The sequence below is a fragment of the Pseudomonas sp. LBUM1643 genome, assembly GCF_059716215.1.
On sequence record NZ_CP166813.1, the window covers coordinates 5,475,335 to 5,533,005 of the forward strand.

At 57.3% G+C, this 57,671-nt stretch carries 47 protein-coding genes, 2 tRNA genes and 3 rRNA genes (2 of these 52 running past the window's edge); 25 read left to right on the plus strand and 27 right to left on the minus strand.

Annotated elements, in window-relative coordinates:
* Nucleotides 1-476, minus strand: partial view of an aminotransferase-like domain-containing protein gene (locus tag ACA063_RS24705; RefSeq protein WP_497663720.1) — the 5' portion only. Its footprint begins 922 nt before the window's first position; 476 of the gene's 1,398 nt are visible here — the first part of the coding sequence; its start codon is at nucleotides 474-476; its stop codon lies beyond the left edge, outside the window.
* Nucleotides 477-657: 181 nt separating this feature from the next.
* Between ACA063_RS24705 and ACA063_RS24710 the strand changes: the two genes are divergently transcribed.
* Both ACA063_RS24710 and ACA063_RS24715 read left to right on the plus strand, forming a co-directional pair.
* Complete coding sequence (locus tag ACA063_RS24710; protein ID WP_497663721.1) at nucleotides 658-2,076, plus strand: short-chain fatty acid transporter; 1,419 nt, start codon at nucleotides 658-660, stop codon at nucleotides 2,074-2,076.
* Nucleotides 2,077-2,301: 225 nt separating this feature from the next.
* Nucleotides 2,302-2,826, plus strand: coding sequence for an SET domain-containing protein (locus ACA063_RS24715; RefSeq protein WP_497663722.1), 525 nt, complete (start codon nucleotides 2,302-2,304; stop codon nucleotides 2,824-2,826).
* Nucleotides 2,827-2,831: 5 nt separating this feature from the next.
* Here ACA063_RS24715 and can read toward each other — a convergent pair whose 3' ends face one another.
* Nucleotides 2,832-3,476: a carbonate dehydratase gene (can, locus tag ACA063_RS24720; protein ID WP_162439705.1), complete on the minus strand. Its 645-nt coding sequence runs from the start codon at nucleotides 3,474-3,476 to the stop codon at nucleotides 2,832-2,834.
* A gap of 151 nt (nucleotides 3,477-3,627) precedes the next feature.
* On the opposite strand from can, the gene ACA063_RS24725 reads away from it, so the two are divergent.
* The gene (locus tag ACA063_RS24725; protein WP_497663723.1) at nucleotides 3,628-4,032 is read left to right on the plus strand and encodes a serine kinase/phosphatase; all 405 of its coding nucleotides are present in this window, start codon (nucleotides 3,628-3,630) and stop codon (nucleotides 4,030-4,032) included.
* Between the two features lie 119 nt (nucleotides 4,033-4,151).
* On the opposite strand, the gene rimI is transcribed toward ACA063_RS24725, so the two are convergent.
* Both rimI and ACA063_RS24735 read right to left on the minus strand, forming a co-directional pair.
* Nucleotides 4,152-4,604, minus strand: coding sequence for a ribosomal protein S18-alanine N-acetyltransferase (gene rimI, locus ACA063_RS24730; RefSeq protein WP_497663724.1), 453 nt, complete (start codon nucleotides 4,602-4,604; stop codon nucleotides 4,152-4,154).
* Nucleotides 4,597-5,337 (minus strand): energy transducer TonB, encoded by a 741-nt coding sequence (locus ACA063_RS24735; RefSeq protein WP_497666586.1) that lies wholly within the window; start codon nucleotides 5,335-5,337, stop codon nucleotides 4,597-4,599. Before ACA063_RS24735 ends, rimI begins: the two co-directional genes overlap by 8 nt.
* Nucleotides 5,338-5,544: 207 nt before the next feature.
* Between ACA063_RS24735 and mksB the strand changes: the two genes are divergently transcribed.
* From mksB to mksF, 3 genes are read left to right on the plus strand one after another with little or no spacing between them, the layout of a single operon-like run.
* Nucleotides 5,545-6,822 carry an Mks condensin complex protein MksB gene (mksB, locus tag ACA063_RS24740; protein ID WP_162439708.1) on the plus strand — a complete coding sequence of 426 codons (1,278 nt, stop codon included), beginning with the start codon at nucleotides 5,545-5,547 and terminating at the stop codon, nucleotides 6,820-6,822.
* On the plus strand, nucleotides 6,812-7,513 hold the full coding sequence (gene mksE / locus ACA063_RS24745) for an Mks condensin complex protein MksE (protein ID WP_497663725.1): 702 nt from the start codon (nucleotides 6,812-6,814) through the stop codon (nucleotides 7,511-7,513). The genes mksB and mksE overlap by 11 nt, the downstream gene beginning before the upstream one ends.
* Nucleotides 7,510-10,350: an Mks condensin complex protein MksF gene (gene mksF / locus ACA063_RS24750; RefSeq protein ID WP_497663726.1), complete on the plus strand. Its 2,841-nt coding sequence runs from the start codon at nucleotides 7,510-7,512 to the stop codon at nucleotides 10,348-10,350. Before mksE ends, mksF begins: the two co-directional genes overlap by 4 nt.
* Nucleotides 10,351-10,415: 65 nt before the next feature.
* Here mksF and ACA063_RS24755 read toward each other — a convergent pair whose 3' ends face one another.
* The 14 genes from ACA063_RS24755 to ACA063_RS24820 form a co-directional block, all read right to left on the minus strand.
* Nucleotides 10,416-12,719 carry a PqiB family protein gene (locus tag ACA063_RS24755; protein WP_497663727.1) on the minus strand — a complete coding sequence of 768 codons (2,304 nt, stop codon included), beginning with the start codon at nucleotides 12,717-12,719 and terminating at the stop codon, nucleotides 10,416-10,418.
* Nucleotides 12,712-13,329 carry a paraquat-inducible protein A gene (locus tag ACA063_RS24760; RefSeq protein WP_497663728.1) on the minus strand — a complete coding sequence of 206 codons (618 nt, stop codon included), beginning with the start codon at nucleotides 13,327-13,329 and terminating at the stop codon, nucleotides 12,712-12,714. The genes ACA063_RS24755 and ACA063_RS24760 overlap by 8 nt, the downstream gene beginning before the upstream one ends.
* The gene (locus ACA063_RS24765) at nucleotides 13,316-13,975 is read right to left on the minus strand and encodes a paraquat-inducible protein A (RefSeq protein ID WP_497663729.1); all 660 of its coding nucleotides are present in this window, start codon (nucleotides 13,973-13,975) and stop codon (nucleotides 13,316-13,318) included. The genes ACA063_RS24760 and ACA063_RS24765 overlap by 14 nt, the downstream gene beginning before the upstream one ends.
* Nucleotides 13,976-14,125: 150 nt before the next feature.
* Nucleotides 14,126-14,241: ribosomal RNA gene (gene rrf, locus ACA063_RS24770) — 5S ribosomal RNA — on the minus strand.
* A 172-nt stretch (nucleotides 14,242-14,413) separates the two neighbouring features.
* Nucleotides 14,414-17,305 (minus strand): 23S ribosomal RNA (locus ACA063_RS24775).
* A gap of 249 nt (nucleotides 17,306-17,554) precedes the next feature.
* Nucleotides 17,555-17,630, minus strand: a tRNA-Ala gene (locus tag ACA063_RS24780).
* 30 nt (nucleotides 17,631-17,660) lie between these two features.
* A tRNA-Ile gene (locus ACA063_RS24785) sits at nucleotides 17,661-17,737 on the minus strand.
* An 82-nt stretch (nucleotides 17,738-17,819) separates the two neighbouring features.
* Nucleotides 17,820-19,356 (minus strand): 16S ribosomal RNA (locus ACA063_RS24790).
* The 16S, 23S and 5S rRNA genes sit together here with 2 tRNA genes alongside, the layout of an rRNA operon.
* Before the next feature lie 487 nt (nucleotides 19,357-19,843).
* The gene (gene msrQ, locus ACA063_RS24795) at nucleotides 19,844-20,464 is read right to left on the minus strand and encodes a protein-methionine-sulfoxide reductase heme-binding subunit MsrQ (RefSeq protein ID WP_497663730.1); all 621 of its coding nucleotides are present in this window, start codon (nucleotides 20,462-20,464) and stop codon (nucleotides 19,844-19,846) included.
* Nucleotides 20,464-21,477: a protein-methionine-sulfoxide reductase catalytic subunit MsrP gene (gene msrP, locus ACA063_RS24800; protein WP_497663731.1), complete on the minus strand. Its 1,014-nt coding sequence runs from the start codon at nucleotides 21,475-21,477 to the stop codon at nucleotides 20,464-20,466. Before msrP ends, msrQ begins: the two co-directional genes overlap by 1 nt.
* A gap of 58 nt (nucleotides 21,478-21,535) precedes the next feature.
* Nucleotides 21,536-22,390 (minus strand): CDP-diacylglycerol--serine O-phosphatidyltransferase, encoded by an 855-nt coding sequence (pssA, locus tag ACA063_RS24805; protein ID WP_162437840.1) that lies wholly within the window; start codon nucleotides 22,388-22,390, stop codon nucleotides 21,536-21,538.
* 144 nt (nucleotides 22,391-22,534) lie between these two features.
* On the minus strand, nucleotides 22,535-23,551 hold the full coding sequence (gene ilvC, locus ACA063_RS24810) for a ketol-acid reductoisomerase (RefSeq protein ID WP_007948647.1): 1,017 nt from the start codon (nucleotides 23,549-23,551) through the stop codon (nucleotides 22,535-22,537).
* Nucleotides 23,552-23,599: 48 nt separating this feature from the next.
* Nucleotides 23,600-24,091 (minus strand): acetolactate synthase small subunit, encoded by a 492-nt coding sequence (ilvN, locus tag ACA063_RS24815; RefSeq protein ID WP_003176102.1) that lies wholly within the window; start codon nucleotides 24,089-24,091, stop codon nucleotides 23,600-23,602.
* Between the two features lie 2 nt (nucleotides 24,092-24,093).
* Nucleotides 24,094-25,818, minus strand: coding sequence for an acetolactate synthase 3 large subunit (locus tag ACA063_RS24820; RefSeq protein WP_497663732.1), 1,725 nt, complete (start codon nucleotides 25,816-25,818; stop codon nucleotides 24,094-24,096).
* Nucleotides 25,819-26,218: 400 nt separating this feature from the next.
* Between ACA063_RS24820 and ACA063_RS24825 the strand changes: the two genes are divergently transcribed.
* The gene (locus tag ACA063_RS24825; RefSeq protein WP_497663733.1) at nucleotides 26,219-26,632 is read left to right on the plus strand and encodes a DUF4124 domain-containing protein; all 414 of its coding nucleotides are present in this window, start codon (nucleotides 26,219-26,221) and stop codon (nucleotides 26,630-26,632) included.
* 145 nt (nucleotides 26,633-26,777) lie between these two features.
* On the opposite strand, the gene ACA063_RS24830 is transcribed toward ACA063_RS24825, so the two are convergent.
* Genes ACA063_RS24830 through mrcB form a run of 3 tightly spaced genes read right to left on the minus strand, consistent with a single transcriptional unit; the run spans nucleotide 26,778 to nucleotide 30,191 of the window.
* On the minus strand, nucleotides 26,778-27,113 hold the full coding sequence (locus ACA063_RS24830) for a YqcC family protein (RefSeq protein ID WP_162437837.1): 336 nt from the start codon (nucleotides 27,111-27,113) through the stop codon (nucleotides 26,778-26,780).
* A complete protein-coding gene (locus tag ACA063_RS24835) occupies nucleotides 27,113-27,850 on the minus strand; it encodes a tetratricopeptide repeat protein (RefSeq protein WP_497663734.1) in 738 nt (245 codons plus the stop codon). Before ACA063_RS24835 ends, ACA063_RS24830 begins: the two co-directional genes overlap by 1 nt.
* A 16-nt stretch (nucleotides 27,851-27,866) precedes the next feature.
* Nucleotides 27,867-30,191 (minus strand): penicillin-binding protein 1B, encoded by a 2,325-nt coding sequence (gene mrcB / locus ACA063_RS24840; RefSeq protein WP_497663735.1) that lies wholly within the window; start codon nucleotides 30,189-30,191, stop codon nucleotides 27,867-27,869.
* Between the two features lie 117 nt (nucleotides 30,192-30,308).
* On the opposite strand from mrcB, the gene ACA063_RS24845 reads away from it, so the two are divergent.
* The 3 genes from ACA063_RS24845 to ACA063_RS24855 all read left to right on the plus strand — a co-directional run bounded on the left by ACA063_RS24845 (nucleotide 30,309) and on the right by ACA063_RS24855 (nucleotide 32,816).
* A complete protein-coding gene (locus tag ACA063_RS24845) occupies nucleotides 30,309-31,865 on the plus strand; it encodes a bifunctional aminoglycoside phosphotransferase/ATP-binding protein (RefSeq protein WP_497663736.1) in 1,557 nt (518 codons plus the stop codon).
* 90 nt (nucleotides 31,866-31,955) lie between these two features.
* On the plus strand, nucleotides 31,956-32,300 hold the full coding sequence (locus tag ACA063_RS24850; protein WP_497663737.1) for a pentapeptide repeat-containing protein: 345 nt from the start codon (nucleotides 31,956-31,958) through the stop codon (nucleotides 32,298-32,300).
* A gap of 243 nt (nucleotides 32,301-32,543) precedes the next feature.
* The gene (locus ACA063_RS24855; RefSeq protein WP_007971093.1) at nucleotides 32,544-32,816 is read left to right on the plus strand and encodes a TfoX/Sxy family protein; all 273 of its coding nucleotides are present in this window, start codon (nucleotides 32,544-32,546) and stop codon (nucleotides 32,814-32,816) included.
* Between the two features lie 247 nt (nucleotides 32,817-33,063).
* Here the strand turns inward: ACA063_RS24855 and ACA063_RS24860 are convergent, their stop codons facing one another.
* From ACA063_RS24860 to ACA063_RS24875, 4 genes are read right to left on the minus strand one after another with little or no spacing between them, the layout of a single operon-like run.
* Nucleotides 33,064-33,927 carry a ChaN family lipoprotein gene (locus ACA063_RS24860; protein WP_497663738.1) on the minus strand — a complete coding sequence of 288 codons (864 nt, stop codon included), beginning with the start codon at nucleotides 33,925-33,927 and terminating at the stop codon, nucleotides 33,064-33,066.
* Nucleotides 33,928-33,948: 21 nt separating this feature from the next.
* Complete coding sequence (locus tag ACA063_RS24865) at nucleotides 33,949-34,716, minus strand: heme ABC transporter ATP-binding protein (RefSeq protein WP_497663739.1); 768 nt, start codon at nucleotides 34,714-34,716, stop codon at nucleotides 33,949-33,951.
* Complete coding sequence (locus tag ACA063_RS24870) at nucleotides 34,716-35,753, minus strand: FecCD family ABC transporter permease (RefSeq protein WP_497663740.1); 1,038 nt, start codon at nucleotides 35,751-35,753, stop codon at nucleotides 34,716-34,718. The genes ACA063_RS24865 and ACA063_RS24870 overlap by 1 nt, the downstream gene beginning before the upstream one ends.
* Complete coding sequence (locus tag ACA063_RS24875; RefSeq protein ID WP_497663741.1) at nucleotides 35,750-36,622, minus strand: heme/hemin ABC transporter substrate-binding protein; 873 nt, start codon at nucleotides 36,620-36,622, stop codon at nucleotides 35,750-35,752. Before ACA063_RS24875 ends, ACA063_RS24870 begins: the two co-directional genes overlap by 4 nt.
* A 165-nt stretch (nucleotides 36,623-36,787) precedes the next feature.
* On the opposite strand from ACA063_RS24875, the gene ACA063_RS24880 reads away from it, so the two are divergent.
* Nucleotides 36,788-37,105, plus strand: a complete 318-nt coding sequence (locus ACA063_RS24880) for a Rieske (2Fe-2S) protein (RefSeq protein ID WP_497663742.1) — start codon at nucleotides 36,788-36,790, stop codon at nucleotides 37,103-37,105.
* On the opposite strand, the gene sfsA is transcribed toward ACA063_RS24880, so the two are convergent.
* Together sfsA and ACA063_RS24890 are read right to left on the minus strand one after the other, a co-directional pair.
* A complete protein-coding gene (gene sfsA, locus ACA063_RS24885) occupies nucleotides 37,102-37,815 on the minus strand; it encodes a DNA/RNA nuclease SfsA (RefSeq protein ID WP_497663743.1) in 714 nt (237 codons plus the stop codon). The genes ACA063_RS24880 and sfsA overlap by 4 nt on opposite strands.
* A complete protein-coding gene (locus ACA063_RS24890; RefSeq protein ID WP_497663744.1) occupies nucleotides 37,815-38,987 on the minus strand; it encodes a pyridoxal phosphate-dependent aminotransferase in 1,173 nt (390 codons plus the stop codon). Before ACA063_RS24890 ends, sfsA begins: the two co-directional genes overlap by 1 nt.
* Before the next feature lie 332 nt (nucleotides 38,988-39,319).
* On the opposite strand from ACA063_RS24890, the gene dksA reads away from it, so the two are divergent.
* From dksA to ACA063_RS24960, 14 genes are all read left to right on the plus strand, one after another.
* On the plus strand, nucleotides 39,320-39,760 hold the full coding sequence (dksA, locus tag ACA063_RS24895) for an RNA polymerase-binding protein DksA (protein ID WP_007902025.1): 441 nt from the start codon (nucleotides 39,320-39,322) through the stop codon (nucleotides 39,758-39,760).
* A 277-nt stretch (nucleotides 39,761-40,037) separates the two neighbouring features.
* Nucleotides 40,038-40,925, plus strand: coding sequence for a tRNA glutamyl-Q(34) synthetase GluQRS (gene gluQRS / locus ACA063_RS24900; RefSeq protein ID WP_497663745.1), 888 nt, complete (start codon nucleotides 40,038-40,040; stop codon nucleotides 40,923-40,925).
* Between the two features lie 77 nt (nucleotides 40,926-41,002).
* Nucleotides 41,003-41,179: a hypothetical protein gene (locus ACA063_RS24905; RefSeq protein ID WP_003176118.1), complete on the plus strand. Its 177-nt coding sequence runs from the start codon at nucleotides 41,003-41,005 to the stop codon at nucleotides 41,177-41,179.
* A complete protein-coding gene (locus ACA063_RS24910) occupies nucleotides 41,163-44,117 on the plus strand; it encodes a sensor histidine kinase (protein WP_162437824.1) in 2,955 nt (984 codons plus the stop codon). Before ACA063_RS24905 ends, ACA063_RS24910 begins: the two co-directional genes overlap by 17 nt.
* A 22-nt stretch (nucleotides 44,118-44,139) precedes the next feature.
* Nucleotides 44,140-45,579 (plus strand): sigma-54-dependent transcriptional regulator, encoded by a 1,440-nt coding sequence (locus ACA063_RS24915; protein ID WP_497663746.1) that lies wholly within the window; start codon nucleotides 44,140-44,142, stop codon nucleotides 45,577-45,579.
* 731 nt (nucleotides 45,580-46,310) lie between these two features.
* Entirely contained in the window at nucleotides 46,311-47,711 is a 1,401-nt protein-coding gene (locus ACA063_RS24920) for a polynucleotide adenylyltransferase PcnB (RefSeq protein ID WP_490147735.1), read from the plus strand.
* Nucleotides 47,712-47,714: 3 nt separating this feature from the next.
* Nucleotides 47,715-48,200 carry a 2-amino-4-hydroxy-6-hydroxymethyldihydropteridine diphosphokinase gene (gene folK / locus ACA063_RS24925; protein WP_497663747.1) on the plus strand — a complete coding sequence of 162 codons (486 nt, stop codon included), beginning with the start codon at nucleotides 47,715-47,717 and terminating at the stop codon, nucleotides 48,198-48,200.
* 364 nt (nucleotides 48,201-48,564) lie between these two features.
* Nucleotides 48,565-49,365: a 3-methyl-2-oxobutanoate hydroxymethyltransferase gene (gene panB / locus ACA063_RS24930; RefSeq protein WP_497663748.1), complete on the plus strand. Its 801-nt coding sequence runs from the start codon at nucleotides 48,565-48,567 to the stop codon at nucleotides 49,363-49,365.
* Entirely contained in the window at nucleotides 49,362-50,222 is an 861-nt protein-coding gene (panC, locus tag ACA063_RS24935; RefSeq protein ID WP_497663749.1) for a pantoate--beta-alanine ligase, read from the plus strand. Before panB ends, panC begins: the two co-directional genes overlap by 4 nt.
* A gap of 337 nt (nucleotides 50,223-50,559) precedes the next feature.
* Entirely contained in the window at nucleotides 50,560-52,224 is a 1,665-nt protein-coding gene (gene pgi / locus ACA063_RS24940; protein WP_162437818.1) for a glucose-6-phosphate isomerase, read from the plus strand.
* Nucleotides 52,225-52,377: 153 nt separating this feature from the next.
* Nucleotides 52,378-54,315, plus strand: coding sequence for an acetate--CoA ligase (gene acs, locus ACA063_RS24945; protein WP_497663750.1), 1,938 nt, complete (start codon nucleotides 52,378-52,380; stop codon nucleotides 54,313-54,315).
* A gap of 150 nt (nucleotides 54,316-54,465) precedes the next feature.
* Nucleotides 54,466-55,338: an oxygenase MpaB family protein gene (locus ACA063_RS24950; RefSeq protein ID WP_497663751.1), complete on the plus strand. Its 873-nt coding sequence runs from the start codon at nucleotides 54,466-54,468 to the stop codon at nucleotides 55,336-55,338.
* 87 nt (nucleotides 55,339-55,425) lie between these two features.
* Nucleotides 55,426-56,442, plus strand: coding sequence for a class I SAM-dependent rRNA methyltransferase (locus tag ACA063_RS24955; protein WP_497663752.1), 1,017 nt, complete (start codon nucleotides 55,426-55,428; stop codon nucleotides 56,440-56,442).
* 93 nt (nucleotides 56,443-56,535) lie between these two features.
* On the plus strand, nucleotides 56,536-57,671 hold the start of the coding sequence (locus ACA063_RS24960) for a DUF748 domain-containing protein (RefSeq protein WP_497663753.1). It continues 1,822 nt past the right edge of the window; 1,136 of the gene's 2,958 nt are visible here — the first part of the coding sequence; the start codon lies at nucleotides 56,536-56,538; its stop codon lies beyond the right edge, outside the window.

Below are 57,671 nucleotides of genomic sequence, written 5' to 3' on the forward strand. Positions count from 1 at the left end.
CAATAATGCTCGGTCGATCGGGTGTATCGCTCAGCCAGCGCGGTGCGCAACTCGATCTCGCCGAAAGGCTGATACAACGGCACCGCCGAGCGCGGGTATTGCCGCAAGAGCTCGCGTTCCATCATCAGCAGCGGATTTTCCAGCGACAGCAACATCGACGGTGCATCGCTGCACAGCGCAAGCATGCCGGGCTGACGCGCGCTGGCGTAGACATTGTCGAGCAGGTTGGTTGACGGTAGCGGCTGTACGAAGGATGTCGGCGCGTAGAAGTAACCGAGCTTGGGTCGCGAATAAACTCGCCCCTCGTCTTCGAGCAAGGCATACGCATATTTGGTGGTGGACACGGAGACGTTCAGGCGCAAGGCCAACTGTCGCAGTGACGGCAGTTTCATCTCGCCATCCGCTGCGCTTGAGTCGATCAGCTCGACCAGGTAGCGATACACGGCCTGATAGGCAAAAGTGCTGTCCTTGTTCAATCGCAGTCATTCCTTGAGGGAGGCACGGCGCAGCATCCTCCCATGACGGACCCGACGCAATCGCTCCAAAGAGCAAAACAGCGCCGCATAAAAATCTCGATTGATTTACTGTTGGCACCTATCCAGACGGGCCTGCCAGGCCCTGAAGACCACAATAAACATAAAAATTCGAGGTTCTCTCGTGGCCGCTGAAATCGACGATAGCCGCTATGCCCGCTTTGCCCTTCGTTGCTCGAGCTTTGCCGAGCGCTGGTTTCCCGACTCCTGGGTGTTCGCCGCCCTTGCGGTGATCATCGTGGCCGTGGCCACGATGGTCATGGGCGCCAAACCTACCGACGCTGCCATGGCCTTCGGTGACGGGTTCTGGAGTCTTATCCCGTTCACCATGCAGATGGCGTTTGTGGTGATTGGCGGGTACGTGGTCGCCAGTTCGCCACCCGCAGTGAAACTGATCGACCGACTGGCGCGCATCCCGAAAAACGGCCGCTCCGCCGTGGCCTGGGTGGCGCTGATTTCCATGGTGGCCTCGTTGCTCAACTGGGGCTTGTCGCTGGTGTTTGGCGGTCTGCTCGTGCGCGCCCTCGCCCGCCGCACCGATCTGAAAATGGACTACCGCGCCGCCGGTGCTGCTGCCTATCTGGGCCTTGGCGCGGTGTGGGCTCTGGGTCTGTCGTCATCCGCTGCGCAATTGCAGGCCAACCCGGCCAGCCTGCCGCCCTCGATCCTGTCGATCACCGGCGTTATTCCCTTTACCCAGACAATTTTTCTCTGGCAGTCCGGCGTGCTGTTGCTGGCGTTGATCATTGTTTCGCTGATCATTGCCTACGCCACTGCCCCCGGCCCGAACACCGCCCGTGACGCGAAAGCGTGCGGCATCGACCCGAGTTTCAATCTGCCCCCTCTGCAACCACGCACACGCCCCGGTGAATGGCTGGAGCACAGCCCGTTACTGACGATTCTACTGGCGCTGCTGGCTGCGGGGTGGCTGTTCCATGAGTTTTCGACCAAACCGGCGATCAGCGCGATTTCCGGCTTGAACACCTATAACTTCCTGTTCCTGATGCTCGGAGCCTTGCTGCATTGGCGGCCCCGCAGTTTCCTCGACGCGGTCGCGCGGGCGGTGCCGACCACTACTGGCGTGCTGATCCAGTTTCCGTTATACGGCTCGATCGCCGCGCTGATGACCACTGTCAAAGGCGCAGACGCCCAGACCCTGGCCCATCACATTTCAACCTTCTTCGTCAGTATCGCGTCCCACGACACCTACGCGCTGTTGATGGGCGTGTACTCGGCGATCCTGGGGTTCTTCATTCCTTCCGGCGGCGGTAAGTGGATCATCGAAGCGCCGTACGTCATGCAGGTGGCCACCGACCTTAACTACCATTTGGGCTGGGCCGTGCAGATCTACAACGCCGCCGAGGCGCTGCCGAACCTCATCAATCCGTTCTACATGCTGCCGCTATTGGGTGTGTTGGGGCTGAAGGCTCGGGATTTGATCGGGTTCTCGTTCGTGCAACTGCTCGTGCACACGCCGATCGTGCTGTTTCTGCTGTGGGCGCTGGGGACGACGCTGGTGTATACGGCCCCGGTCATGCCGTAACGCCTCTGATTGCACCTGCTGTAAGGCGGGTGCAGTCACAATGAAAGTGCAATTAGCATTACCGCGTAAGCCAAGGCTGACGCGGGAAATGGCCTATTTCCTCTGTCATTTGTGTCAGTAGACCGTTTGATTGTTTTGCTAAAGACTTGAGACGTACCCACGTGCAGCAGGGCTGACAAGGAGTCAGCAGGTGGCAGTCGCGGCACTCAACAGACAAGGAATGTTATGAGAACGCTCGCCGAGCATGGATTGGCCCCGCCATCACACGCAGGTATCTACCCCTTCGTGGAATTGCCACTTCGACTTGGATTCCCGTCCAGAAACGACTTTGAAATCATCCACTGCGCAGAGGGATCAGCCGTGGCTGTCGCAGCCTTACGGGAGTTTCCACGCATCACTCGCATCTGTCGGGTCTCGGGGCAGCTTCTACCCTACCGCTCGCGGCACACTCGACAGCTGGCTGCGGGCATTCATATCTATGACCCGCGCTTCTGTGGTTTGCTGAGCCATTCCTGCGACCCTAACGTCTTTCTCGACATGAGCGAGCTGTGGTTATGGGCACTCAAGGACCTCAAGAAAGGTGATCGACTGACGATGGACTTCGCCGCGACGGAAGACCGGTTGCAGCGGCAGTTTGCCTGCCGCTGCGCGAGTCCCGAATGCCGTGGCTGGATCACCGGTTACGATGAATCACCGAACGACAATGGCCGAGAGTTCCTTCAACACTGGCGTCGAAGAACGCTCGAGTGAGGCCGTTACTGCGCCTCGATCGGACGTAGGCGGTATTGCGGCGGCAACTGCTCGAACCCGCTGATGGTCGCGTTCAGGCTTTTCCAGCGGCCGTCCTTAATGCCGTAAATGCAACCGTGGATCGACAGTTTCTGTCCGCGGTGCCAGGCGTTTTGCACAATGCTGGTGTGACCTACGTTCGCCACTTGCTGAATGACGTTGAGTTCACAGAGACGGTCGACCCGTTCTTCCTCGGTCGGCAACTTGGCCAGTTCTTCGCGCTTTTCGTAGTAAAGGTCGCGAATCGAGCGCAACCAGCCATCGATCAGTCCCAACTGGCGGTCCTGCATCGAGGCACGCACGCCGCCGCAGCCATAGTGGCCAGTGACGAGGATGTGCTTGACCTTGAGCACGTCCACTGCGTATTGAATCACCGACAGGCAGTTGAGGTCGGTGTGCAGCACGACGTTGGCGACGTTGCGGTGGACGAACAGGTCGCCTGGCAGCATGCCAACGATCTCGTTCGCCGGTACGCGGGCGTCGGAACAACCGATCCACAGGTACTCCGGAGTTTGCTGACGGGCCAGCTTGGCGAAGAAGTCAGGATCTTCTTTGGTGATCGCGTCAGCCCAGCGCTCGTTGTTATTAATCAGATCTTGTAATTCGTTCATGCAATGAAGCCTCGAGAATGATGCGCTTCTATGACAGACAACCCTCCGTCGGGGTCACGCGCGAGATGCAGATTGCCGGTGTTGCACGCCGGCGGAATTCTCATGAGCCCTGTGGGTCCACCTAGTAAGGCCCACAGTATGAGGAATTACCATGACTGATTCACGACGTCCGTTCGATGCGGTACAGCCAGAACCCATCGATGATAACGAAGACCGCATGGGTTCGATGCATGAGCTGGATTTTGACGACGAAGAACCCAGTGCAAAGATTGGCGAAGAAATTCCGGAAAACGAGCGTGAGCAACTGATGCCCCGCGAGCGCGTGCGCGAAGCCGGCATGACCGGGGCTTCCACCGATGATCACGAATCCACTGACGATGACATGAGCCCTGAGACGTTGATTCGTGAGGACGGTGCCCGTGATGCTCGGGAAGCGGGCGAAGGAGGTCAGGCAGATTGGGATTTGAGCATTGTCGATGAAGACGACATTGGCGGTGGTAACGGTCTGGATGAAGCCGAGCTGGCGAAGCGCGATCCGCTGGATGGGAATCGCTGATCGACTAGTCCAGATTCCCCTGTAGGAGCTGCCGAAGGCTGCGATCTTTTGATCTTAAGAGGTCGCGACTCAGGAAGATCAAAAGATCGCAGCCTTCGGCAGCTCCTACGGGGCTTTGTTCAATCGACCAACGTGCAGGCCATGACTACCGCATCCTCGCGCCCGCCCACCGCCGGGTAATAATCCCGACGACGACCAATCTCGTTAAATCCATAGCGCTCATACAGCCGAAATGCCGAACGATTGCTATCGCGCACTTCCAGGAAACACTCCCGCGCCTCAGCCTTGTAGGCAATCGACATGAGATGCTCCAGCAGCGTCAACCCCAGGCCTCTTCCCTGATTTTCCGGTTTGACGGTGATGTTCAGCAGATGCGATTCATCGAGGATGATCTGCACCACGCCGTGCCCCACTTGCTGCTGGCCTTCGAACATCAGCCAGATCTGGTACTTGCCCAGCCCGTCCAGAAAAATCCCGCGGGTCCAGGGATGGCTATACGCCGCGTATTCGATTTTCAGGACAGCGTCCATGTCCGCTTCAACCATCGGGCGGAACGTTACAGCGTCACTCATTTGATTCTTTCCAACGCGCCATCAGCCGACGCATGGCTTGCCAGACATCAGCCTTACGCTGTGGCTCTTCCATTAAAAGTTCCAGGCCCGGCAGGGCCCAGACCGAGCCCAGGCCCTCGACCTGGAGTTCACGGTTGAAGGATTCGGCATTCGCCTCGCCGGCGAAACGCACTGCCGGCAAGCCAATCAACCACACACACACGCAAGGTGCGTCTTCCAGTCGGGCCGAGAGAAATCCTTGTACAAAATCGCGAGCCGCTTCGGGCCCCTGGTCCATGGTGCCACGCACCAACAACGGCCAACGCACCGGCTCGCCGACGATTTGCGGGCTGTCCGGCAGGCCGGCGGCACGCAACATGTCCTTGAGCAACAGGTACGCGGGGTCACGGGTTTGAAACGTTTCGCCTGTGGGTAACTCGACCAGCAACAGGCAACGACCGGCGCGCAGCAACTGCAGGGCGAACCGCGGTGGCGGCACGACGGGCGCCCTGGTGGCGGCAGGCACCTCCTCTTCTTCGACCTTCGCATTTGTGCGAGTGCTAGCCAACGAAGGCCGCGGCACCTCGATTTTTACCCGTTCGGCGGGCTTTATCGTGGGTTCTGCCGGCGCTTCCACCACGGGCGCCTGAACAATCGGGGCCGCGACCAAAGGTTCAGGCAGCTCCAACAGCTCGGGCCGCGAAGGCGCAGCAAAGGGCAATTCGGTGCGCGGCAGCCAGTTGACCACCTGCATGGCGGTCAAGTAAGCGCGGCGACGAGACTCGATTAGCAAAGGTCGGCCACTTGTGGATAACTGAGAGTGCGGTGATTCTACCGCCCTTCGTCCAAGATCGCCCGTTGTTGATCGACAGAAAGCCGACTGTCCGTCTTGAGAGTGAATCGCAACCAACGTGATGCAGTACAATCGCTGCTTTTATTCGCCAACCAGCCGGCCATTCCGATGATCGAACCCAAGCGCGTCTTGCGCGCCCTCGCTGAACACTGGGCACTTCTGGAGCCACTGTGCGAGCACTTCGACCAAGGCACCTTGAGCCTCAACGAACTGCGCACACAACTGGGCGCCCAGCAACTTGACAGTACGCCGCAGGACATCACCAGCCTGCTGGATGTGTGGATCCGTCTCGACATTCTGGTTCCCGTGGCAAAAAGCCCGAACCGGTTCGAACTCAACGCGCAGATTCACGACTTCCTCGCGTACCTGCGTCGTGAGCACCGTCTGGGCCTGTGCCTGGAGATCGAAGCCTATCTGCGGCACCTCGAGCGCCTCGCCGGTTACATCCAGGATGCCTTCGACATTCGTGACGGCAGCGACCTGGCGCGCCAGTTGCGCCTGCTCGACATGCGTGTACGAGATGTATTGAAGAAACTCGCCAACGACGAACAGGCCCTGGTGGCCGTTGCCGAACGCGCCAAGACCAGCGACCGGCAGATCCCGCTGCGGCAGCGTTACGCCGAAGTGCTGGCGACGTGGGACGAATACGTCGAGCCGATGATCCAGTTGGTGAACGCCGATGGCGCCTTCGAACAAGGCGTGCGCAAGGTCGAAAATGTTTTGCTGAGAATGCTCTCCGAGCAGCAACGCATCGGTCACCTGGTCGATGACGACATGCTGCTGCGCACCCACGCACGTATCCTGGAAATGCAGACCAGTGCCCAGCTGACATTGCGTCATGCTCGCGAACTGCTGTTGCCACTGCGTGAGGAAGCCCGCCGCCACAACGCCGTGACCCGTGGCGCGGCGCTGGCCCTCGCGGCCATCCGACGTAAAGGCATCGATGCAGTGCCGCAAGCGGCCATGCCGATGTTCACCCGCCCGCAAAGCACCTTCCTCGGCAGCGCCAGTCAGGTCGAAGCGTACGTCTATGCGCTGGCCCGATTCGAGCCGAAACCGGCGCGTTTCCCCAAGGCCCACAAGACCCAGAAAGGCGAAGCGCCACGCGCGCCACGCACGGTTCGGGAAATGCTCGAGCGCTGCGAAGATGCGCTGCCGATGCCGGACCTGATGACCTGGTTGCTGGAGCAGGAACCGGACGGCGCCACCGACGAACTGCTGTATTGGTTCTCGCGCCTGTCGCGGGAAAAACGCTTCACACGTGAGCGCCTGGAGCGCCGCGATTACCACACTCATGAGCACCAGGTCAGCCTGCGCTCCTTCGCCCTGCTCTCGGCCCGCGATACCGCCGCCGAGGATTCTGCGAGCACCCCACATGCATCTTGATTTATCCGAACTGTCTCAATTGGCGCCGATCTTCCGCGAGCTGTTCAAGGGCTATCACGTCAGCCGCCGCGACCCGGAACTGTATGCGCAATTATCGAATTTCCAGGATCAGTACCGCACGCTGTTCAAGGCGCTGGGGTTTGAACTGGTCTGCGACACCCGTGGTTTCTATTACTTCGTGCCGGACCTCGCCGCGGCGGCAGTGAACAAGACTGCGCAACGACTGGCGTTGTTCACTTTTATCCTCGTCGAGCATCTGGCCGATCAGGGGCGCGACCCGGTTGCCGTGCTGGATGGCGGCAGCCTCGGCCGCGATGAATTGCCCTCGTTGCTGGAAAAGTACCGCGACCTGTTTATCCAGGCGGAAGTGCAAACCGCCGAAGAACTCGAAGAAAAAATCATGCGCCGCATGACCCAACTCGGTTTTGCCGGCGAAGAAAACGGCATCTACCGTTTCCTGCCGCCGATGCACCGCTTCCTCGATGTCTGCCTGTCGGTCCAGCAAGACCGTGATCTGGCGGCCAGCCTGCACAGCGTGCTGCCATTGCCGGTTCCGGTATTGATCGATGACGACAGCGACGAAAAGCTATTGGAAACTGATGACCCGCTGGACTTGAGTGACTTCGCGGAAGACAGCGAAGAAGACGCGCTGGCCCGTGCCATTGCCGAAGAACAGGAGACCGACGCATGAGCAAGGAACGCTACGGCATTCGCCGCTTTGCCCTTTTGAACACCGCCGGTTATAGCCTCGGCCTGTTCCCGCTGGAAGAACCGCTGTCGGTTTACGGCGCGAACAACCTTGGTAAGTCGGCCTCGATCAACGCCTTGCAGTTCCCGATCCTGGCGCGCATGTCGGACATGAGTTTCGGCAAGTACAGCCTCGAACAGTCCCGCCGTTTCTACTTCGCGTCGGACACCAGTTACATCCTGGTTGAGGTTTCGCTGCCTCATGGGCCACACGTGATCGGTGTCGTCGGTCGCGGCCCGGGCGGTGGTTTCGGTCATCAGTTCTTCGCCTACGCCGGCAAACTGGATCTGGCCCACTATCAGAAAAATGACACCTGCCTGCGTCAGAAAGAACTGTTCACCAACCTTGAGCGCGAAGGCCTCAAAGCCTACGAGCTCAAGCCCGATGAACTGCGGCGTTTGCTCGTCGGCGGTCACACCTCGATTCCGCTGGACCTGACGCTGATCCCGTTGCGTTCCACCAGCGAGCAAAGCCTGAAGACTTTCCGCGCTCTGTTTATCAACCTGCTGCACATGCGCGAAATCACGGCAGCCAAGCTCAAGCAACTCTTCCTCGATGCCTTCGAACACAGCTTGCGTTCGGGCAGTGTCGATTACATCGCGGCGTGCGAAGAAGCGTTCCGCGATGTACGACGCATGGAGCAGGACTACAACTCGCTGGTCACAGCCGGCCCGCTGGTTGAAGCGCTCGCCGCCGGCGTTACCCAGCGCAATATCCTGCGCGGCAAATTGCACCGGATCTCACCGCTGCTCGACTCACTGCTGGGCACCTGGGCGGACTACGCCGGTGCACGCAAGGAAGAGCTGACGATTCAGGCCGAACACTACCGCAATGAACAGGATGCGCTGCAAAACGATCAGCGTGGCGGCACACAGGAGCTGATGCGCCTGGAGCGGGAAATTACTGGCATCCAGCGCTGGCTCGGCGAACTGTCAGTGCTCAAGCATCGCTTTGCTTTGGTTGATGACGTCAAAGTCCTGGAGCAGCAGTTGCTGGCAGCCAAGGATGCGCACGATGAGCTGGCCGGTGCGCTGGCCCAATCGCGGCAGTTCAGTGCCGAAGACCTTGAAGAGCGGCTGCGCGACCTGGAAAAACGCCTGAAGTCGGTCAAGCAGCAGCTGGATCACGCTGACAACAACAGCTATGCCCGACTGCGCGAAGAGTTCTCGCAGCAGGACGTCGAACGCCTGATGCGCTTGTTCAACAGCGCATTGTTCAGCTTGCCGTTGGGTGAGCATGGCATCGCGCTGGATGAAGACGGTCAGTGGGTCAAATCCATGGAGCTGATTCTTGATGGCTTCAAGGGCGAGCGCTTTGAAGTGCCGGGGCTTTCCATCGACCTGTCGCACATCGAACCGCCAGCCCTGCAGGCGCTGGCCGATCGCGCCGCATTGCGGGACCAGAAAGAGCGTCTGGATAAAGAACTCAAGCAACTCAAGACGCAGCAAGCCGTCGCGGCCGACCGCGCGGCCAGCAAGACCCAGACCGAAGCGTTGTACCAGCAAGTGCTGGATGCGCAGAAAGCCCTGGAAGATTTCCGTCGCGCACAAACCTTGAGTGCCGAAGAAGGTGACAAGCTTGAGCAACTGGCGCAGATGGAAGCGGCGCAGGACGAGCTGAAACGCTCTAGCGATGCGTTTACCGAACGCGTCCAGCAACTGTCGGCCAAGCTGCAACTGGTTGGTCGGCAGATTGGTGACATGGAAGCCAAGCAACGCACCCTCGACGACGCCCTGCGCCGCCGTCAGTTGTTGCCGGCAGATCTGCCGTTCGGTACGCCATTCATGGACCCGATCGACGATTCCATGGACAACCTGCTGCCGCTGCTCAATGACTATCAGGACAGCTGGCAGGGCTTGCAGCGCAGCGATGGCCAGATCGAGGCGCTTTACGCTCAGGTCCGTCTGAAGGGCGTGGCCAAGTTCGACAGCGAAGACGATATGGAGCGTCGCCTGCAGCTACTGATCAACGCGTACGCGCATCGCACTGATGAAGCGCTGACCCTCGGCAAGGCTCGCCGTGCGGCCGTGACAGATATCGCCCGGACCCTGCGCAATATCCGCAGCGACTACGACAGCCTTGAGCACCAACTGGCGCTGTTCAACCGCGAGATCAATAAGCGTCAGGTCTCCAACCTGCAGAGCTTCCGCATCGTGCTCGCGCCGAACAAGGAAGCGCTCAAGCACATTGATCAGATTATCCACAGTGCTGGCCAGTACGAAGAAGGCGAAACGCTTTCCGTCTTCGACCTGAGCCAAAGTGCCGATCAGGACAACAAGAACGAAGAGGCCAAGGAATACCTGGCACGTCTGGTAGCGGCGAATCATAACCAGTTGGGTCTGAAGGACTTGTTTGAACTTGCCTTCGAGATCACCAAGGTCAATGGTCAACCGGTGATTCACACCGACATCGACGGGGCCGCGTCCAATGGCACGACCATGACCATCAAAGCGCTGACCAACATGTACTTGTTGCTGCACTTGATGGACCGTGACCAGGCCGGTCGCGTGCGCTTGCCTTACTACCTCGATGAAGCTGCTGACATCGACGAGAAGAACCAGGCAGCACTGCTTGAAACCAGTCTGCAACTGGGCTTCGTGCCGATTCTGGCGAGCGTCAAGCCTCAGGTCTGCGCCAGTGTGGCGATTGACCTTGAAGGTGGTAGCGGGCCGAACGGAATCTATATCGATGAAGCGGACTGGAAGTACATCCGTCGTCACGATGAAGTGAAGGCTATCGTTAGCGTTGAAGCGGATGAGCCTGAGCTGGATGCAGTCTGATTTGCGTTAATCGATGGGCGTAAAAAAGGCCGCGATCCAATGGATCGCGGCCTTTTTTGTCGGGCTTATTTGCCGAGGGGGATTTTTGGCGCCCAGGTCAGCCATTCGTCTTCGAATTTATCGAACATCGGGAACGTCTGCTCCGGACGTGCAGGATTACCCATGCGATCGCCGTCCGGTGTTGCGAACGCGATGCCGCCCTGGATCAGCGTTTCCAGAGATTCGGTACGCATGGTCGCGCCTTTGAACAGGCCATAGTCGAAACCGAATCCACTGGAGTTCCAGAAGCGAGTACCGCTACGCACCAGGGGCGCGTATTTCGGTTCGATCAGGATATGTATCAGGACGCGATCAGCCGTCTGCCCCAGTTCATAACTTGTCACTTTGCCTACGGTCACTTCGCGATAGGTCACCGGGACGCCGGTTTTCAGCGAGCCACGACGAGCCGCGCTGAGCACTAGACTCAACCCTGGTTCCTGCTTCACCGCTTCTGGCGGGTTGGCCAAAGCTACAAAGTTTTTCTGTGGGCCCAGGTTTTTCAGCGCTGGCTGTACTTCGATGTATTGACCGGTCACGAGGGTTTCGAGGTTGGACGTCTTGATCAAACCCAACTCCGGTTTGACTACCCAGAACTGACTGCCAGCTCGAGCGATTCGCTCCGGCACTTCCGTAATACGGGCGGTGAGCATGACGGACTGGAGGTCATCGGTCAGATCAACGTCTTCAATCTTGCCGACATCCAAACCTTTGAAACGGACCGGAGTACCGCTGCGCAAACCATCGGCGCGATCCACCTTAATGGTCACTACTGTGCCTTTCTGATTGGCTTCGTCATGGTTGGCGAACAGACGGAACCGTGGAATACGCTTCTGCAACGGCGCTTTGGCTTCCGGGGTTTCGAAAGCGATGCCGCCTGCCATCAGGCTTTGCAGGGATTCGCTTTTCACCTGAATGCCACCGGTCAATCCGCCTGTGAGCGTAATACCGCTGGCGTTCCAGAACCGTGTAGAGGCGTTAACCAAGCCTTCGTACTCTTTCTCGATGTGTACACCGATCACCAATTGCTTTTTGGTTTTAGAGAACTGATAGCTTTGGACGGAACCTACCTTGACCTGTTTGTAGAGAATCGGGCTGCCGACTTCCAGCGACCCCAGGTTCTCGGTAAATAACACCAGATGCAGACCCGGTGAACGCAAGTCCAGAGGGGGGGCCTTGGGTCGTGCTACGAACTCTCGTTGCGGCGCGGCACCTTTGTCACCGGGACGGATGGCAATGTAGTTTCCCTTCACGAGAGCTTCTAGCCCGGTGATGCCAGCGAGCGAGATCGAGGGTTTGACGACCCAGAACTGCGTGCCGTCGACGAGATAGTCTTCGGCCAATGGGTCCAAAGTGAGTTCTGCAGTGGCAGCAGTCAGGTCCGGATCGACCTTGAGCGCCTTCAGATTGCCAACCTGAATTCCTTTGTACATAACCGGCGTACGACCTGCCTGCAGACCTTCAAAATCACTGAGTTTGACCTTGATGCGGATACCAGCCGCAGCCGCGTCGAAGTCTTCGTAGAGACGGAACGGCAAACTTGGATCAGTAGGTGGGCTGTCCTTGCGATTTTCTGGTGTGGCGAACGCGATACCACCCGCGACAATGCTGGCGAGGGATTCGCTGCGCACTTTTACGCCGGACAGATTCGCGTCGATGCTGATGCCGCTGGCATTCCAGAAACGTGTGTGTTTGCGCACCAGATTGGCATAAGTGGGTTCGATGAATACTTTGAGCTCAACGGTGCTTTGGTCCTCGGACAGCAGGTAGCTTTTGACCTGGCCGACCTTGATCTGTTTATAGAACACGGGGCTGCCGCGGTTCAGCGAGCCGAGGCGATCAGCCTTGATTGTCAGGTGCAGACCAGGCTTGGCGTCGGATAATGGCGGTTCCTCAGCCAGTGCCTTGAACTTGCGAGTGGGCTCGCCCTCACCGGGACTGACAGCGATATAGTTGCCCGAAACCAGGGTTTCAAGACCGGTGATACCGGCCAGGGTCACGCTCGGTTTGACCAGCCAGAAACGAGTGCTGGTGCGCAGATACTGCTCTACGTCCTTGTTCATCTCCACGGTGGCCACCACACCTTTGGAAGAGCCTTCGTCATCGAGTTTCAGGGTTTTGACCTTACCGACCGACATCCCTTTGTAGACGACTTCGGTCTTGTTGGCCTGGATGCCTTCACCACTTTCAAAGCGCACCTGAATTTCGATTCCGGTCTCGTTGTAGGCCCGCCATCCAAGCCAGCCGCCGATGATCAGAGCGATCAGGGGCAATACCCAAATAGCAGACCAGTTCGAGGCCGGTCGGGTTTTCGCTGTAGGCAAATCAGTCATGGTCGTCGTCCGACTCCGTGTTATCCCAAATCAGTCGGGGATCGAAAGTTACTGCGGCAAGCATCGTCAGAATCACCACACTGGCGAAGGCGATGGCGCCAAGATTGGCTTCAATGCTGGCAAGCCGTCCGAAATTGACCACTGCCACGAGGATGGCAATCACAAAGATATCCAGCATCGACCATCGGCCGATGAACTCGATAAAGCGGTACATCACAATGCGCTGCCGGGCCGAAAGAGGCTGGCGCCTTTGTACGGAAAACAGCAGTAGCGCGATGCCCACCAGTTTGAATGTCGGTACCAGAATGCTGGCGATAAAAACCACCGCCGCAATGGGAATCATGCCGTGCTGAACTAACTGGATGACACCCGACATGATGGTGCTCGGGTCACCTTGACCAAGCGAGTTGACAGTCATGATCGGCAACATGTTGGCCGGTATGTAGAGAATCGCGGCCGTGATCAGCAACGCCCAGGTACGTACCAGGCTGTTCGGGCGACGGGCATGTACCAGCGCACCGCAACGGGTGCAAAACTGCTCGTCAGCTTCCTGCTTATTCAATTCATGGCATTCAATGCAAATCAGAATGCCCGCATCAATCGCCCGCATGAGCATCTTCTCCCGATAACGCCTGCCAGATCTGATGAGGCGACATGACAACCTCCAAACAGACCTGGACCAACAACAAACTGATAAAGCACGCCAGGCCAAGGCCCACGCTAATGGCTGCCATATCTGCCAGTTTTACAATCGCCACCAGTACGCCCATCAGGTAGACCTCAAGCATTCCCCAATCTCGCAAATGGTGATAAATGCGGTAGAGCAACAAACCGTAATTTCGACCTATATCGAAGCGGATACTCAATAGCACGGCCAATTGGCAGAGTAACTTGGCCAGTGGAATTCCCATGCTGCAGAGGAAAACCACGACAGCTACACCTTGCATGCCGGTATCAAACAGGCCGACAACCCCACTCCAGACCGTGTCATGGGACGACTGCCCGAGTAAGTTGAGCTCCATGATGGGTAGAAAGTTCGCAGGGATATAAAGCAGCAGGGCGGCAATGACCAAGGCGAGGCTTCGTTGCACGACATTATGACGATTGGCATAGAGTTCGTAACCGCAGCGAGGGCACAACGCTTTCTCGCCATGCGCGAGTGCTGGCTTGCGCATCAGTAAGTCGCACTCATGACACGCCACCAAGTCGTCCAGTGGTAATTCTGACAGCCCAGGGGCGTCAACCGGATCTGGCATAAAAGGCTCTGACTCCGAAAAAGTTGGGCCTATTCTAGTGTTCTTATTCGAAAATAACTGTGCAAATTTGTGCCCAGCCTTTCTCGGTACTTTTCTGGAGGCAAAACAAAACCCCTGTTCGCGTTAGCAAACAGGGGTTTCGGAATTTAATCTTGACGATGACCTACTCTCACATGGGGAAACCCCACACTACCATCGGCGATGCATCGTTTCACTGCTGAGTTCGGGATGGGATCAGGTGGTTCCAACGCTCTATGGTCGTCAAGAAATTCGGGTACCAAATCGTGGCCGGGTGGCCGCGCTTCAGCAAATTGGGTATGTGACAGCTTTCGGTGTTTGCAAGGTCTCGAACTTTCGGTTCGTTTCGTCTTCACACACCGCAATCTGATGCTTCTACTTGTTTCCAAGTCAGGAGTAGTCAAATTGCTTGGGTGTTATATGGTCAAGCCTCACGGGCAATTAGTATTGGTTAGCTCAACGCCTCACAGCGCTTACACACCCAACCTATCAACGTCGTAGTCTTCGACGGCCCTTCAGGGGACTCAAGGTCCCAGTGAGATCTCATCTTGAGGCTAGTTTCCCGCTTAGATGCTTTCAGCGGTTATCTATTCCGAACATAGCTACCCGGCAATGCCACTGGCGTGACAACCGGAACACCAGAGGTTCGTCCACTCCGGTCCTCTCGTACTAGGAGCAGCCCCTCTCAAATCTCAAACGTCCACGGCAGATAGGGACCGAACTGTCTCACGACGTTCTAAACCCAGCTCGCGTACCACTTTAAATGGCGAACAGCCATACCCTTGGGACCGGCTTCAGCCCCAGGATGTGATGAGCCGACATCGAGGTGCCAAACACCGCCGTCGATATGAACTCTTGGGCGGTATCAGCCTGTTATCCCCGGAGTACCTTTTATCCGTTGAGCGATGGCCCTTCCATACAGAACCACCGGATCACTAAGACCTACTTTCGTACCTGCTCGACGTGTCTGTCTCGCAGTCAAGCGCGCTTTTGCCTTTATACTCTACGACCGATTTCCGACCGGTCTGAGCGCACCTTCGTACTCCTCCGTTACTCTTTAGGAGGAGACCGCCCCAGTCAAACTACCCACCATACACTGTCCTCGATCCGGATAACGGACCTGAGTTAGAACCTCAAAGTTGCCAGGGTGGTATTTCAAGGTTGGCTCCACGCGAACTGGCGTCCACGCTTCAAAGCCTCCCACCTATCCTACACAAGCAAATTCAAAGTCCAGTGCAAAGCTATAGTAAAGGTTCACGGGGTCTTTCCGTCTAGCCGCGGATACACTGCATCTTCACAGCGATTTCAATTTCACTGAGTCTCGGGTGGAGACAGCGCCGCCATCGTTACGCCATTCGTGCAGGTCGGAACTTACCCGACAAGGAATTTCGCTACCTTAGGACCGTTATAGTTACGGCCGCCGTTTACCGGGGCTTCGATCAAGAGCTTCGCGTTAGCTAACCCCATCAATTAACCTTCCGGCACCGGGCAGGCGTCACACCCTATACGTCCACTTTCGTGTTTGCAGAGTGCTGTGTTTTTAATAAACAGTCGCAGCGGCCTGGTATCTTCGACCGGCATGAGCTTACGGAGCAAGTCCTTCACCCTCACCGGCGCACCTTCTCCCGAAGTTACGGTGCCATTTTGCCTAGTTCCTTCACCCGAGTTCTCTCAAGCGCCTTGGTATTCTCTACCCAACCACCTGTGTCGGTTTGGGGTACGGTTCCTGGTTACCTGAAGCTTAGAAGCTTTTCTTGGAAGCATGGCATCAACCACTTCGTGTTCTAAAAGAACACTCGTCATCAGCTCTCGGCCTTAGAATCCCGGATTTACCTAAGATTCCAGCCTACCACCTTAAACTTGGACAACCAACGCCAAGCTGGCCTAGCCTTCTCCGTCCCTCCATCGCAATAACCAGAAGTACAGGAATATTAACCTGTTTTCCATCGACTACGCTTTTCAGCCTCGCCTTAGGGACCGACTAACCCTGCGTCGATTAACGTTGCGCAGGAAACCTTGGTCTTTCGGCGTGGGTGTTTTTCACACCCATTGTCGTTACTCATGTCAGCATTCGCACTTCTGATACCTCCAGCAAGCTTCTCAACTCACCTTCACAGGCTTACAGAACGCTCCTCTACCGCATCACCTAAGTGATACCCGTAGCTTCGGTGTATGGTTTGAGCCCCGTTACATCTTCCGCGCAGGCCGACTCGACTAGTGAGCTATTACGCTTTCTTTAAAGGGTGGCTGCTTCTAAGCCAACCTCCTAGCTGTCTAAGCCTTCCCACATCGTTTCCCACTTAACCATAACTTTGGGACCTTAGCTGACGGTCTGGGTTGTTTCCCTTTTCACGACGGACGTTAGCACCCGCCGTGTGTCTCCCATGCTCGGCACTTGTAGGTATTCGGAGTTTGCATCGGTTTGGTAAGTCGGGATGACCCCCTAGCCGAAACAGTGCTCTACCCCCTACAGTGATACATGAGGCGCTACCTAAATAGCTTTCGAGGAGAACCAGCTATCTCCGAGCTTGATTAGCCTTTCACTCCGATCCACAGGTCATCCGCTAACTTTTCAACGGTAGTCGGTTCGGTCCTCCAGTTAGTGTTACCCAACCTTCAACCTGCCCATGGATAGATCGCCCGGTTTCGGGTCTATTCCCAGCGACTAGACGCCCTATTAAGACTCGCTTTCGCTACGCCTCCCCTATTCGGTTAAGCTCGCCACTGAAAATAAGTCGCTGACCCATTATACAAAAGGTACGCAGTCACCCAACAAAGTGGGCTCCCACTGCTTGTACGCATACGGTTTCAGGATCTATTTCACTCCCCTCTCCGGGGTTCTTTTCGCCTTTCCCTCACGGTACTAGTTCACTATCGGTCAGTCAGTAGTATTTAGCCTTGGAGGATGGTCCCCCCATATTCAGACAAAGTTTCTCGTGCTCCGTCCTACTCGATTTCATGACTAAGAGATTTTCGCGTACAGGGCTATCACCCACTATGGCCGTACTTTCCAGAACGTTCCGCTAATCTCAAAGCCACTTAAGGGCTAGTCCCCGTTCGCTCGCCACTACTAAGGGAATCTCGGTTGATTTCTTTTCCTCAGGGTACTTAGATGTTTCAGTTCCCCTGGTTCGCTTCTTAAGCCTATGTATTCAGCTTAAGATACCTAACTTATGTTAGGTGGGTTCCCCCATTCAGACATCTCCGGATCAAAGTCTGTTTGCCGACTCCCCGAAGCTTTTCGCAGGCTACCACGTCTTTCATCGCCTCTGACTGCCAAGGCATCCACCGTATGCGCTTCTTCACTTGACCATATAACCCCAAGCAATCTGGTTATACTGTGAAGACGACATTCGCCGAAAATTCGATAATACTCAATTAAGAGCAACTCACAAATTTTACCTTAGCCTGATCCGTTACCAGTGAAAGTAACGTCCAGTCTATCTTTCTATCACATACCCAAATTTTTAAAGAACGAACTAGTCAAAGACTAGAAATCAACATTCACCATCGTACAATGGAATGCTCATTTCTAAGCTTTACACAATCAGAAGCAGTTAGTGGTGGAGCCAAACGGGATCGAACCGTTGACCTCCTGCGTGCAAGGCAGGCGCTCTCCCAGCTGAGCTATGGCCCCGTATTTCTACAGGCGTTTCCCACACAAAATTGGTGGGTCTGGGCAGATTCGAACTGCCGACCTCACCCTTATCAGGGGTGCGCTCTAACCAACTGAGCTACAGACCCAATTTCGGGCTGCTTCTTTTCGTCTTCTTCAATGAATCAAGCAATTCGTGTGGGAACTTATGGAGCAGCTGATGTCGTCGATTAAGGAGGTGATCCAGCCGCAGGTTCCCCTACGGCTACCTTGTTACGACTTCACCCCAGTCATGAATCACACCGTGGTAACCGTCCTCCCGAAGGTTAGACTAGCTACTTCTGGTGCAACCCACTCCCATGGTGTGACGGGCGGTGTGTACAAGGCCCGGGAACGTATTCACCGCGACATTCTGATTCGCGATTACTAGCGATTCCGACTTCACGCAGTCGAGTTGCAGACTGCGATCCGGACTACGATCGGTTTTCTGGGATTAGCTCCACCTCGCGGCTTGGCAACCCTCTGTACCGACCATTGTAGCACGTGTGTAGCCCAGGCCGTAAGGGCCATGATGACTTGACGTCATCCCCACCTTCCTCCGGTTTGTCACCGGCAGTCTCCTTAGAGTGCCCACCATTACGTGCTGGTAACTAAGGACAAGGGTTGCGCTCGTTACGGGACTTAACCCAACATCTCACGACACGAGCTGACGACAGCCATGCAGCACCTGTCTCAATGTTCCCGAAGGCACCAATCCATCTCTGGAAAGTTCATTGGATGTCAAGGCCTGGTAAGGTTCTTCGCGTTGCTTCGAATTAAACCACATGCTCCACCGCTTGTGCGGGCCCCCGTCAATTCATTTGAGTTTTAACCTTGCGGCCGTACTCCCCAGGCGGTCAACTTAATGCGTTAGCTGCGCCACTAAGAGCTCAAGGCTCCCAACGGCTAGTTGACATCGTTTACGGCGTGGACTACCAGGGTATCTAATCCTGTTTGCTCCCCACGCTTTCGCACCTCAGTGTCAGTATCAGTCCAGGTGGTCGCCTTCGCCACTGGTGTTCCTTCCTATATCTACGCATTTCACCGCTACACAGGAAATTCCACCACCCTCTACCATACTCTAGCTCGACAGTTTTGAATGCAGTTCCCAGGTTGAGCCCGGGGATTTCACATCCAACTTAACGAACCACCTACGCGCGCTTTACGCCCAGTAATTCCGATTAACGCTTGCACCCTCTGTATTACCGCGGCTGCTGGCACAGAGTTAGCCGGTGCTTATTCTGTCGGTAACGTCAAAACACTAACGTATTAGGTTAATGCCCTTCCTCCCAACTTAAAGTGCTTTACAATCCGAAGACCTTCTTCACACACGCGGCATGGCTGGATCAGGCTTTCGCCCATTGTCCAATATTCCCCACTGCTGCCTCCCGTAGGAGTCTGGACCGTGTCTCAGTTCCAGTGTGACTGATCATCCTCTCAGACCAGTTACGGATCGTCGCCTTGGTGAGCCATTACCTCACCAACTAGCTAATCCGACCTAGGCTCATCTGATAGCGCAAGGCCCGAAGGTCCCCTGCTTTCTCCCGTAGGACGTATGCGGTATTAGCGTCCGTTTCCGAGCGTTATCCCCCACTACCAGGCAGATTCCTAGGCATTACTCACCCGTCCGCCGCTCTCAAGAGAAGCAAGCTTCTCTCTACCGCTCGACTTGCATGTGTTAGGCCTGCCGCCAGCGTTCAATCTGAGCCATGATCAAACTCTTCAGTTCAAACATCTTTGGGTTTTTAAGAAACCCTAAACTTGGCTCAGCAATCGTTGGTTACATCTTTGATTTCTCGCGGAGTAACTTGTGATGCTGATAATCTTGTTGACTATCAGTCTGACTCCACAAGCACCCACACGAATTGCTTGATTCAGTTGTTAAAGAGCGGTTGGTTAAGATCTTTCGTCTCAACCGAGGCGCGCATTCTACAGCAGCCTCTGTTGCTGTCAAGCGGTTATTTTCAGAAGTTTTCAAAGTTTCCTTTGTAACTTCAACCACTTGCGCTTTCGATCTCTCGTTAGCGGGAGGCGAATTCTACAGCGTTACTCGCTGCTGTCAACACCTCTTTTTCAACTCCTTTCGCGCTTCGATGACCTGAAGCAACTCACTGCCGAAAACTGCGTAACTCTTTGTTTACCAAGGAGTTTTCCGTTTCGACTGCGCCGGAAGTGGGGCGAATTATAGACATCCTGAATCTGCCGTCAACCCTTAATTACGCCTTTCGTGCAGAAGATCCCTTTTTATTGATTAATCGTGGAATTCGGCGGTTTACGGAGGGGATTCGCAGCACTAATAACAGTACACCTATAGAGGCGTAGATAACCCACTCCTTCAAGTCTGCGCGCACAATCCACAGCATATGCAGCAAGCCAAGCCCGAGGATCACATAAACCAGGCGATGCAGTTTCTTCCATCGCCCCCCCAAACGGCGCTGACTGAATCGATTAGAGGTCACTGCCAACACCAGCAAACCGACAAAACCCAGCACCCCGACAATAATGTAAGGCCGCTTGCGCAATTCGACACCCAGCTGCGACCAATCGAACCCGAGGATAAAAGCGGTATAGCCGCTCAGATGCAGCACCACATATGCAAAACACCAAAGACCCAGTTGACGCCGCACAGCCACCCACCCCGCCCAACCGGTAAGCTTCTGCAAAGGCGTCATGCTCAACGTAATCAGGAGCAGCACCAGAGTTCCCAGCCCCAAGCGATCGACCAACACCTTCCCGGGATCAGGACCCAGTAAATCCTCCCAAGCCTGATACAGCCAAAGCAGGGGCAACATCGTCACAGCGATGAAAACCCCGATACGCCAGAACGGATAACGCATCAGTAATTTTTCCGCAGATCGAGCCCTGCATATAAGGACGCGACTTCATCCGCATAGCCGTTAAACATTTGGGTGTCGCGCACATTGGGCTTGAACAGACCACTGGGCAATCTGCGTTCGCGCGCCTGGGTCCAGCGAGGATGATCGACTTCAGGATTCACATTCGCATAGAAGCCATACTCATCGGCAGCGATACTCTGCCAGGTCGTTTTCGGCTGCTCACTCACCAGACTGATACGCACGATGGATTTGACGCTCTTGAACCCGTACTTCCAGGGCACCACCAAACGCAGCGGCGCACCGTTCTGATTCGGCAACTCTCGCCCATACATGCCCACCGCAAGAATCGCCAACGGATTCATCGCCTCATCCAGGCGCAGCCCTTCTATATAAGGCCAGTCGATCAACGCAAAACCGGAACGCTGGCCGGGCATGCTCTTGGGGTCCTGCAAGGTTTCGAAGCGAATGTATTTAGCGCTGGAGGTTGGCTCGACTTCTTTAAGTAACGCCGAAATAGGGAATCCGATCCAGGGAATGACCATCGACCAGGCCTCCACACAGCGGAGTCGGTAAATCCGCTCCTCTAACTGGTAGGGTTTCATGAAATCTTCCAGTGCATACCGCCCCGGCTTACCCACCTCCCCGTCCACCACTACGCTCCACGGCTCGGTCTTCAACGCACCGGCATTCGCCGCCGGATCACCTTTATCGGTACCAAATTCATAGAAGTTGTTGTAGTGGGTCGCGTCCTTGAATGGGGTGATGGCCTCATCCCTGACGTTCACCGCCCCCCATTTTGTAGAAGGCAGCTTGTCGGCAAACCAGGAAGGCGCAGTTCCTGGCTCGACGTCGGCATAACGCGCAGCCTCATCAGCAGCAGCCCAACGAGGAAAACTGCTAACGGCCAAGCCGGCCACGGCAGCACCGAGCACATTACGACGGGAAAGATAGAGGGGTTCAGGCGTAACGTCAGACTCAGAGCAGTCGGACGCTTTAGGGACTTTGATCAGCATGGCTACTCCGCAGTATTGGAGAACAGATACACCAATAGACTGCGGAGTATGAGGGATGTTACGCGTTCTTGTGCCGGCGAAGTCTTAAGAGATATTGCACCGGACCGGAGGCAGCATAAGCAAGGAAAACCAGCAGCAAAATGCGCGGCGGATCACTGAACACAACAGCAAATACCAGGACCACAGCCAGGATCGCCACAAAAGGGACGCGCCCTTTCAGATCCAGCTCCTTGAAGCTGTTGTACTTGATATTGCTGACCATCAGCATACCGGCAGCGGCAACCATCAATGCCACCAGGAAAGACATCTTGGAGCCCTGGATGCCGTAATCGCTGAAGGCCCAGACAATACCAGCGACTACACCCGCAGCAGCCGGACTGGCCAGACCGATGAAGTAGCGCTTATCCGCAGTGCCAACCTGAGTATTGAAGCGTGCCAAGCGCAAGGCAGCGCCAGCTACATAGATGAAGGCAACCATCCAGCCAACCTTGCCCATGTCGCCCAACGCCCAGCCAAACGCCAGCAATGCCGGCGCAACACCAAAGGCAACCATGTCCGACAAAGAATCGTACTCGGCACCGAAAGCGCTTTGTGTATTGGTCATGCGAGCAACACGGCCATCAAGCCCGTCGAGGACCATGGCGACAAAGATCGCGATCGCAGCGAAAGCAAAATACTTGCTCGCATTGACTGAATCACCGGCACTCAATGCCGCCTGGGCGCTCATCGAATTGATGATGGAATAAAACCCTGCGAACAAATTCGCAGTGGTGAACAGATTCGGCAGAAGATAGATACCACGATGCCGGACTTTACGACCTTCAGCGTCATGCCCTTCTTCGATATGTTCATCGATGGGCAGCAGGCTTTCGGCGTCAGAAGCCTGGTTTGGCTCTTCGGGACGTTCGCTCATGGACATTACCTTGCAACAGGGTGGAAAGTTTCGACAAGTGTCTGGGACGACGGTTCGACCACAAACGATGCAGCTTTATACCAGAACCGGCCTCCCAAACGAAAAAACGCGGCCTAGGCCGCGTTTTCCGTTCAACCGTGCGACTTAGTTTTTGGCTTTGTCGACGATCTTGTTGGCACCGATCCACGGCATCATGGAGCGCAGTTGCTCACCGATGATTTCGATACCGTGAGCGGCGTTGTTACGACGCTTGGCGGTCATCGAAGGATAGCCGGTTGCGCCTTCGCTGATGAACATCTTGGCGTATTCGCCGTCCTGAATACGTTTCAGAGCGTTGCGCATGGCCTGACGGGATTCGGCGTTGATTACTTCCGGACCCGTTACGTACTCGCCGTACTCAGCGTTGTTGGAGATCGAGTAGTTCATGTTGGCGATACCGCCTTCGTACATGAGGTCAACGATCAGTTTCAGTTCGTGCAGGCATTCGAAGTAGGCCATTTCCGGCGCGTAGCCAGCTTCAACCAGGGTTTCGAAACCGGCTTTTACCAGTTCAACGGTACCGCCGCAAAGAACGGCTTGTTCGCCGAACAGGTCGGTTTCGGTCTCGTCCTTGAAAGTGGTTTCGATGATGCCGGTACGGCCGCCACCAACGCCAGCAGCGTAGGACAGCGCAACGTTCTTGGCGTTGCCGGAAGCATCCTGATAGATAGCGATCAGGTCAGGGATACCGCCGCCCTTGACGAACTCGGAACGCACGGTGTGACCCGGTGCTTTTGGCGCGATCATGATCACGTCGAGGTCGGCACGCGGAACCACCTGGTTGTAGTGAATCGCGAAACCGTGGGAGAAGGCCAGGGTGGCGCCCTTCTTGATGTTCGGCTCGATTTCATTCTTGTACAGAGCGGACTGGAACTCGTCCGGGGTCAGGATCATGACCAGGTCGGCAGCAGCAACAGCCGAAGCAACGTCGGTCACTTTCAAGCCGTGGGCTTCTGCTTTGGCAACGGTAGCCGAACCTTTACGCAGGCCAACGGTAACGTCAACGCCGGAGTCTTTCAGGTTGCACGCTTGAGCGTGACCCTGGGAGCCGTAACCAATGATGGCAACTTTCTTGCCCTGGATGATCGACAGGTCGCAGTCTTTTTCGTAATAAACTTTCATGAAATTCCCCTATATATCCAGGCCGTTCAGGCCATTCACTAATTTGGTTTAGATGCTGAGTACTTTGTCGCCGCGAGCAATCCCGGTCACGCCACTGCGGACGGTTTCCAGAATCGAGGCAGTGCCAATGGACTGAATGAAGCTGTCGAGCTTGTCGCTGGTACCGGTCAGTTGAACGGTATACACGCTGGCGCTGACATCGACGATCTGCCCACGATAAATATCGGTAGTGCGCTTGATCTCGGCGCGCTGGGCACCGGTGGCCTTGACCTTGACCAGCATCAGTTCGCGCTCGATGTGAGCACTCTCCGACAGGTCGACCAATTTGACCACTTCGATCAACTTGTTCAGGTTTTTGGTGATCTGCTCGATCACTTCATCGTGACCAACCGTGGTCAACGTCAGACGCGACAGTGTCGGGTCTTCGGTCGGTGCCACCGTCAGGCTTTCGATGTTGTAGTTGCGCTGCGAGAACAGGCCGACTACACGAGACAGAGCGCCAGGTTCGTTTTCCAGAAGCAAGGAAATAATGTGCCGCATGATTAACTACGCTCCGTCTTGCTCAGCCACATATCGCGCATGGAGCCGTCTTTGATCTGCATCGGATAGACGTGCTCGCTGGTGTCCACCGAGATATCGATAACCACCAGGCGATCTTTCATGGCGAACGCCTCTTCCATCTTCGACTTCAAATCTTTCGAGTCGGTGATGCGTACGCCAACATGACCATAGGCCTCTGCCAGCTTGACGAAGTCAGGCAACGATTCCATGTAGGAATGCGAGTGGCGACTGCCATAACTCATGTCCTGCCACTGGCGAACCATGCCCAACACACCGTTGTTCAGGATGACGATTTTTACCGGCAAACCGTACTGCAGGCAGGTCGACAACTCCTGAATGTTCATCTGGATGCTGCCCTCGCCCGTCACACAGGCGACGTCATCATCCGGAAAGCTCAACTTGATCCCCATGGCCGCTGGAAAACCGAAGCCCATCGTGCCCAGGCCACCAGAGTTGATCCAGCGGTTCGGCTTGTTGAACTTGTAGTACTGCGCGGCGAACATCTGGTGCTGACCCACGTCTGAGGTGACATAGGCATCGCCCTTGGTCACTTCGCACAGGGTTTCGATCACGGTCTGCGGCTTGATGATGCTGCCGTCGCCCTTGTCATAAGGGAACAGGCCGCGGTCACCGCGCCATTCGTCAACTTGCTTCCACCAACTGGCAACGGACTCCTTGTTCGGGGTCTCGCCGATCTCCTTGAGGATCGCGACCATTTCGGTCAGGACACTCTCGACCGGGCCAACGATAGGCACGTCAGCTTTGATAGTCTTGGAAATCGAAGCAGGGTCGATGTCGATGTGAATGATCTTGGCGTTCGGGCAAAACTTGGCCGGGCCATTGATCACGCGATCGTCGAAACGAGCGCCAACAGCAAGGATCACATCGGCATGGTGCATCGCCAGGTTAGCGGTGTAGCTGCCGTGCATGCCGAGCATGCCGATAAACTGACGGTCCGTGCCAGGGTAGGCACCGAGACCCATCAGGGTATTGGTCACTGGCAGGTTGAGCATCTTCGCCAGCTCGGTCAGCGGCGCGGAGCCACCACCAAGAATCACACCGCCGCCCGCATACAACACAGGACGCTTGGCCGCCAGGAGCATCTCTGCTGCCTTGCGGATTTGCCCTGAGTGACCGCGGACAGCCGGGCTGTAGGAACGCAGCTTGGCTTTTTTCGGGAAGATGTATTCGAACTTCTCGGCCGGATTGGTCATGTCTTTCGGGATATCAACAACGACCGGACCAGGACGACCGGATTGCGCCAGGTAGAACGCCTTCTTCATGACTTCCGGGATTTCCGAAGCATGCTTGATCATGAAGCTGTGCTTCACGATCGGCCGGGAGATACCGATCATGTCGGTTTCCTGGAATGCATCGGTGCCTACCATGGTGCTAGGCACCTGGCCGGAAATGATCACCATCGGAATGGAGTCCATGTATGCCGTGGCAATACCGGTAATGGCATTGGTTGCGCCCGGCCCGGAAGTTACCAGCACCACACCGGCTTTACCGGTTGCGCGGGCATAGCCGTCAGCCATATGGGTCGCAGCCTGCTCGTGACGAACCAGGATGTGAGTCACTTCCGGTTCTTTGAACAGCGCGTCGTAAACATGAAGAAGAGCACCACCCGGGTACCCGTAGATGTACTTGACGCCTTCGTCACGCAAAAAGCGGACGAGCATCTCACCGCCAGATAAAAGCTCCACGTTGTTCACCTCTAAAACGCCAGAATACCGCCCACTTCAAAGAGGACGGGTCTTAATAGGTTTACTTCTCAGCAGAGCATGAGCGACGGTGGTCGCCGACTACGTCAGCACTGACTGAGCAAGTATTGGGATCGTCCCAAGTGTTGCGGGCCTTTCCCACCCAGCGCGAGGTAACGCGTTGCGGGTGTAACAGGTCGGCGCGGATGTGCGCCTCATGATCTGCTGAGTGGGTCTGCTTCTGGCAGTCCCTCTACAGCGGACTTTGGATTCTTCTGTTTCGCCCTCTCCAAGTCAAGTCGTCTATGTGCTTTATTGAAGTAAGCGCATGAGAAAGCAAGAAAAAACCGCTAAACAGCAACTGTGTTAGCTTCAATTGCGCAACTCATGGCAAGGAAATGGCATGCGAACTTTATTGATGGTCAGTCTTTTGATCAGCCCTTTGTGTATGGCCGGTCAAATCTATAAATGGGTCGACGCCCAAGGCGTTACCCATTTCGACGCTCAACCACCACAAGGCCAAGCGTCGACAACAGTGGTCACGCCCTCTGCGCCTGCAAGCAAACCCACGCCACCAGCACACAGCAACGTTATTGGCGATCAGCAGGCGATCGACAAATCGGTGAAAGAGCAGGTCGCCGATCAACAGACCCAGTTGAAAGTGTTCTGCGAACAGGCACGCACGAACCTTGCTCAACTGCAGAACAATCCAAGGTTACGAGAGGATGTGGATGGAGAGATGCGTCGCCTGACCGATCAACAGCGTCAGGAGCGAACAAACGAAGCACAGAAACAGATTGCGGAGAACTGCCAATAGGTGCGGATAGATACCTGTAGGAGCTGCCGAGTGAAACGAGGCTGCGATCTTTTGATCTTGTTTTTAAAGATCAAGATCAAAAGATCGCAGCCTCGTTTCACTCGACAGCTCCTACAAGCCTTACAGATCCAACAATGAATCGGCCTTAGCGCGAGGCCGTGATCAGCAGATCGAACTCTTTTAGCAGTACCTGCAGTTGACGATCTTTGCCCTGGACATTACGGGCGGCGAAAACCATTTCGGCCATTTCCTGAATTCCCGAGGCATTGGGCAACGGTAGATCCTGTTCAAGGATCACCTTCATCCTCGGCAGGAAGATCCATTGCAGCCATTGCTCGAAATCCAGTGTGTCGACCGAAAAGGGCTCGACACTGGAAAGCGCTTCGACCGATGGAGAGACCTCGTCCCACCAGCCCTGAACACGCAGCTCGCGCTCGATCAACAGCAATTGTTCGGCGATCTTCGGGAAGCGTTCGTCCATCACAGCGAAACCTTGGCCTTCTGACGGGCCAATGCGGCGCCAGCGGAATCACCCTGTTTATCACGCGCCTGAGCGATCAAACCCCACAAGCTGGCCTGAAGATCCGGACGACCGTTGGCCATGGTCAGGCCGCGTCGCGCGAACTGCTCAGCCTGTGCCGCATCGCCTTGGGCCATGCGGACCTGTGCCAGACGATAAAGCACCTGCGGCTCCCGGGGCGCCACTCGCTGAGCACGCTCAAGACTGGACGACGCACCGTTCAGATCACCACCGGCCTGTTGCTGCTGCGCGGTCGTCAACAACGCCAATACCGGACCATCCAGTTGCTCATCAGCGGACAAGCCACCCCCCGTACTGGCGGAGGGAATGCCGCTCGGCGTCGACGGCATGCTGTAGTTACCCTGATTGATTGGCGCCGACTGCACTGGCGAAGTGTCGATCGGCCCCGGAGTAATAGGGCCCGGCGTGATCGGCGACGTACTGATCGGTGCCGATGCTACTGCCCCGCCACCGGGCACCATGACCACTACACCGGTATCACCTTGCGGGATCGCCTGGGTCTGGGCTTGCGCAGGGCGTTTCACTGTCGTCTGACGGAAACCGCCATTCGCCTGAATACGTTCGCTGTTCGACACAGCGCTGCCCGAATCCACTACTGGAATCGAACCGCGCTGCACGGTGGAACAACCGCTGAGCAAAGCCACGGCGGTAACCGCTGGAATCAACCACTTGTTCACTTGAAACCCTCTTTGCTTAATTCATCCAGCCTTTGACCCAATCCATCACCGTTTCGCCAGAAGCAGGGCTTTCACCACCGCAGGCGGCACCGGGAGGTGGTTCGCTGCCGCGAATATACGGCATCTGCACGGCACCTGGGCAGTTGGCATCCGAGCCCTGTCCCGTGCGCGAATCGACCCACGCCTGAACAATGTTGTCCGGCTGCGGCATGTCCAACGGCAGTGGATCGGCCTTACGCATGAAACTGGACCAGACCTGCAATGCACCGGTGGCACCGGTAAACGGCGTCTTGCCGTTATCATCGCGCCCCAACCACACCACCGCCAGCAAGTCCTGGCTGAACCCTGCGAACCAGCTGTCTCGGGAGTCGTTACTGGTACCGGTCTTGCCGGCCAGCGTCAGGGTTTTCGGTAACACGTTGTAAACCGAACTGCCGGTACCTTCGCGCATGACCCGCTGCATGGCGCTTTGAATCAGATAAATGGACGCCGGATCGAAACGCTGCTCGATCTGGAACGGGTAACGCTTGAGCGGCTCGCCTTCAGCAGTCAGCACGCTACGAATCCCGCGCATCGGCGTATTGAAACCACCGTTGGCCAGGGTTTGATACATGGTCGCAACTTCAATCGGAGTCAAACCTCCCGCCCCGAGCAGCATCGAGGGGAATGCCGGAAATTCACGAGTCACACCAAGGCGCGCCAGCGTCTTGAGCACGTTGGGTACACCTACCGCCAACCCGAGACGCGCGGTAGACAAGTTGTAGGAATGCGCCAACCCTTGATAAAGGAAAACCGTGCCATGGGAGCGGCGATCATAGTTCTGCGGCTTCCAGACCTGACCGTCCGCACCCTTGACGGAAAAAGCATCATCGGACAGCCAACTGGTCAGCGTGTACTGGCTTGGCTTCTCAAGGGCGGTCAGATAAACCGCCGGCTTTATCAGCGAGCCAATCGGTCTGACCGCATCCAGTGCGCGGTTGAAACCGGCAAAACTGGCCTGTCGACTGCCGATCATGGCCTGGACCTCACCTGTTTCCGGGTTAGTCACGACCATGGCCGCTTCAACCTCATCGGAGCCCTTGCGCCCGGACAGACGCTTGAACGTATCGTTGACCGATGCTTCCGCTTTCATCTGCAGAATCGGGTCGAAACTGGTGAAAATCCGCAGGCCTTCCTCGGTCAAGTCTTCGTCACGATAGTCCTGGCGCAGCTGACGTTTGACCAGATCGATAAAACCCGGGAACGAGCTATCAGCCAACTTGCCGCGCGTTGTCACACCCAGTGGCATTTTCTTCGCTGCGGCGACCTGTTCGGCGGTGGCAACGCCTTGTTGCTCAAGCACGTCGAGCACCAGATTTCGCCGCTCGAGCGCCCGCTCAGGATTGCGACGCGGGTTGTAATAGGACGGTCCCTTGACCATACCGACCAGCAACGCAACCTGATGCAGTTTCAGCTCGGACAACGGCTGCCCGAAGAAGAACTGACTGGCCAAACCAAAACCGTGCACCGCCCGCTGGCCATCCTGACCCACGAACACTTCATTGAGATAGGCCTCAAGAATTTCTCGCTTGTCGTAATGCAACTCAAGCAACATCGCCATCATGGCTTCGGTGAGTTTGCGAGACAGGCTGCGCTCGCTGGTCAGGTAGAAGTTCTTGACCAATTGTTGCGTCAGCGTACTGCCGCCCTGCGTCATCCGGCCGCCAGAGGTGTTGACGTATAGGGCTCGCATGATCGACTTGGGCGAAACGCCCCAGTGACTGTAGAAATCCCGGTCTTCAACTGCGACGAGGGTTTCCAGCAGGTACGGCGGGACCTGATCGATTTTGATCAGAATCCTGTCTTCAAGATTTTTCGGGTAAATCCCGCCGATCATCAGCGGCTCAAGCCGCACAACGGACAGCTTCGAACCGTTCGTCGCGGAGAGCTCGGCGACGTAGTCACCCGAGAACCGGACACGCACCGGTTGGGCCTTCTCCATGCCTTCATAGAACTGGAAGCCACGGGTGTTCAGGTCGACAGTGTTGCCATTGACCGACGCAGCGCCCGGCCCATTGCTCACGCTTTCGCGCCGGTAGCCCAAAGCGTCCAGTTCGGTGAGGAAGTCTTCTTTGCTCAGCTTCTGGCCAGTGAACAGTTCCAGCGGGCGCGCGTAGACCTTGGCAGGGATTGTCCAGCGCTTGCCGGAGAACTTCTCCTGGACGATGGCGTCGAGGTAAACCGCGAATCCGGCGAGCACCACAAGGCCGACCAGACTGAGTTTAAGGGCCCATCCAAGCCAGGGGCGCATGCCCTTGGAAGGTGGTTTTTTTGGAGTGCGAGGGGATCGAGTACGAGTCATGGCGGCGGATTATACGCACTTTATTCATACTCAACAGAAGCCCTCCGAGGTTTGCGTCGGGCGGACTTGCGGCCATAATGGCGACCGTGAATTTTCCCAGACTCTGAAGGATCGCCTGTGAGCCAGTCCCTGATCGCTGCCCTGCAAAACCCTGCCCTCTACCCGCATCCCGTAGAAGGGTTCCAGGTCATCGAGACCCATATTTCCTGGGTCCTGCTCACCGGCCCGTTTGCTTATAAAGTGAAGAAGCCCATGAATTTCGGCTTCCTCGATTTCACCAGCCTCGACGCTCGCGAGCATTTTTGCGGTGAAGAGCTGCGACTCAACCAGCGTTTGACCAATGATTTGTATCTTGAAGTGTTACCGATTACTGGCAGTGTTGAGGCTCCCCAACTGGGTGGCGAAGGACCGGCCATCGAATTCGCCCTGAAAATGCGCCAGTTTCCGCAGGCTAATCTGCTGAGCACGCTGCAGGCCAATGGTGAACTGACCACCGCGCACATCGACGAGATGGCCGCGCAAATTGCTCAGTTCCACCTCAATGCGCCGAAAGTCCCCGCCGAACATGAAGCCGGTCAGCCGGACAGCGTGATGGCCCCTGTCAGTCAGAACTTCGAGCAGATCCGTCCATTCCTCAGCGACAAGGCCGATCTGCTGCAACTTGATGCCCTTCAAGCCTGGGCGGAAAGCAGCTTCGAACGCCTCAAACCGCTGTTTGCCCAGCGCAAGGCCGACGGTTTTATCCGCGAATGCCACGGTGATATCCATCTGGGTAATGCCACCCTGATTGACGGCAAGGTCGTGATTTTCGATTGCATCGAATTTAACGAGCCGTTCCGCTTCACCGACGTTTACGCCGACACCGGTTTCCTGGCGATGGACCTTGAGGACCGCGGTCTGAAAAGTCTGGCGCGTCGTTTCATCAGCCAATACCTGGAGCTGACTGGCGACTATCAGGGCCTTGAACTGCTGAACTTCTACAAGGCCTACCGCGCGCTGGTTCGTGCCAAGGTCACGCTGTTCAGCATGCCGGCCGAAGCCGACCCGGTTCAGCGCGCCACAACGCTTCGTCAGTATCGCAACTACGCCAACCTGGCTGAAAGCTACAGCACCATTCCTTCGCGTTTCATGGCCATCACCCACGGTGTTTCTGCTGTCGGCAAGAGCCGGGTGGCGATGCGTCTGGTGGAAGCACTGGGCGCGATTCGCCTGCGCTCCGATGTAGAACGCAAGCGCCTGTTCGGCGAGCAGACCGTGACAAACGATCCGCATGCCGGCATTTATAGCGCCGACGCCAGCGCCGCAACCTATACCCGCCTGCATGAAATCGCGGCCGTGATCCTGCGTGCTGGCTTCCCGGTTGTAGTCGACGCCACGTACCTCAAGCGTGAGCAACGCGACGGCGCGGCGAAAATCGCCGAGGCCACTGGCGCACCGTTTTTGATCCTTGATTGCAACGCGCCACAAGCGGTCATCGAGGGTTGGCTGGCATTGCGCCAAGCCGATAAAACCGACCCTTCCGACGCGAACCTGGCAGTTATCGCCGATCAGCAAGCCAATCGCGAAGCCCTGACGCCTGCAGAGATTCTGTGCAGCAAACGGGTTCAAACCAACGAAAGCGGGACGCTCGACACCGTCGTAGCGCAAATTCGCCAGCGCCTGCCCGGCCTGTAAGGAAGTATTTCAGCCGTGGGGCCTGCGTGGCTTCACGGCTGTCAAATAGTGGCACTATACTGGCGCCATAAAACCAACAGGTGATGTGACATGAGCCAGCCCAAACTCCTCGACACTCCGCTTTATGCCTTGCTGCACAAAGACGACATCACAGGTTTCAACACTGAACGTCCCAAGGACGGAATCATCGACATGATCGGCGGCGACTTCCGAGGCCTGGACCTGCGTGAGTTGAATGCCGAAGGCGTGGACTTCACCGACGCTTATTTTCGCTCCGCCGACTTGCGCGGCATCGACTTTCGCAAATCCTCACTCGAAGGCGCCAGCTTGGCCCACGCGCAGATTTCCGGAGCCTATTTCCCCGCAGAATTGAGCGCGGACGAGATCCTTATGTCGATGAACTTTGGAACCCGTCTGCGATATCGCACTCGCTAAAAACGACCTGTTAACCGAACGGTCCAGCGCCCCCGCTTTGCGCTGGACTGTGGGTCGTAACATCCGATCAACTCGATCCCGGCACCTTCCTTCAATTCGATTCACGTATTTCCTTGGACTCGGCGCCAGCGCTTCTTAGAAGCATTTACCCTGAAACCGACCAAAGAATCACGCTTTTCCTACTGATGGCTACACTCCTGAGAAGCTTGCCCACGCACCATTCGGCCGTCGCAAGGAGGCTTGATGAATGATGAACTGCAACACCTGAAGAATCTTGGCAAGACGTCGGCGCAATGGCTGCATGCCGTGGGCATCCACAGCGCCTCCGACTTGCGTCGCCTCGGGGCGGTGGATGCCTATCGGGCCGTGCGTACGCGCGGGTTTCGGGCGTCCAAGGTGTTGTTGTATGCAATCGAAGGCGCCCTGATGGACGTGCACTGGAACGACATTCCTGCAGAACGGAAAGAAGCGCTGAACAAACAACTGGAGGCTATTTCGTCCCGTCACAAAAATTGAATAGACGTGAAGCCCAATGATTACGGGCCTCTCGGATGATTTTCCGGGAAATTCAAAGGCAACAAAAAATCAGCTGTTGACATGGTAATGAGAATCGCTATGATTATCACAACTGGTCGCGAGACTGGTCGATATTTGAACAGCCCTTGGTTCGGACTCTCAGATATCTCCTCATCAGGCTAATCACGGTTATTTGACCCGGCTCTTGCCGGGTCTTTTTTTGCCTGTCAAAAAGCCCTGCATTAACTTACTTCTCTGACGACTTTCCGAACTGTTTTCGCATCTGCTCGCAGTAATCCGGGGTTGGCGTGGCCGGTGTGTACCAAACGTAATCGGCCATCTGCGACGTGACCTCGTTACCCTGCTGAGCCAGCATCAATACTGTCGGTGCCTCGGGTGCTCCCAGATCGAGCAGGTGGATCGGCACACCGACATCCTTGCGCGCATGAAACGCGCCGGCAAACAGCACCGAAGGCTCGGGGGCGGCAAGCAAGCGCTCAGCCATGCGTCGATCGCGCTGCTGCTGAACCGCCAGCATTGCCGGCATTTGCGACGCGGGTAACAGACCACAATGCGAGTCGCTGACTTGTTTCAGAAGCTCGTCCCTCACGGACGATGCATTGGAACGCGAACCGCTCAGCGTGGGTGGGTTTGCGTAGATGGCACGAATTTCAGACACGTCCAGATTTGCCGCCAGCAATGGGTACGGTTGAGTCAGGGCAAATCGAACGATTGGCCCATACAGATCCCACTCCCAGCCAGACTGCCAGGCCAGAGATCCAGGCAGATCCTTCGGCGGCGTCGCGGCGTGACGCACTTCATCGACACGAGGTTGCTGATCCGGCGTGAGCATCTCCAACAGCAGACTGCCCTGAGGCCGCGTATCCCCCAACGACTGCAACAACCACAACTGCAGCTCGTGGTGATCGCGGTTGTCATGCTGCTCACCCACGATCAGTCGAGAAGACTTGGCCAGCGCCGCAATCAGCGCCTGCGGCGTCAAAGCCAGACCACTGTGCAAGTCGCGAATCTCACCCACCACAGGTGGCGGCGCTGAAACATGCGTACAGGCACTCAGTAATAACAATCCCAGTATCAGCATTACGCGCATGGATTCACCCCGGTAACAGATCTAGCGGGCGATGATCAGCGGATGCCCACGCTCCGGGTGCTGCTGCACCAGTACTTCCAGACCGAACACTGCCTGAAGTCGATCAGGACGTAACACCCGGTCCGGCGTATCCAGCGCAACAGGTCGTCCGCCTTCGAGCAGCAACAGTCGATCACAATAGCGCGCTGCCAGATTCAGATCATGCAGGATCACCATCACCGCCGCACCACGATCGGCGAATTCGCGCACAGCTTGCAGTGTGGTGTGCTGGTGCAGTGGATCGAGCATTGAAGTGGGCTCGTCGAGCAACAAGGTTTGCCCCACCTCGCCTGGCCAGAGTTGCGCCAGAACCCGCGCCAGATGTATTCGCTGACGCTCGCCTCCGGACAGAGCCAGGTAACTGCGGCCATGCAAATGCCCGGCATCGGCGGCGTTCAAGGCCGCCGCGACAATCTCGTCATCCCGGACACGACCACTCTGATAAGGCAAACGCCCCATGCCGACCACTTCTTCGACCCGAAAGGCAAAGTCCAGCGTCGACACCTGCGGCAATACCGCCAGACGCTGAGCTCGCAATGCCCCGGTCCAGTGATTCAACTCATGCTCGTCGAGCCAGATGTTTCCGTGATCAGCCTTCAACTCGCCACACAAGGCGCCAAGCAAGGTGCTCTTGCCGGCACCGTTAGGTCCCAGCACACCCAGGACTTCTCCCGGTTTGAGTTCAAGCGTGATATCCGTCAACACGGTCTTGCGGCCGCGGCTGATTTTCAGGTTTTGCGTTCGCAACATCAGGCGCGGCCTCTGAGGAGCAGGTACAGAAAGAACGGAGCACCAATGAACGCCGTAACAATGCCAATGGGCAGCTCGGCAGGTGCCAGTGCCAGCCGCGCTACCAGGTCAGCAAACAGCAAGAGACTGGCGCCGGCCAGCACCGACGCCGGCAACAGCACCCGATGATCAGGACCGGCCAGCAAACGCACCAGATGCGGCACCACTAATCCGACAAAGCCAATCATTCCCGCCGCTGCCACGGCTGCCCCCACTCCCAGCGCCGTGCAGAAGACCAGTTCGCGCTTGAGCCTTTCCACGTCAATGCCCAGGTGCCCGGCCTCGGACTCTCCCAGTAACAATGCATTCAAGGCTTTCGCACGACGTGGCAGCCACAGTGCCACACCGGCACTGATCAACAGCAACGGCCAAAGTCGCGAATAACTGGCGCCATTGAGGCTGCCGAGGTTCCAGAACGCCAGGGTACGCAGGGTGGCGTCGTCCGCCAGATAGGTGAAAAGCCCAACGGCAGATCCCGCCAGAGCAGTCAAAGCAATGCCTGCCAACAACATCGTTGCGACGTTGGTCTGACCGTTGCGCCGCCCCAGCCGATAAACCAGCGCGGTCACACCGAGACCGCCGAGAAAGGCGCACAGCGATAACAGGTAAGGCCCGAAAGCCTCCGGCAGACCGCCAAATGCCGAACCACCGACAATAGCAACCGCCGCGCCGAGCGCCGCGCCGCTGGAGACGCCCACCAAGCCCGGATCGGCCAGCGGGTTACGAAAGAGCCCCTGCATGGCCACGCCGGACAACGCCAGCACGCCACCCACCGCCAGTCCCAACAAAGTCCGCGGCAGGCGTATTTGCCCGAGGATCAGTTCCGCCTGCTCCAGGCCCTCTGGCGCAATGGGCAGGCCGATCATGCGCAGCGCTACGCGCAACGTGTCGAGCAGCGGCAGACTGACCGGGCCAAGCGCCAGCGACAACCAGATTGCCAGTAAACACAGCAGGCTCAGGCCAATGAACAATGCACGCGGTTTAACCAGAACCGTCATTGGTCGGCAGTGCCGGGGAAGAAACCGTCAGACAGTTTTTTCAGTTCATCGGGTAACCGCGGCCCAAGCCCGCCAACCAGTAGCGTCGGATCGAGCTCAATGACGCGCCCGTCCTTGGCCGCACGTGTCGAAGACAGAATAGGATTTTCTTTAAACAAGGCGGCACGCGCCTCCTCGCCATTCAGCGCGCGGTCGGCAAACACCAGAACTTGCGGGTCCAGACTGATCAAGGACTCGACGGAAAACGGCTTGTACCCGGTATGCGTCGCCAAGTTGTGTCCTCCGGCGCGTTGCAGGAGCCAATCCGCGCTGGTGTCCTTGCCGGCAATCAGCGGCTTGCCGCCCGCGTGACCGATCAACACAAGCACACCCGGTGACGACTGACTCAATTGCGCCTTGGTAACCCGGACCTTTTGTTGATCAAGCTGTTGCTGGTAAGACTGAAACAGCTTCGAAGCCTGGTCTTCGGCACCCAGCAACTTGCCCAAATGCTGCAAGTTACTCTGCAAGGCAGGCAAATCAGGCTGGGCTGAGAACAGCTCGACCTGCACTCCCGCGTTGCGGATCTGCGACAGTATCGGCGGTGGCCCCATTTCTTCGGTGCCCACCAATATTTGCGGGCGCAGGCTTAAAATGCCTTCAGCCGACAATTGCCTCTGGTAACCGATACTCGGCAGTGCCTTGAGTGCCTCCGGGTGCTGGCTGGTGGTATCGACACCGACCAACTTCGACTCACCACCCAGCGCGCTGACCCACTCCGACAGGGCGCCACCGGCACTGACCCAACGTTGTGGCAACTCGGTTGCGGCAACGTGGTGGCTGGCGAGGAGACCAACACAGAGCGCAGCAACGCGGGTACTCAGGCGCATAAACAGCTTCCTTTAAAGTTTTTTCCAGGCGTGGAGCTGACAGGCCAAGTATTCTCGGCGTCGGCACCTGCACCCAACGGGCAGAGCCGGCATTTGATAATTGTTTGCATTTGAACGTCAAGCTCTGACATATCCAGTCACGAGCAGGCGTGTTTGAGGATAGACATGAAGTTTCTTTGCGCGGGCCTGGAGCTCGCCGATTCCAGCAGCCGTGGCTTTGACATTCATGGCCAGAAGCTCCTTGCAGTGCGCCGAAGTGGACAAGTGTATGTCTACCTCAACCGTTGCCCGCATCGTGGCGTCGGACTGGAATGGCAACCCGACCAGTTTCTCGACCCCAGCAACAGCCTGATCCAGTGCGCGACCCACGGCGCACTGTTTCTGATCGAAGACGGCGAGTGCGTCGCCGGCCCGTGTTCCGGACAATTCCTGACCAGTGTCCCTTGCCGCGAAGATGAAAAAGGAATCTGGATCAGCCTTTAATCTTCAAACGCCACATTCAGGCGCCGATCGACCACTATCTCTTCATGGCTCAATCTCACACCGTACGCCAGCACCTCGACCCCGCACGCCACCGCTTCGCGCAACGCTGCCGCATAAGCCGAATCGATTTCGTGCGCAGGACGCACGGCATCAATGCCACTCAGGTTCACGCAATACAGCTGCACCGCGCGGATCCCGTCCCGCGCCAGGTGTGCCAGCTCGCGCAAATGCTTGGCGCCCCGCTGGGTAACCGCATCGGGAAAAGCAGCCACCGATGAGCCATCAAAGCCGAGCGTGACGCTCTTGACTTCCACATAGGCCGGCCCGTTCGGGTAGTCAAGACGGAAATCGATGCGACTGCTTTCCTGCCCGTAAGCCACTTCACGCTTGAGCTCGGTGAAGCCGTTCAGTTCGGTGATGACCCCGGCACGCAATGCCTCCTCGATCAAACCGTTGGCGCGCCCGGTGTTCACGCAAAACAGGCGCCCCTGCGGGGTTTCGCCGATTTCCCAGGTGCCGGGCAACTTGCGCTTCGGGTCATTGGAACGGCTGAACCAGACCTGCCCGCCCTCAACCTGGCAATTGAGCATCGAGCCGGTGTTCGGGCAATGAATGGTCAGCAACTCACCGTTTACAGTCTCGATGTCAGCGAGGAAGCGCTTGTAACGACGAATCAGGCGGCCTTCTTCAAGGGGAGGATGAAAGCGCATCAGCCTTGCCAGCTCCGCAATCCGCGGGCGATCCGCTCGACCGCTTCCTGCAGCCGAGGAAGGCTTTGGGTGTAAGCGAATCGCACGTGATGGCCGGCCTGATAACGACCGAAATCCAGCCCCGGGGTGATCGCAACATGTTCGGTTTCAAGGAAGTGACGACAAAACGCGAAGGCATCGCCGCCGAACTTGCTGATATCCGCGTACAAATAGAACGCGCCTTCAGGTTCTACAGCGATACCGAAACCTAGCTCGCGCAAAGCAGGCAGCAGGAAATCACGACGACGACCAAACTCGGCGCGGCGCTCTTCGAGGATGCTGATGGTAGCAGGCTCAAAACAAGCCAGCGCGGCATGCTGGGCCATGCTGGGGGCGCTGATGTAGAGGTTTTGAGCCAGTTTCTCCAGTTCGCCGACAGCTGCCTCAGGGGCAACCAGCCAACCCAGGCGCCACCCGGTCATGCCGAAATACTTTGAAAAACTATTGAGCACAAATGCGCTGTCATCGACTTCCAGCACGCTGGCGGCATCGGTGCCGTACGTCAGGCCGTGGTAGATCTCGTCGACCACCAGATGGCCGTGTCGCGCCTTGATTGCGGTGGACAAGCCCGCCAGCTCATCGCGGGTCAGAATGGTCCCGGTCGGGTTGGCAGGCGAGGCCACGAGGGCACCCACGCTGTCATGGTCCCAATGACGAGCCACCAGGTCAGGCGTCAATTGATAACGCACGTCCGGGCCGACCGGCACCAACTGCGCCGCACCTTCCACCAGGCGCAGGAAATGCCGGTTGCAGGGGTAACCCGGATCCGCCAGCAACCAATGTTTGCCCGGGTCCACCAACAAGGCGCTGGCCAGCAGCAACGCCCCGGAACCACCAGGCGTGATGAGAATTCGCTGCGGATCGATGTTCAATCCATAACGCTGTTGATAGAAACCCGAAATGGCTTCACGCAGTTCGGGAATACCCCGTGCGGCGGTGTAACGGGTCTTCCCCGCCGTGAGTGCCGCCTGGCCCGCCTGAATAATCGGTTCGGCGGTGGTGAAGTCAGGCTCGCCGATTTCCAGGTGGATCACATCGTGGCCCGCGGCCTGCAATTCATTGGCCCGCGCTAACAGCGCCATCACATGAAAGGGTTCGATCGCGCGACTGCGGGCACTGTAGGACTGAGCCATTGGCCTTCCTTCAACGGTAAAAAGAACTGATTCTACCCAAGCACTGGAACGAGCGAGAACCTAAAGCGGTCAGACGCTCATAACGCCGGTCCAAAACGACTCAAGCGTGTATCCCAGGTTTGACTAAAATCAATATTTGATCAGGTCTCCAGCACCACCAGACAAGGCTTTGCAATCATTTGCAAGTGCATCGGGCCATTACCTCGACATCCGGGAGTAGCGCGGTCCGATTTGATCTGGTAAGTTCGCCCGCTTGCAGCCGCAGGGCCGGCAGGTGTCGGTGATGGAGCAATCCTGCGCAATGGATTACAAGAGTAGAGGCGGTCCATTTCATGCCCACCCAAGCAAAGCAGCAAAACCAGTCGATCAGCGGCTTCGAACCCTACAAAGAAGTAAAGGGTGAGGAATACATGGGCAAGCCCATGCGCGCGCACTTCACCAAGATCCTGAACAAGTGGAAACAGGACTTGATGCAGGAAGTCGACCGTACGGTTGATCACATGAAGGACGAAGCGGCCAACTTCCCGGACCCGGCAGACCGTGCCAGCCAGGAAGAAGAATTCAGCCTCGAACTGCGTGCCCGCGACCGCGAGCGCAAATTGATCAAGAAGATCGACAAGACCCTGCAATTGATCGAAGACGAAGAATATGGCTGGTGCGAGTCCTGCGGCGTCGAAATTGGCGTCAAGCGACTGGAAGCCCGCCCTACCGCCGATATGTGCGTTGACTGCAAGACCCTGGCGGAAATCAAGGAAAAGCAAGTCGGCAAGTAATCTCGACTTGAACGAAAAAACGGAGCGTGCGAACGCTCCGTTTTTGTTTCCAAAATTCGCACCAGCAGGACCCCCTTGAGGGAGCGGACCTTCGTGGCGAGGGGATTTATCCCCGTGGGTCGCGTAGCGGCCCCAAACTCTGTAATCGCGATGCATCAGATAGAACGCATTTACTGGTTTGCGACTGCTCCGCAGCCGAACGGGGATAAATCCCCTCGCCACAAAGGCCACCTCCCTCAAGTGATTTGCGTCTGGCCCAACAACATAGATCACCTTTATGACCGCCACCTCCTACATCGGCCGCTTCGCCCCCACGCCCAGCGGACATCTGCATTTCGGTTCGCTGGTCGCAGCGCTGGCCTCGTACCTCGACGCCCGCTCGGTGGGCGGTCAGTGGCTGATGCGGATGGAAGACCTCGATCCGCCTCGAGAAGAACCCGGCGCTCAGGCTGCAATACTCAAGGCCCTGGAGAGCTATGGCTTCGAGTGGGACGGTGAAGTGATCCGCCAAAGCGACCGGCACGATGCCTATGCCGAAGTTCTCAATCGCCTGTTTAACCACGGCCTGGCTTATGCCTGCACCTGCTCGCGCAAACAACTGGAGCCCTATCACGGCATCTACCCAGGGTTCTGCCGTAATGCCGGGCACGGCACTGAAAACGCTGCAATACGATTGCGAGTACCCGAACTGGAATACCACTTTATCGACCGCGTGCAAGGCGAGTATCGCCAGCACCTGGGTCGTGACGTCGGTGATTTCGTGATTCGCCGCCGCGACGGACTCTATGCCTATCAACTCGCGGTGGTGCTGGACGACGCCTGGCAAGGCATCACTGATATCGTCCGTGGCGCCGACCTGCTGGATTCCACGCCGCGCCAGCTTTACCTGCAAGAGCTGCTCGGCCTGCGGCAACCGAAATACCTGCATATCCCGCTGATCACTCAGCCCGATGGCAACAAGCTCGGCAAATCCTACCGTTCTCCGCCTCTGACAACCGATCAGGCAACACCTTTGTTGCTGCGTGCCCTGCGCGCGCTCGGGCAGAAACCGGGGACCGAAATGTCGTACGCAACGCCCAGGGAAGTGCTGAACTGGGCCATTGGCCACTGGGATGCGCTGCTGATCCCGCGCACACTTGACCTTCCCGAAGCGCAACTGCAGTGATCACACTTGCAGTGGCGCGCCCATCCGTTACCATCGCCGCACGTTTTCGGGCACGTGCATAAAAAAGAGAGGCCGGGATGTACATCTATCGCTTGGTCCTGCTCCTGGTAGTGGGGATTTATCTGTTCTCCCCAGCCATCATGGATTGGTGGATCGACGCCACCGGTGCCTGGTATCGCCCTTATCTGCTCTGGCTGATTCTGATCGTCGTGACCTTCATCCTGCAGAGCCAAAAAGATGCCGATGAGCTTTAGCCTGACCCAGATGATCCTGATCAGCGCCGCCTACCTGGCCGTGCTGTTCGGCGTAGCCTGGATCAGTGAACGGGGCATGATCCCCCGGGCGATCATTCGCCACCCTCTGACGTACACCCTGTCGCTGGGTGTTTACGCCAGTGCCTGGGCTTTTTACGGCACCGTGGGCCTGGCCTATCAATACGGTTACGGTTTCCTGTCCAGCTATCTCGGTGTTTCGGGCGCTTTCCTGCTGGCGCCGGTGCTGCTGTATCCGATCCTGAAAATCACCCGCACCTATCAATTGTCCTCGTTGGCAGACTTGTTTGCGTTCCGGTTTCGCAGCACGTGGGCGGGGGCACTGACGACGATTTTCATGTTGATCGGCGTGCTGCCGTTACTGGCGTTGCAGATTCAGGCCGTGGCCGACTCCATCGGCATTCTCACTCGCGAGCCGGTCCAACATCGCGTGGCATTGAGCTTCTGTGCGCTGATTACACTGTTCACCATTTTCTTCGGCTCACGCCATATCGCTACCCGCGAAAAACACGAAGGCCTGGTGTTCGCGATTGCCTTCGAGTCGGTGATCAAACTGATCGCCATTGGCGGCGTCGGCCTCTATGCGCTGTACGGCGTGTTCGATGGTCCGCAACAACTCGAGCTTTGGCTGCTGCAAAACCAGACGGCGCTGGCTGCCCTGCATACACCGTTGCAGGAAGGTCCGTGGCGCACACTGCTGCTGGTGTTCTTTGCGTCGGCGATCGTGATGCCGCACATGTATCACATGACGTTTACCGAAAATCTCAACCCTCGCTCGCTGGTCAGTGCGAGCTGGGGTTTGCCACTGTTTCTGCTGCTGATGAGCCTGGCTGTCCCGCTGATTCTCTGGGCCGGACTGAAGCTCGGCGCCACTACCAACCCGGAATACTTCACCCTGGGAATCGGTATCGCCGCCAACAGCAAGGCGTTGGCACTGCTGGCGTATGTCGGCGGATTATCGGCTGCCAGCGGTTTGATCATTGTCACCACCCTGGCGCTGTCCGGGATGGCACTCAATCACCTGGTGCTGCCGCTCTACCAGCCGCCGGCCGAAGGCAACATTTATCGCTGGCTGAAGTGGACCCGCCGGGCGCTGATCGTCGCCATCATCATGGCCGGGTACGGTTTCTATCTGCTGCTCGGCGCCGAGCAGGATCTGGCCAACCTTGGGATCGTCGCGTTTGTGGCGACGTTGCAGTTCCTGCCGGGTGTGCTGTCGGTCCTGTATTGGCCGACCGCCAACCGTCGCGGCTTTATCGCCGGCTTGCTGGCCGGGATCCTGGTGTGGCTGGTGACGATGCTGTTGCCGCTGGTCGGCAATTTGCAGGGCTTCTATATTCCGCTCCTGAACATGATTTACGTGCTGGACGACACCAGTTGGCACATGGCGGCCATTGCTTCGCTGGCTGCCAACGTACTGATGTTCACGCTCATCTCACTATTCACCAATGCCAGTCCTGAAGAAGCCAGCGCTGCAGAAGCTTGCGCTGTGGATAACGTCCGCCGACCACAACGTCGCGAATTGCACGCCGCCTCTCCACAGGAATTTGCCACCCAACTGGCCAAACCATTGGGTGCGAAGGCTGCGCAAAAGGAAGTGGAACAGGCGTTGCGCGACCTCTACCTGCCATTCGATGAGCGCCGACCGTATGCGTTGCGCCGATTAAGGGACCGGATCGAGGCCAACCTGTCTGGCCTGATGGGGCCCAGCGTCGCTCAGGACATGGTCGAAACCTTCCTGCCTTACAAGGCCGGCGGCGAAAACTACGTGACTGAAGACATTCACTTCATCGAAAGCCGTTTAGAGGATTACCACTCGCGTCTGACCGGGCTGGCAGCGGAACTGGACGCGTTGCGTCGTTACCACCGCCAGACGTTGCAAGAGTTGCCGATGGGTGTCTGTTCCCTCGCCAAGGACCAGGAAATCCTGATGTGGAACAAAGCCATGGAGGAACTCACCGGAATCGCCGCCCAGCGCGTGGTCGGTTCACGCCTGAGCACCATTGCCGATCCGTGGAAAGAACTGTTGCAAGGCTTCATCAACCTGCCGGACGAGCACTTGCACAAACAGCATCTAGCGCTCGACGGCCAGACCCGTTGGCTGAACCTGCACAAAGCCGCCATCGATGAACCCCTCGCGCCGGGTAACAGTGGCCTGGTGCTGTTGGTAGAAGACCTGACTGAAACCCAGATGCTCGAAGACAAACTGGTGCACTCCGAGCGTCTGGCCAGTATTGGTCGACTCGCTGCCGGCGTGGCCCATGAGATCGGAAACCCGATTACCGGTATCGCCTGCCTGGCGCAGAACCTGCGCGAAGAGCGTGAGGACGACAGTGAGTTGAAGGAAATCAGCGGCCAGATCCTCGAGCAGACCAAGCGGGTATCGCGCATCGTTCAGTCACTGATGAGCTTCGCCCATGCCGGCAGCCATCAGCACAGCGACGAGCCCGTCTGTCTGGCGGAAGTCGCCCAGGACGCGATAGGCCTGCTGGCCCTCAATCGACGCAATTTCGAAGTGCAATTCTACAACCTGTGCGACCCCGATCACTGGGTCGAAGGCGACCCGCAGCGACTCGCCCAGGTCTTGATCAACTTGCTCTCAAACGCCCGCGACGCCTCGCCTCCCGGCAGTGCAGTGCGCGTTAAAAGCGAAGCCGGCGAGCACACGGTCGACCTGATCGTGGAAGACGAAGGCAGCGGTATTCCGAAGAACATCATGGACCGATTGTTCGAACCCTTCTTCACCACCAAGGACCCTGGCGAAGGCACCGGTCTGGGCCTTGCACTGGTCTATTCCATCGTTGAAGAGCATTATGGACAAATCACCATCGACAGCCCGGCTGATGTTCAAAGCCAACGCGGCACCCGTATTCGGGTGACCTTGCCGCGTCATGTCGAAGCGACGTCCGCTGTGAACTGAGACCGTCGAGAGTATCGAATCAATGCCGCACATTTTGATCGTCGAAGACGAAACAATTATCCGCTCCGCCTTGCGCCGCCTGCTGGAACGTAACCAGTACCAGGTCAGCGAAGCCGGTTCTGTGCAGGAAGCACAAGAACGTTTCACAATCCCCACGTTCGACCTGATCGTCAGCGATCTGCGTTTACCAGGCGCACCGGGTACCGAGCTGATCAAGCTCGGCCAAGGTACGCCGGTGCTGATCATGACCAGCTACGCCAGCCTGCGCTCAGCGGTCGACTCGATGAAGATGGGCGCGGTGGACTACATCGCCAAGCCTTTCGATCACGATGAAATGCTTCAGGCGGTCGCACGAATCCTGCGTGATCGGCAATCGGTGCAAAGCACTGTCGGTGAGCCTGCCAGTGCCAAGGCGGGCAATGGCACGGCAAAAACCGGTGTCGACAACAGCAATGGCGAAATCGGCATCATCGGTTCGTGCCCCCCGATGCAGGATCTGTACAGCAAGATCCGCAAAGTGGCCCCGACTGACTCAAATGTCCTGATCCAGGGCGAATCAGGCACCGGTAAGGAACTGGTGGCGCGGGCGCTGCACAACCTGTCCAAACGTGCCAAGGCGCCGATGATTTCGGTGAACTGCGCAGCCATTCCGGAAAGCCTGATCGAGTCCGAACTGTTCGGCCACGAAAAAGGTGCGTTTACCGGTGCCAGCGCCGGTCGCGCCGGTCTGGTGGAAGCTGCCGATGGCGGCACACTGTTCCTCGACGAAATTGGCGAACTGCCACTGGAAGCTCAGGCTCGTCTGTTGCGCGTATTGCAGGAAGGCGAGATTCGCCGAGTCGGTTCCGTGCAATCGCAGAAAGTCGACGTTCGACTGATCGCAGCGACTCACCGGGACCTCAAGAGCCTGGCGAAGATCGGCCAGTTCCGTGAAGACTTGTATTACCGCCTCCACGTCATTGCCCTGAAATTGCCAGCGCTGCGTGAGCGTGGTGCAGACGTCAACGAAATCGCCACTGCCTTCCTGGCGCGACAAAGTGCCCGAGTCAACCGCACGGACCTTAAGTTTGCGCCGGATGCCGAGCAAGCGATTCGTCACTATTCATGGCCGGGTAACGTTCGTGAACTGGAAAACGCTGTAGAGCGCGCCGTCATTCTTTGCGAAAGCCCGGAGATTTCCGCTGAACTGCTGGGGATCGACATCGAGCTGAATGATCTGGATGACGATGAGTTCATCGGCCTTGCCCCGCAACAGGGCGGCAGTGCCAGTAACACCAGCCATGAGCCCACGGAAGACCTGTCACTGGAAGACTACTTCCAGCACTTCGTGCTCGAGCATCAGGACCATATGACCGAGACCGAGCTGGCCCGCAAACTTGGGGTCAGTCGTAAATGCCTGTGGGAACGCCGTCAGCGCCTGGGCATTCCACGGCGCAAGACCGGTGTGGCCAGCGAAAGCTGAACGTCACCTTTCGAATGTGCAGATAACAGCTGATTGTGTGAAAAAACTGTTACCTCAGGTTTTTCACGTAACAGAAGCCGGGGCTTACGGTAACGAAGCCCCGGCTTTTTTTGGCCTCGCAAATACCCGCTTCAGTGCCTAACCCCTTGTTTTGCTGGGCTTCGCAAAAGTTGGCACGCACCCTGCTATATGTTTAGTACAAGAACAATAACAAGCAATGCACAAGACAATAAAAATAAGACGAATCGACTCACGCACAATAAAAACAAGACGGCGAGAGGCGCAGCTAACTGATTCTTTTGGAGAGGCGTTGTATTTGGGGCTTGCCCCACGACCAGGCCGAGAACAACAAAAACTGTCCTAAGACAGAGCCTGAACTGGTTGGATCGATAGATCACTGCAGCACAGCGACCAAAGCAATCCGTTTGCTCTTGGCTCCCGATTGGGAGGGTCATGAAGGAAAATCTTCATGACGAGGGCACTTAACAAAAACAAAAAGCCCGAAACCAATAATAAAAATAGAGCATGCAACTACTTCTTGGGGAGCTTCGGCTCCCCTTGTAGTTTCCGGGATTTGACGATCATGCGGCCTCTGACGCCGCTGTCCGATTATTCGTCCTTCATCCCGTTGCGCAGCTTCCTACACCATCCCCCGACTAAATGCTAGAATCCCCGCCCATCATGCGGTCATTCTTCGTTATGGCCGAACATTCCTTCAAACAGTGCATCCCATGCTGAAGAAGTTGTTCCAGTCATTCCGTTCTCCCAAGCGTCATACGCAACACATTCGCAGTACGCCTGAAGTGCTCAACAGCAGCCAACACTCGCTGCAGAAGTCACAATTCAGCCGATACGCGGTGAATATCGTCGAACGCCTGCAGAACGCCGGTTACCAGGCCTATCTGGTTGGCGGCTGTGTGCGCGACATGATGCTCGGCATCACGCCAAAAGATTTTGACGTCGCCACCAGTGCTACGCCTGAACAGGTAAGAGCTGAATTCCGCAACGCGCGGATTATTGGCCGTCGCTTCAAATTGGTGCATATACATTTTGGCCGCGAAATCATCGAGGTCGCGACCTTCCGCGCCAATCACCCGCAAAACGATGAAGAAGAAGACAGCAACCAGTCCTCACGCAATGAGAGTGGGCGCATCCTTCGCGACAACGTTTACGGGACCCTGGAAGAAGACGCGCAGCGCCGCGATTTCACCATCAACGCCCTGTATTACGATCCGGTCAGTGAGCGCATTCTCGACTACGCCAACGGCGTCCACGATATTCGCAATCATTTGATCCGACTGATCGGCGATCCGAAGCAGCGCTATCAGGAAGACCCGGTTCGGATGCTGCGAGCCGTACGTTTCGCCGCCAAACTGAATTTCGGCATCGAAAAGCACAGTGCCGCGCCGATCCGCGAACTCGCCCCGATGCTTCGAGAGATACCGTCGGCTCGTCTGTTTGAAGAAGTACTCAAATTGTTCCTCTCCGGCCATGCCGCAGACACCTTCGAAATGCTGGTGGATTTGCAGCTGTTCGACCCGCTGTTCCCGGCCAGTGCCGAAGCGTTGGAATACAACCCTACCTACACTCACACGCTGATCAGCGAAGCCTTGGTCAACACCGACCTGCGGATCAAGCAAAACAAACCGGTGACCCCGGCATTCCTGTTTGCAGCGCTGCTGTGGCCTGCTTTGCCGGCGCGCGTGTTGCGTCTGCAAGAGCGTGGCATGCCGCCGATTCCGGCAATGCAGGAAGCCGCTCACGAACTGATTGCCGAACAGTGTCAGCGCATCGCGATTCCTAAGCGCTTTACCATGCCGATCCGCGAGATCTGGGACATGCAGGAGCGCTTGCCACGCCGCAGCGGCAAACGTGCCGACCTGTTGCTCGACAATCCACGGTTCCGGGCCGGTTATGACTTCCTGCTGTTGCGTGAGAGCGCCGGGGAACAAACCGACGGCCTTGGTGAATGGTGGACGGATTATCAGGACGCCAACGACAGCGAGCGCCGTGACATGATCCGCGACCTCAGTGGTAAAGACGAAGGCACCGGTGCGCCGCGCAAACGTCGCCGTAGCGGTGGCGCAAAGCGCAAGCGTACAGCCGACGCACCGAGCACCACGGGCGAGTAACTCATGGAACGCATCTACATCGGCATGGGCAGCAACCTGGCTGCCCCCGCCGAACAATTGCGCAGCGCGGTGGATGCGCTGGCGCAACTGCCACGTACGGAACTGGTCGCCGTTTCCGCGTTTTATCAAAGCGATTCATTGCTGCCTGGCCAACCGCGTTACACCAACGCGGTGGCCGCTCTCGACAGCCTGCTCCCGCCACTGGAACTACTGGATGCGCTGCAAGCCATCGAGAACGAACAGGGGCGCGAACGCCTTGAACGTTGGGGGCCACGCACGCTGGATCTGGACATCGTGCTGTTCGGCGACCGACTGATCGACGAGCCTCGCCTCAAAGTCCCCCACTACCATCTGCAAGAACGCGCGTTTGTACTGTATCCGCTGGCCGAGCTGGCGCCTGCGGACCTGCACTTGGCCGATGGCCGGGTACTTAGGGAATTACTCCAGGCTTGCCCGTTTGTCGGGCTGGAACGCATTCCCCAAAATTGAACACTTTCCCCCTGTAGGAGCGAGCCTGCTCGCGAAAGCGATCTCACACTCACCATCGTCGTTGAATGTCATACCGTAATCGCGAGCAGGCTCGCTCCCACATTGGTTTGTGCTGTACTCGAAAAATATTGCTGAATCGCATCAGTTACGCCGGTAACACCTCATGCGTAACAATGCGGTAACACACGCAATTGACTTCCCGAGTTCTCCTCACGACTATAGGCGTCCCGTTGCCGCCAACACGGCGTTGAAGGGCGCAATCCAGGCCTTAAAAGCACGACAACAGACCGTGCGCCTGTATTTAACGAAGAATCACGCGCGTTACTCGCAGTAGTTTTCACAGCGCCTGAATGAGGAACTTTTCATGCCAGCCATTACCCTGACCACCCTGCAAGGTCTCAAGCAAAAAGGTGAAAAAATCACTATGCTGACCTGCTATGACGCGACCTTCGCCCACGCCTGCAATCAGGCTGGCGTCGAAGTGCTGTTGGTGGGTGACTCCCTCGGCATGGTTTTGCAGGGTCATGACAGCACGCTGCCGGTGACCACCGCTGAGATGGCTTACCACGTGGCGTGCGTCAAACGCGGCAACACCGACGCATTGATCCTCGCCGACCTGCCTTTCATGGCCTACGCCACCACTGAACAAGCCATGACCAACAGCGCGCTGTTGATGCAGGCCGGTGCGCACATGATCAAGGTTGAAGGGGCATTGTGGCTTGCGGACTCGATTCGCTTGCTGGCCGAGCGTGGCATCCCGGTCTGCGCACACATGGGGCTGACACCTCAATCAGTGAACATCCTGGGCGGCTACAAAGTACAGGGACGCAACGAAAACCAGGCGCGACAAATGCGTGCCGATGCGATCTCGCTGGAACAAGCCGGCGCAGCGATGCTGCTGCTTGAATGCGTCCCGAGCGAGCTGGCCGAAGAAATCACCCAGGCAGTGAAGATCCCGGTTATCGGCATCGGCGCAGGCAGCGCCACAGATGGCCAGGTATTAGTGATGCACGACATGCTGGGCTTGTCGATTACAGGTCGCATGCCTAAATTCGTGAAAAACTTCATGGCCGGTCAAACCAGCATTGATGCGGCCTTGACTGCTTACGTCACCGAGGTCAAAGCGGCGACCTTCCCAGGTATCGAACACGGATTCTCTGCATGAACACCGTAAAAACCGTACGCGAACTTCGGGCCGCCGTCGCCCGCGCCCGTAGCGAAGGCAAGCGCATCGGCTTCGTGCCCACCATGGGCAACCTGCACAGCGGCCATATCGCGTTGATTACCAAAGCCACTCAACGAGTGGATTTCGTGGTCGCGAGCATCTTCGTCAACCCGTTGCAATTTGGGGCCGGCGAAGACCTCGACAAATACCCGCGAACTCTCGCTGCGGATCAGGAAAAACTGCTCCAGGCGGGCTGCCAATTATTGTTCGCGCCAAGCGTCGAAGAGATGTACCCGGACGGCATGCAAGGTCAGACCCGCGTCAGCGTTCCACAGCTCTCCGAAGGCCTGTGCGGCGCCAGTCGTCCCGGTCACTTCGAAGGCGTGGCGACAGTGGTCAGCAAGCTGTTCAACATGGTCCAGCCAGACCTGGCGATTTTTGGCCAGAAAGACTTCCAGCAATTGGCCGTGATCAAGTCCCTGGTCCATGACCTGAACATGCCTGTGCAAATCATTGGCGAGCCCACTGTTCGTGCAGCCGATGGCCTGGCGCTTTCCTCGCGCAATGGCTTTCTCGATGAACAACAGCGCTCCGTTGCACCCGTGGTGTATCGAGGCCTGACGCAAATTGGCGAGGCGATCAAACAGGGCGACAGGGATTTCCCGGCGCTCATCGATGCCCAGATCAAACAGCTGGAAACCGCCGGGCTGCGCCCGGACTACCTGGAAATCCGTGAAGCGCGGACTTTGCGTCCGGCGACCCCGCAGGATCGGGACCTGGTCATTCTGGTAGCCGCATATCTGGGGACAACGCGCCTGATCGACAACCTGCACATCAACCTCGACGCCACATTGTAGAAAGTGCGGTCGGTCATCCAGCATGATGCTGGATGACCCAGCAGATTCGCGCCTGCTTCGACAGTGAGTCTGGTTAAGCTTTCCCCTACCCGGTTCCGGTCGCCTGACCGAGCCAAAACCCGCACATCCTTCCGTTTGTCGGCTCGCCCTCTTCTTTATGTATAAAAAAGTACCGGGGACGGGTCAGACAAAGTCAAGACAGATCGCAGCGCGAAGGTTACTGTATTCGCCCTGCGCCATGAAAACGTGAAGACGCAGTTGACCGGACGCCCACCCGCAGCGATCCGGTATTTTTAGTGTTCAAAAGGCCGTTCAAGTAAAAAGGAAACCCGCAGCGATGGCGTACTACCGCACTCCTCACGACGTGACCGCTCTGCCCGCCTGGCAAGCGTTGAATGATCACCGCCAAGCCATGCAGGATTTCAGCATGCGCGAAGCGTTTAATGCCGATCCGCAGCGCTTTACCCAATTCACCCTCAGTAGCTGCGGTCTGTTTCTCGATTACTCGAAAAACCTGATCAACGCCGAGACCCGCAACCTGCTGGTGGGTCTGGCCAACGAAGTCGACCTCAAAGGCGCTATCAAGTCGCTGTTTGAAGGCGAAATCGTCAACTCGTCCGAAGGTCGCCCTGCCCTGCACACCGCACTGCGCCGTCCAGTTGGCGACAAGTTGTCGGTCAACGGCGTCAACGTGATGCCGGAAGTGCACAAGGTGCTGAATCAGATCACCGATCTCGTGGGCCGCATCCACGATGGTTTATGGCGTGGTTACACCGAGAAGCCGATCACTGACGTGGTCAACATCGGCATCGGTGGTTCGTTCCTCGGCCCGGAACTGGTGTCCGAAGCACTGCTGTCCTACGCCCAGAAAGGCGTGCGTTGCCATTATCTGGCGAACATCGATGGCAGTGAATTCCACGAGCTGACCATGAAGCTGCGTGCCGAGACCACGCTGTTCATCGTTTCGTCGAAATCCTTCAATACCCTCGAAACCCTGAAGAACGCCCAGGCTGCGCGCGCCTGGTACTTGGCTCAGGGCGGCTCCGAGGCCGAGCTGTACCGTCACTTTATCGCCGTTTCCAGCAACAACGCGGCAGCAGTGGCTTTCGGTATTCGTGAAGAAAACATCTTCCCGATGTGGGACTGGGTTGGCGGCCGTTACTCGTTGTGGTCGGCCATCGGTCTGCCGATTGCCCTGGCCATCGGCATGTCCAACTTCAAGGAACTGCTGTCCGGTGCCTACACCATGGACCAGCATTTCCAGAGCGCTCCTTTCGAACAGAACATGCCGGTATTGCTGGCGCTGCTCGGCGTCTGGTACGGCAATTTCTGGGGCGCGCAGAGTCACGCGATCCTGCCGTACGATCACTACCTGCGTAACATCACCAAGCATTTGCAACAGCTGGATATGGAATCCAACGGCAAGAGTGTTCGCCAGGATGGCACGCCGGTGTCCACCGAAACGGGCCCGGTCATCTGGGGCGGCGTGGGTTGCAACGGCCAACACGCCTATCACCAGTTGCTGCACCAGGGTACCCAACTGATTCCGGCCGACTTCATCGTGCCGATCGTCAGCTTCAACCCGGTCTCCGACCACCACCAGTGGCTGTACGCCAACTGCCTGTCCCAAAGCCAGGCATTGATGCTCGGCAAGACACTGGCCGAAGCCGAAACCGAGCTGCGCGACAAAGGCATGAGTGAAGAAGAAATTCACACAGTCGCGCCGCACAAGGTGATCCCGGGCAACCGACCGAGCAACACCATCGTGGTGGAGCGCATCAGCCCACGTCGTCTCGGCGCATTGGTGGCGATGTACGAACACAAAGTCTTCGTGCAAAGCGTGATCTGGGGCATCAACGCCTTCGACCAATGGGGTGTGGAACTGGGCAAAGAACTCGGCAAAGGTGTCTACAACCGCCTGGTCGGCAGCGAAGAAACTCCGGCTGACGATGCGTCGACCCAGGGTCTGATCAACTATTTCCGCGGTCGTCACCGCGGTTAAGCTGACGCCGTTCCTGCGAGAGTACTAACCTTGTAGGAGCTGCCGAAGGCTGCGATCTTTTGATTTTGAAGATCAAAAGATCGCAGCCTTCGGCAGCTCCTACGAGGGTCGCGCTGCTCCCCTCTTGTCGCAAAACAAGAATAAGGAACCGTCATGTTCGATATCAGCACGTTCCCCGAAGCCGATGCCGTCCGCCGGGCTGCGAATCTGAGTCAAGACGACTACAAGCGCCTGTACCGCCAATCCATCGAACACCCCAGTACTTTCTGGGCCGAACAAGCCACACGCTTCCTCGACTGGAGCGCCCCCTGGGACACTGTCCAGCGCTACAACCTGAAAACAGGTGAAGCCAGCTGGTTCTCCGGCGGCCAGTTGAACGTCAGCTACAACTGCATCGACCGTCACCTGAAACAACGTGGCGATCAAATTGCAATCATCTGGGAAGGCGACGATCCCGCCGAGTCCGCCCAGATCACCTACAAAAAACTCCACCATAACGTCTGCCGCCTGGCCAACGTGTTGAAAAGCCGTGGGGTAAAAAAAGGCGACCGGGTGTGCATCTACATGCCGATGATTCCCGAAGCGGCTTACGCCATGCTCGCCTGCACGCGCATCGGGGCGGTGCATTCGGTGGTATTTGGCGGATTCTCCCCCGACTCCGTCCGCGACCGGATACTCGACGCCGATTGCCGCACGGTCATCACCGCGGATGAAGGCGTGCGTGGTGGCAAATCCGTACCGCTCAAACAGAAGGTCGACCAGGCGCTGAAAAGCTGTCCGAACGTCAGCACCGTCATTGTGGTCGAGCGCACGCAAGGCGAAGTGGACTGGGTCGAAGGTCGGGATATCTGGTATCACCAGGCATTGCGCGATGCCAGCGATGACTGCCCGCCCGAACCGATGGACGCCGAAGACCCGCTGTTCATCCTCTATACCTCTGGCAGCACCGGCAAACCCAAAGGCGTACTGCACTCCACCGGCGGCTACTTGCTGCAAGCGGCGATGACGTTCAAGTACGTACTCGACTACCGTGATAACGAAGTTTTCTGGTGCACGGCCGATGTCGGCTGGGTCACCGGCCACAGTTACATCGTCTACGGCCCCCTCGCCAACGGCGCGACCACGCTGATCTTCGAAGGTGTGCCCAGCTATCCGAGCAGCTCGCGCTTCTGGCAGGTCATCGACAAACACCACGTCAACATCTTCTACACCGCCCCGACAGCCCTGCGCTCACTGATGCGCGAAGGCCCCGAGCCCCTGAAGGAAACGTCCCGGGCGAGCCTGCGACTGCTCGGCAGCGTCGGCGAGCCGATCAATCCGGAAGCCTGGGACTGGTACTTCAACGCCGTCGGCGAGCAACGTTGCCCTATCGTCGACACCTGGTGGCAGACCGAAACCGGCGGCATCATGCTCAGCCCGCTGGTCAGCGCCCAGCGCATCAAACCCGGTTGCGCCACCCAACCGATGTTCGGCGTGCAACCGGTGTTACTTGATGAGACGGGCAAGGAAATCAAGGGCGCCGGCAGCGGCGTACTGGCGATCAAGTCAAGCTGGCCGGCGCAGATCCGTAGCGTATATGGCGACCCTCAACGAATGGTCGACACCTACTTCAAACCCTACCCCGGCTATTACTTCACTGGCGATGGCGCGCGGCGCGACGAGGATGGCGATTACTGGATCACCGGGCGAATCGACGACGTGATCAACGTCTCCGGGCACCGCATCGGCACTGCAGAAGTGGAAAGCGCGCTGGTTGTGCACGACAGCATCGCCGAGGCCGCCGTGGTCGGTTACCCTCACGACGTCAAAGGCCAGGGCATCTATGCCTTCGTCACGCCCATGAATGGCACCGAGCCCAACGATCAGCTGAAAAAAGAGTTGCTGGATCATGTCAGCAAGGAAATCGGCAGCTTCGCCAAGCCGGATCTTATCCAGTGGGCACCGGCCTTGCCGAAGACCCGATCAGGCAAGATCATGCGACGAATTCTGCGCAAGATCGCCTGCAATGAGCTCGACACCTTGGGCGACACCTCGACCCTGGCCGATCCAAGTGTGGTTCAGGAGTTGGTTGATAAGCGCCTGAATCAATAACACCGGGACTCGGGACGTCCCGTGTAGGAGTTGCCGAAGGATGCGATCTTTTGATCTTGTTTTTTCAGAATCAAGATCAAAAGATCGCAGCCTTCGGCAGCTCCTACAGGGGGTAATCCAAGTCCTTAATTTTTTCGCCATTGAGTCGCCATGGAATTCATCCGCAACCGCATCGAAACCCAGATCATGAGCCTGACCGGCCTGTCCCTCGGCAAACTTGACCTGGAAAACCCCAAAGGCGATCCCGGCCTGTTCGGTCCCGACTCGGTGAGCTGGCAAGTTCATGGCGACTTCAGCAGCATGCTGATTGGTGGTATCAGCGCGCTGATGTTGCAAGCCTTGCACCCCTTGGCGCTGGCCGGGGTGTGGGACCACTCGAATTTTCGCGAGGACATGCTCGGCCGATTGCGCCGCACCGGCCAGTTCATCTCCGGCACCACCTTCGGCTCGCGAAAAGATGCCGACTGGTTGATCGAGAAAGTCCGCACCATTCACCTTCAAGTCACCGGCACCGCGCCTGACGGACGCCCCTACGCTGCCAGCGACCCCGATCTGTTGACCTGGGTTCATGTGGCCGAAGTCAGCAACTTCCTCGCTGCGCACCTGCGGTATCGAAATCCGCACCTGTCCCTGGCGGATCAGGACCGGTATTACGACGAAATCGCTTTGGTTGCGCAACGGTTGGGCGCCCGTGATGTACCTCACTCGCGGCAGGACATTGCCAACTACCTTGAGCGCATCCGCCCGCAGTTACTGTGCGATGACCGCAGTCGCGAGGTGTTACGGCTGCTCATGAACGCGCCATCCCCCAGCCGGTTGGCCAAGCCGTTCGGTGGGTTGATGATGCAAGCCGGGATCGATCTGCTGCCGGACTGGGCCAGCGACATGCTGGGGGTCCACCAGAGCCCTCTTCAACGCAAACTGATCCGCGCCAGTGTCAATCGCAGCGCACCGATGTTGCGCTGGGCAGTTCGTAACGGTTCGGTCCAGCGGGCCAAGCGGCGGATGGGCTTACTGACCTGAGCCAGGGTGTCCAACCTCGCCACAGACAATCCCCTTGCGCACAGTGTTAAACTCCCGCGCCAAATTACCTCCTGCAAGGCGCTCAGCATGTCTTCCTTGAATCAGGCGCTGCGCGCCGCCCTCGATCAGCGCCAGGACCTGCTTGCCGAACTGCATCAGCAAGGCACCGATTGCTACCGCCTGTTCCATGGCAGCCAGGAAGGCGCTGGCGGTTTGACCATTGACCGTTACGGTCCACAGTTGCTGGTGCAAAGCTTCCATCAAGCGCTGGAACGCGATGCCCTGCTGCAGTTGCATGCCACGATCAATCAACACTTGGGCGTCGAAACGCTGCTGGTCTACAACGACCGCTCCCGTGGCAATTCACGCATTGACCGCGAAGACACGGTCTACCAAGCCGACGAAGCCGCGTTGCAGGACCTGGTCGGTCACGAGTGGGGGCTCAACTACCGGGTCCGCGGTCGTCACGCGGGTCAGGACCCTCTGTTGTTTCTCGACCTGCGCAACACCCGTGGCTGGGTCAAGGCACACAGCAGCAACAAAAGCGTACTCAACCTGTTCGCGTATACCTGTGGCGTCGGCCTCAGTGCTGCGGCCGGTGGCGCGCGCGAAGTGTGCAACCTGGACTTTGCCGAGGGCAATCTCGCGGTCGGACGCGAGAATGGCCTGCTCAACCCGCAATTGCCGACCATGGAATTCATCCAGTCCGATTATTTCCCGGCGATCCGCCAACTGGCCGGTCTGCCGATCAGCCAGCGTCGCGGGCAGAAACTACCGAGTTATCAGCGCCTGGAACAGCGTCAGTACGACCTGGTACTGCTCGATCCGCCGGCCTGGGCGAAGAGTGCTTTCGGCACCGTCGACCTGCTGCGCGACTACCAGAGCCTGCTCAAACCCGCGCTGCTGACCACCGCCGACAACGGTGTACTGATCTGCTGCAACAACCTGGCGAAAGTCAGCATGGACGACTGGCGCGAGCAGGTACTGCGTTGCGCCGAGAAGGCTGGACGGCCGGTTCGTGAGTGGACCGTGATGAAGCCCGGCGCCGATTTCCCGTCGATGGACCATCAGCCTCCGTTGAAAACGCTGATCCTGCAGCTCTGAAATCTGCCGACACTTTCAGACAAATCCGGCAAAGCCTGTTCACTTCGGAACCAGAAACGCGTGCCATACTCCAAGGCACTCCGATTCAGACAGATGAAGCCGCACATGCCCAAAGGATTGATTCGCGCTATTGGCGCTTTGTTGACTGCTCTGGCCCTCTACAGCCTGCTGGGGTTTCTGATTTTGCCGGGCATTGCGCTAAGGGTGGCCAACCAACAATTGGCTAACTACGCCACAGTGCCCGCACATCTCCAACGCATCGAACTCAACCCGTTCAGCCTTGAAGTGACCCTGTGGGGACTGACCATCGGTGAGCCAGGCAAGGAGCAAGTCGGCTTCGAACGTCTATACGCCAATTTGCAGATCGACAGCCTCTGGACCAAGGCGCTGCATTTGTCCGATATCGAGCTGGACAAAGCCAAGACCGAAATTCTCTTCAACAAGGAAGGCCAGCTCAATCTGATCGGCCTGTTCAAACTGCCTGCGAGTGAACCAACGCCCGCAGACCCTGACGCCAAACCCTTCCCGATGCGTATCGAGCGCATCAAATTCGCGGATGGTTACGTGCACTTCCAGGATGCGCGGCCCAGCGAACCCATTGAGTTTCTCTACGACAAACTCGATTTCGAACTGAACAACCTCAGCACCCTGCCCGATGACAACGCCGACATGACACTGGTCGCGGTCGGTCCAGGCGGCGGTCAAATTGACTGGACGGGCAATTTCAGCCTGATCCCGATTGCGTCCGAAGGTAAGTTGAAAATCACTAACGGCCAGATGAAACAGTTTTGGCCTTACGTTCGCGATGCCTTGCCGCTGGTGCTGGAGAACGGCGTTGTAAACCTCAGCACTGACTACAAACTCAATCTGTCCAAGGAAACAGAGCTGCTGTTGAGCAACGTCGCGGTCAGTGTCGCGCCCTTTGCCATCAAGGCCCCGGACGGTCGTCCTTTGGCGAAACTTGAACGTCTGGACGTCAGTGAGACCACCGTCGACCTGGCCAAGCAGCAAGTGGTGGTCGGCAAGATTCGCAGCCAAAAGCTGGAAACCTGGGCTGCTCTCGAAGCCGACGGACAGCTCGACTGGCAAAAGCTGTTCGCCAGCCATCCATCCAAACCGGCGGCCAAAGTCAAAGCCGACGCCGAACCCGTCAGCACACCAGCCGCCGCCGATTCACCGAAAGCTGAACCTGCCGCGCCCGGCAAGCCATGGCAGGTGCTGCTCAAAGA

What these genes read in the sequence shown, in the direction of transcription:
- ACA063_RS24830 (WP_162437837.1), bottom strand. Translation starts at nt 27,113, where the DNA reads ATGGACGAACGCTTCCCGAAGATCGCCGAACAATTGCTGTTGATCGAG.
- acs (WP_497663750.1), top strand. Translation starts at nt 52,378, where the DNA reads ATGTTCGATATCAGCACGTTCCCCGAAGCCGATGCCGTCCGCCGGGCT.
- dksA (WP_007902025.1), top strand. Translation starts at nt 39,320, where the DNA reads ATGCCCACCCAAGCAAAGCAGCAAAACCAGTCGATCAGCGGCTTCGAA.
- ACA063_RS24855 (WP_007971093.1), top strand. Translation starts at nt 32,544, where the DNA reads ATGAATGATGAACTGCAACACCTGAAGAATCTTGGCAAGACGTCGGCG.
- ACA063_RS24910 (WP_162437824.1), top strand. Translation starts at nt 41,163, where the DNA reads ATGCCGATGAGCTTTAGCCTGACCCAGATGATCCTGATCAGCGCCGCC.
- ACA063_RS24890 (WP_497663744.1), bottom strand. Translation starts at nt 38,987, where the DNA reads ATGGCTCAGTCCTACAGTGCCCGCAGTCGCGCGATCGAACCCTTTCAT.
- ACA063_RS24950 (WP_497663751.1), top strand. Translation starts at nt 54,466, where the DNA reads ATGGAATTCATCCGCAACCGCATCGAAACCCAGATCATGAGCCTGACC.
- mksF (WP_497663726.1), top strand. Translation starts at nt 7,510, where the DNA reads ATGAGCAAGGAACGCTACGGCATTCGCCGCTTTGCCCTTTTGAACACC.
- panB (WP_497663748.1), top strand. Translation starts at nt 48,565, where the DNA reads ATGCCAGCCATTACCCTGACCACCCTGCAAGGTCTCAAGCAAAAAGGT.
- can (WP_162439705.1), bottom strand. Translation starts at nt 3,476, where the DNA reads ATGAACGAATTACAAGATCTGATTAATAACAACGAGCGCTGGGCTGAC.
- ACA063_RS24870 (WP_497663740.1), bottom strand. Translation starts at nt 35,753, where the DNA reads ATGACGGTTCTGGTTAAACCGCGTGCATTGTTCATTGGCCTGAGCCTG.
- ACA063_RS24875 (WP_497663741.1), bottom strand. Translation starts at nt 36,622, where the DNA reads ATGCGCCTGAGTACCCGCGTTGCTGCGCTCTGTGTTGGTCTCCTCGCC.
- gluQRS (WP_497663745.1), top strand. Translation starts at nt 40,038, where the DNA reads ATGACCGCCACCTCCTACATCGGCCGCTTCGCCCCCACGCCCAGCGGA.
- mksB (WP_162439708.1), top strand. Translation starts at nt 5,545, where the DNA reads ATGATCGAACCCAAGCGCGTCTTGCGCGCCCTCGCTGAACACTGGGCA.
- sfsA (WP_497663743.1), bottom strand. Translation starts at nt 37,815, where the DNA reads ATGCGCTTTCATCCTCCCCTTGAAGAAGGCCGCCTGATTCGTCGTTAC.
- ACA063_RS24955 (WP_497663752.1), top strand. Translation starts at nt 55,426, where the DNA reads ATGTCTTCCTTGAATCAGGCGCTGCGCGCCGCCCTCGATCAGCGCCAG.
- msrQ (WP_497663730.1), bottom strand. Translation starts at nt 20,464, where the DNA reads ATGCGTTATCCGTTCTGGCGTATCGGGGTTTTCATCGCTGTGACGATG.
- ACA063_RS24915 (WP_497663746.1), top strand. Translation starts at nt 44,140, where the DNA reads ATGCCGCACATTTTGATCGTCGAAGACGAAACAATTATCCGCTCCGCC.
- ACA063_RS24755 (WP_497663727.1), bottom strand. Translation starts at nt 12,719, where the DNA reads ATGACTGATTTGCCTACAGCGAAAACCCGACCGGCCTCGAACTGGTCT.
- msrP (WP_497663731.1), bottom strand. Translation starts at nt 21,477, where the DNA reads ATGCTGATCAAAGTCCCTAAAGCGTCCGACTGCTCTGAGTCTGACGTT.
- ilvN (WP_003176102.1), bottom strand. Translation starts at nt 24,091, where the DNA reads ATGCGGCACATTATTTCCTTGCTTCTGGAAAACGAACCTGGCGCTCTG.
- pssA (WP_162437840.1), bottom strand. Translation starts at nt 22,390, where the DNA reads ATGAGCGAACGTCCCGAAGAGCCAAACCAGGCTTCTGACGCCGAAAGC.
- ACA063_RS24765 (WP_497663729.1), bottom strand. Translation starts at nt 13,975, where the DNA reads ATGCCAGATCCGGTTGACGCCCCTGGGCTGTCAGAATTACCACTGGAC.
- ACA063_RS24825 (WP_497663733.1), top strand. Translation starts at nt 26,219, where the DNA reads ATGCGAACTTTATTGATGGTCAGTCTTTTGATCAGCCCTTTGTGTATG.
- ACA063_RS24920 (WP_490147735.1), top strand. Translation starts at nt 46,311, where the DNA reads ATGCTGAAGAAGTTGTTCCAGTCATTCCGTTCTCCCAAGCGTCATACG.
- panC (WP_497663749.1), top strand. Translation starts at nt 49,362, where the DNA reads ATGAACACCGTAAAAACCGTACGCGAACTTCGGGCCGCCGTCGCCCGC.
- ACA063_RS24760 (WP_497663728.1), bottom strand. Translation starts at nt 13,329, where the DNA reads ATGCGGGCGATTGATGCGGGCATTCTGATTTGCATTGAATGCCATGAA.
- ACA063_RS24715 (WP_497663722.1), top strand. Translation starts at nt 2,302, where the DNA reads ATGAGAACGCTCGCCGAGCATGGATTGGCCCCGCCATCACACGCAGGT.
- ilvC (WP_007948647.1), bottom strand. Translation starts at nt 23,551, where the DNA reads ATGAAAGTTTATTACGAAAAAGACTGCGACCTGTCGATCATCCAGGGC.
- ACA063_RS24735 (WP_497666586.1), bottom strand. Translation starts at nt 5,337, where the DNA reads ATGCAGGTGGTCAACTGGCTGCCGCGCACCGAATTGCCCTTTGCTGCG.
- mksE (WP_497663725.1), top strand. Translation starts at nt 6,812, where the DNA reads ATGCATCTTGATTTATCCGAACTGTCTCAATTGGCGCCGATCTTCCGC.
- rimI (WP_497663724.1), bottom strand. Translation starts at nt 4,604, where the DNA reads ATGAGTGACGCTGTAACGTTCCGCCCGATGGTTGAAGCGGACATGGAC.
- folK (WP_497663747.1), top strand. Translation starts at nt 47,715, where the DNA reads ATGGAACGCATCTACATCGGCATGGGCAGCAACCTGGCTGCCCCCGCC.
- ACA063_RS24860 (WP_497663738.1), bottom strand. Translation starts at nt 33,927, where the DNA reads ATGCGCGTAATGCTGATACTGGGATTGTTATTACTGAGTGCCTGTACG.
- ACA063_RS24850 (WP_497663737.1), top strand. Translation starts at nt 31,956, where the DNA reads ATGAGCCAGCCCAAACTCCTCGACACTCCGCTTTATGCCTTGCTGCAC.
- pgi (WP_162437818.1), top strand. Translation starts at nt 50,560, where the DNA reads ATGGCGTACTACCGCACTCCTCACGACGTGACCGCTCTGCCCGCCTGG.
- ACA063_RS24865 (WP_497663739.1), bottom strand. Translation starts at nt 34,716, where the DNA reads ATGTTGCGAACGCAAAACCTGAAAATCAGCCGCGGCCGCAAGACCGTG.
- ACA063_RS24725 (WP_497663723.1), top strand. Translation starts at nt 3,628, where the DNA reads ATGACTGATTCACGACGTCCGTTCGATGCGGTACAGCCAGAACCCATC.
- mrcB (WP_497663735.1), bottom strand. Translation starts at nt 30,191, where the DNA reads ATGACTCGTACTCGATCCCCTCGCACTCCAAAAAAACCACCTTCCAAG.
- ACA063_RS24880 (WP_497663742.1), top strand. Translation starts at nt 36,788, where the DNA reads ATGAAGTTTCTTTGCGCGGGCCTGGAGCTCGCCGATTCCAGCAGCCGT.
- ACA063_RS24905 (WP_003176118.1), top strand. Translation starts at nt 41,003, where the DNA reads ATGTACATCTATCGCTTGGTCCTGCTCCTGGTAGTGGGGATTTATCTG.